The sequence below is a fragment of the Clostridium sp. AM34-9AC genome (genome assembly GCF_003480225.1).
GTDB lineage: Bacteria > Bacillota > Clostridia > Lachnospirales > Lachnospiraceae > Acetatifactor > Acetatifactor acetigignens.
Genome location: NZ_QUIU01000010.1, coordinates 26338 through 84008, shown reverse-complemented (window position 1 = coordinate 84008; position 57671 = coordinate 26338). Strand labels below are relative to the sequence as shown.

The window sequence follows — 57671 nt, the reverse complement described above, 5'->3', positions numbered from 1 at the left end:
TTATCCACATTCATCCGAAGTGCCGTCAGGATAGCGAGAGAACTCAGACTGATAGAATGTTCGTAAATATCAGCACTTCGTTCCTTAATATCAAATACTTTTTCTACAACTTCTTTTTCATCCAGAATATTGGTAATGATCTCATCCGCTGCTTGGGTCAGCCCCTGCAATTCTTTGTTATTCTGGTAAGTATGTCTCTCCAGAATACTTTTTACTTTACTTTTTATTGTTTTTTCTATATCGTTTTTTAGTATTACGATTTCGTTGGCCTCGTCTTCTTTTACGTAGACCTCCAGAATACCCATTTCCTCGATTTTATCGATATACTCTTTTTTTAATACTGCGCCTTCCGGAAGAATGATCTGATAATCCCAAGTCATCAATGACTGTGCAAGAATTTCGTTTCCGGTCAGCTCGCTCAGTTTCATTCTCTTCATATGTAAACCTCTTTACTTATTTTTACTTATTCTCCCATTGCCATGGCAAGTGCTTCTGCTTCTTCTGCCCCCAGATCAATAGCACACTGGCCAAGCTTGATTTCTTTTGTATAAGAATAACAGCCTTCGGAACTGTGTACAGAATTGATAATAAAACCATTATTATTCTCATCCAGCAGAGCCAGTGAAAAACTCAGCTGCCCACCCATCTGGTTGAATGCATCGTACTTCACCAATCCCATTTTCTGATAAGCGGATTCCATATTCTTATATAAAGTGCGGATATCTTTCTTATTTTTCTCTGTATTTGCTTTTAGGAATTTATTGTCTTCATACAGACCGGCGATATCCTTTTCCAGACTTGCTCCATCTTTACCGCTGAGGAATTTGTCCAGTCTCTTTTTTAATTTGCTTGTTTTTCTGATCTGAACGATCAACAGGATCAAAAAGATGATCAACAGTAAAATCACTGCACCCATTCCGATCAGAAGGTAGCCCAGGTCAAATTCCCCCAGACCGATCTGATTCAAAAAAGTACTACTCATATTATTAACCGTGCCTTTCTTTCGTGCATCTTCTTTTCTCTTATTTATTCAGTACATCCAACAGTCTGTCCAGATCTTCATGATTGTAAAATTCAATTTCAATCTTACCGGATCCTTCTCCCCTGGATGTCACAGTAACTTTTCTGCCAAGTTTCTGCTTCAATTTTTCTTCAATATCCTGATAGATTACCTGCATGGTCTTGTCATCTGTCTTCTTGGGCTTTGCCGGTTTATGTAGATTCTTTACCAATTTTTCCACATCACGGACACTCAGCTTTTCATCAAAAATACGCTGGGCCAGATTGTACTGCTCTTCCGGATTCTCTACAGCCAGCAAAGCTCTTGCATGTCCGGTGCTGATCATTTCATCTACCACCATACGCTGTACATCTTCATTCAGTTTCAACAGACGAATGGAGTTGGTTACTGCAGCACGGCTCTTGGATACTCTCTCTGCCACTTCATCCTGTTTCAGGTGAAACTCTGTTAAAAGTCTCTTGTATGCCTGTGCTTCTTCAATAGGATTCAGATCTTCACGCTGAATATTCTCAATCAGGGAAATCTCTACAATTTCCTGTTCCGTATAATTACGAATGATAACAGGAACTTCCTTCAGACCTGCCAACTTGGCTGCACGCCATCTTCTCTCACCGGCAATAATCTCATAATAATCCTTACGATCCTGTACCAGAATCGGCTGCAACAGACCAAACTGTTTGATAGAATCCGCCAGTTCCTGTAATGCATCCTCATCGAAATTCTTACGAGGCTGTTCTCTGTTTGGCTCTACCTTTGTAATTTTCACAAGGGTCTGCGGTTCCTTTTCTTCCGTTATTGCTTCGCTTTTTGCTTTGGCTACTGCTTCTTTCTTTGTCTTTGTTTCCCCTAATGCATTAGGTATCAGGGAATCCAGACCTTTTCCCAATCCTCTTGCTGCCATACCGTTTTCTCCTATACTCTTCTCTTCTATTTATTCTTTATAACTTCTTCTGCCAACTGCATGTATGCTTCTGCTCCGGCTGATTTAGGATCATACATATTGATAGGCATACCATAACTGGGTGCTTCCGCCAGTCTGATATTTCTGGGAATCAATGTATTATACACCTTTTGATTCAAATTTTGTTTAACATTTTCTACCACCTGCATAGACAGATTGGTACGGGAATCATACATAGTGAAAACAACACCGTCAATATTAAGATTGGGATTCAATCTTTCTTTTACCAGATTGATAGTATGGATCAACTGACTCAATCCTTCCAAAGCATAATACTCGCACTGAATGGGAACCAACACACTATCCGCTGTAGTCATGGAATTGATGGTCAGCATATTCAAAGAAGGAGGACAATCAATAATAATAAAATCATAATCATCCTTAACGTAATCCACTTCGTTCTTTAATATGAATTCCTTCTTATCTACACCAATCAGTTCGATCTCAGCCGCTGCAAGATTTACATTGGAAGGAACTACGGATACATTTTTAATAACATTTGAGATAATACAATCTCTGATGGAACACTCTCCCAGAATTAACTCATAAATGGTATCTTCCAGTTCATTTTTTTCAATTCCAAATCCACTGGTAGTATTTCCCTGAGGATCTGTGTCGATTACCAATACTTTCTTTCCTTTTGCAGCCAAAGATGCAGACAAATTAATGGACGTAGTTGTTTTACCTACGCCACCTTTCTGGTTCGCTATTGCAATAATTCTACCCATACTTATTTTTCACCATGTCCTTCTTAATGATTTAGCCGTGCAAACCTCTGGACTGTCTGTCCATATCCTCTACAACGATATCATAGATTTCACCGAGAGAAGCACAATACTCAAGAACCTTCCAGGGTTCATTGGTATGAAAATGAATTTTGATCAGTTCTTCATCTCCTACTGCCAGCAGACAATCACCTTTGAAATGTTCTGTGATATAGTCGTTGATCTCATCTTCATCCAGATCTGTTCCTTCAATTAATAATTGTGTATCATATTTGAATTCTAACATTATAAAATCCTCCATTCTGTGATACAAACCACTCTATAATAATAGCATGAGCATTTCTATGTTACAAGGTAAAAATGCTACAAAAAGTTGATACTTTATACTCATTTGTTCTGTTTTTTACTAGATGTTGTATTCTTATATCTATGTTTTTTCCAGTAAGCATCATGTTTCACGCCAAATATGTAAAATGTTTCACATTTTTACCCACTATATCTTGGGTTGTAATGTTTCACGTGAAACATTATCTTGTATAATTTTCTTGTACATGGATAGAATGTTTCACGTGAAACATTCTATCCATAAATATCTATATATAGTGATCAAATAAAAGATATTTGTGTATCTTGTTTTGTTACAATTCCTATGATAGGATAACTAAAAAGAATGTGAGGTACGCAAGCTATGGCTATTGATAAAGTAAAAGAATATTTTAAACCACTTCATATGGAAGATCACATTTTAGAATTTGATGTATCCAGTGCTACTGTAGAACTGGCTGCAGAAGCTCTCCACTGTGAAGGAAAAAGGATTGCAAAAACAATGTCTTTCTTGGTTGGAGAACAACCTATTCTGATTGTAACAGCCGGTGATACTAAAATTGATAATGCAAAATACAGACACTTCTTTGGTGCAAAAGCTAAAATGATACCGGGAGAGGAAGTAGAAGCAATCATCGGACATGCCATCGGTGGTGTATGTCCTTTTGCTATAAATGAAAATGTGAAAGTATATTTAGACGAATCATTAAAAAGATTTCAAACTGTATTTCCGGCTGCAGGAAGTTCTAATAGTGCGATTGAATTAACAATCCCTGAATTGGAGAAATATTCAAACTTCCTGCAGTGGGTAGATGTGTGTAAGGATTGGCAGGAATCTGCTAACTAATACAATTTAATCAGATTATTTTTAATAGCAAATACAGCTGCCTGTGTTCGATCAGATACATCAATTTTTTTAAAGATATTAGAAATATGATTTTTTACCGTTCTCTCACTGATATTCAGAGATGTTGCAATTTCCTTATTGAACATTCCATTAGCAACCTCAATAAGCACTTCCAACTCTCTTTTCGTCAGACTGTTGATTTTTTCTTTGTCAATATCTCTGGATACCAGTCGGTTGTTTAATGCCGGTACCAGACTGGGTTGAATATAAGTTTCTCCCTGCATAATACAATTAATGGCATTTTTCAGTTCTGCGGATTCTGCATCTTTCATGATATAACCATCTACGCCAATGTCCACAGCTTTCAAAAGATATTCAACTTCATTGTGTACCGTTAATACCAATACTTTAACAGAGATATTTTTCTTCTTAATTTCCTGTAGCACTTCTATTCCATTCATAACAGGCATATTAATATCCAGAAGCAGTATATCAGGATGAACAGAAAGTAACTGCTCCATACATTCTACACCATTATTAGCTTCGGCAACCACAGAAATTGTACCGTCAAATTCCAGTAATTGACGGATTCCTTCTCTCATAAGAACATGATCATCTGCTAACATAACTTTTATACTCATATATATCCTCACTTGCTTGTGTATGCTTATACTTTGTCCTAGCTGTTCTTTTTTAAAGCTGAATGTAAATCTAAGGGAATTTTAATATCTATCATAGTTCCCCGACCAATCGCAGAACTGACATGAATTGTACCGTTCAGCAGATTGACACCCTCATGGATCAATGCTAATCCAAAATGACTGTTTGCTTTATCTTCCACTTCTTCCATGGTAAATCCCTTACCATTATCTTGTATTAAAATTTCATATTTCTGCTCTGTTTTTTTACAATGAAATAATACCCTGGTAGCCTGTGAATGCTTTTTTATATTTAACAGACATTCCTGAACCACACGGTATAAGGTAATGCAAAAATAATCATCTGTTTCACATGAAACAGCATCGATTTCTACGTCCATTATATAATCTCTGTCAGCATTCAAAAAGTCCAATAATCTTTCAAAAGAAGCCTTCAATCCCAGATCATCAAATGTCATAGGACGCAGATTGAAGATAGTACTTCTGATATCTTCAATGACATTATGCAATCCTTTACTCACAAAATTCAATTCCATCTTCGCTCTGGCGGGATCCTTATCAATATATAAGGAAGCCAGTTCAATCATATGAACAAAATGGGCAATATTCTGCAATGAAGTATCATGAAGTTCGGAAACAATTCTTTTTCTCTCCGTCTCCAACATCTCTATCATTTTCTTACCATTTTCTGTATTGCAACTACACTCATTCTTTTGTACATTTTCATCAATGTTCATATATCACCTTATAGAACATATGTTCTTATTTTGAATATTCCATTATATTTATCATACAGGAATAATATTATTGTGTAAAACTCTTTTTATTTATAAAAATAAATCTTAACAAATTTTTACATGTATTCTCTTCGTTTTATGACAAAGGTTCTTTGGATGGCAATCCCGCTTTTCTGGGATATTTTGCAGGTGTGGACTTTTCCTTAGTAATAATAAACAAATTTCGATAAATATCCGAATCGGGAAGTGTAAATTCAACCTGTCCATCCATTTTTCCACCAAGTATCTTCACAGCATGCTTTGCGGCATTCATCTCTTCTGTTATTTTTTCAGATTTATAAGAGATAAATTTGCCGCCGACCTTTACAAAAGGAAGGCAATATTCTGACAATGTGGAAAGATTTGCTACTGCCCTGGATACACAGAGATCATATTTTCCCCTGCATTTTCCAGGCTTTGCAAAATCTTCCGCACGTCCATGAATTGTCTCCACTCCGGTAAGTCCCAATGCAGCAATCACTTCATTTAAAAAGTTAATTCTCTTATTCAGGGAATCCAGCAATGTCACCTGCAGATCCGGAAATGCAATTTTCAAAGCAAGTCCCGGAAATCCAGCACCGGTTCCCACATCAATGACTGTTTTATTCTGCGTAACATCATAGGCTTTACAGAGGGATATGCTGTCCACAAAATGTTTTTTCATAACTTCGTCGTATTCCGTAATTGCTGTAAGATTCATGACCTCATTCCATTCCACCAACATTTCATAATATTTCAAAAACTGTTGGATCTGTTCATCACTTAAAGTCACACCCAGCGCTTTACAGTCTTTTTCAAATTGTTCTGTATTATAATCTGCCATGTATTCCTCCGCAGTATTCTACTTTGTTGCTTTATAATGTTCCAGATATACCAGTAAAACAGAGATATCTGCAGGAGATACTCCTGAGATACGGGAAGCCTGTCCTACCGAAACGGGACGGAATTCCTTCAGCTTCTGTCTCGCTTCCAGACGAAGGGACGGAACTTCATCATAGTCCAATGTCACTGGGATCATTTTTTTCTCCATCTTGCGATACTGTTCTACCTGACGCTTTTGTCTTATAATATATCCTTCATATTTGATTTCAATTTCCACCTGTTCCACAACAGAAGAAGGCAAAGGATGTCTCTCCTTATCAATCGGAGCCAATGCTGCATATCCCAGCTCCGGTCTGCAGATCAGTTCTGCCAGAGTTGCCGCCGTTTTCAGAATCGAACTTCCGCTCTCTTGCAGAAAATGCTGAATTTCCTTATCGGCCCCAACAGAAGTATTTTTCAAACGCTGAATTTCACGATCGATCAGCTCCTCTTTTTCCACCAATGCATCATATTCCTGCTGAGAGATCAATCCAATCTTGTATCCTTTCTTACGCAGACGCAGATCCGCATTATCCTGACGAAGTAACAGACGATACTCTGCTCTGGAAGTCATCATACGATAAGGTTCTCTGTTATCCTTGGTCACCAGATCATCAATCAAAACTCCGATATAACTTTCGGAACGATCCAAAATCAAAGAATCTCTATGCAAAACAGACATAGCTGCATTAATACCGGCAATCAATCCCTGGGAAGCTGCTTCTTCATATCCACTGCTTCCATTAAACTGTCCGCCGCTGAACAAACCGCTGATATTTTTGAACTCCAGGGAAGGATTGAGCTGCTTCGCATTAATGCAGTCGTACTCGATAGCATAAGCATTTCTTACAATTTCACAATGCTCCAGACCGGGAACGGTGCGATACATAGCTAACTGTACATCTTCCGGAAGAGATGACGACATGCCGCCAACGTACATTTCATTCGTGTGAAGACCTTCCGGTTCAATAAATACCTGATGTCTCTCTTTTTCTGCAAATTTTACAACCTTATCTTCAATAGAAGGACAATATCTGGGACCAGTTCCTTCAATAATACCTGCATAAATCGGAGAACGGTCCAGATTATTCCGGATGATTTCATGGGTATTTTCATTGGTATAAGTCAGCCAGCAGGAAGCCTGTTCCTTCTGGATAGAATCCGGATCCGTAGAGAAAGAAAAAGGAACAATTCTTTCATCACCAAACTGCTCTTCCATCTTGCTGAAATCAAGAGAACGCTTGTCCATTCTGGCAGGAGTTCCTGTCTTAAAACGACGCATCTCGATTCCCATGGCTTTCAGAGAATCTGTCAGGTGATTAGCGGCCTGCAATCCATTGGGCCCCGTATAAGTAATGGATTCTCCACACAGACATCTGGCACGAAGATAAGTTCCCGTACAAAGTACAACCGCCTTGCACTCATAAATTGCACCGGTAAAAGTCTTGAGACCTGTTATTTTCTTTTTCTGATCTGAGGTTTCCTCCCAAAGAAGTTCACAGACCTCCGCCTGTTTAATCAGAAGATTCTCCTGATTTTCCAATACTTTACGCATTGCTCTGGAATATTCCGCTTTATCTGCCTGTGCCCGCAGGGAATGTACCGCCGGTCCCTTAGATACATTCAGCATTTTCGACTGAATAAAGGTCTTATCAATATTTTTACCCATTTCACCACCCAGAGCATCCAGTTCTCTGACCAGATGCCCCTTGGAAGATCCGCCTACATTGGGATTACAGGGCATCAACGCAATGCTGTCTACACTTACAGTAAAAATTACCGTCTTCAGCCCCAGTCTGGCACAGGCCAGCGCTGCTTCACATCCGGCATGACCGGCACCTACCACACATACGTCTACTTGCTTCTTTAGTTCCATAATATTATTCATTCCTTCTGGTGATTACTTACCCATGCAAAATTTAGAGAAAATCTCATTGACCACGTCCTCGTCCACTTCTTCTCCGATTATCTTACCAAGAGAAGCATAAGCACTGGTCAGATCAATGGAATAAAAATCTTCCGGCATTCCATCTTCAATGCTTCGCTCTACCAGCTGCAAACTGTTCAATGCGTCCTGAAGAGCTTCTTTATGTCTGAGGTTGGTGATTACCAATTCATTATTATGTTTTAATTCACCCTCAAAAAACATATTTCGAATGGTTTCTTCCAGTTCCTCCATTCCGGAATTTTCTGAAGAAGGATCAATTGTGGAAGTGCGAAGAATACGGATTCCTTCCGTATGTTTCAATACCTTTGCCAGAGTTTCTCTCAGAAGCTCTTCAGAAATCCGGTTCTCCAGATCAGATTTATTTAACAGGATGATTGCCTTTTTCCCCTCCAACAAAGAAATAATATTCCGGTCATCCTCATCCAGATTTCCGGAAGCATCTACAACATACAGAATCATATCTGCTTCTACAGCATATTTTTTGGCACGTTCTACACCAATCTTTTCCACAATATCCTGTGTCTCATGGATTCCCGCTGTATCGATCATATTCAGACTGATACCATGCAGGTTGATTGTTTCGTGCAGGGCATCTCTGGTCGTTCCGGCAATCTCCGTTACAATGGCTCTGTCCTCTCCCAACAGCATATTCAGGAGGGAAGATTTACCGGCATTTGGTTTTCCTACAATGACCGTGGAAATTCCTTCCTTCATCAGTCTTCCATTATCTGCCGTTTCCAACAATTTTTCAATTTGTTTTTCAAATTTTTTTACTTTTACAGATAATTGTTCCGGATATCCTTCCAGACTGATATGTTCCGGATCATCCAACGCCGATTCTATAAAAGCAATCTGATATAAAATATCTTCCCGCAGGCTGCGAATTTTGTCCGAAAGTCTTCCCTTCAACTGGCTGACCGAAGAAGAAAGCGCATATTCGTTCTGGGAATGGATCACGTCAATAACCGCTTCCGCCCGGGATAAATCAATTCTGCCGTTTAGAAAAGCTCTCTTGGTGAATTCTCCCGGTTCTGCCAGTCTGGCACCGGCCTGCAACACTGTCTCCAATACTTTCTGCATCACCAACACACCACCATGACAGTTGATTTCCACCGTGTCTTCCATCGTATAGCTTTTTGGTGCTTTCATTACAGAGGTCATAACCTCATCAATGATATTCTCATCTTTATCAACAATATATCCATAATGGATCGTATGACTCTGTACCTTTGTCAGAATCTTTTTCCCGGATGTGGAACGGAAAATACTATCTACTATATATATGGCATTTTCACCACTGATTCTTACAATTCCGATTCCGGAATCTGATAGAGCCGTGGCAATAGCTGCTATTGTTTCCTTTTCAAAATTTTCCATACTGTTACTAATGCCTTTCCATGAACTGCCAACATCTATTTTGCATCAAACACTCTTCCTGTAGGAACAAGCGTCGATTCGTCTCCCGCATAACCAGTCTGTACATACTCCACCATATGATCTTCTCCCAGATATTTATAGAGAAGATATCTGCGCTCTCTCTGATCACCTTCTTTGTATGCAAAGCAATCATCAGACGCTGTGCCATTCATTAATTTATAATAGGCCTCTACCAGATCCTCATACGAGATCGGTGCTCCGGATACTTGTAAATCATGACTTTCATTCAATCCCTTTACAAATAAAATAGGATGCTGTCTGCCGGTTTCGTTCTCGTTTTTCTGAGCTACTTTTACTGCTTCACCTTCTATGTTATATCCATGATCCGATAGTATGATAATGACAGAATTATCATAAACTCCTGCTTCTCTTAGTTTATTCAGATAAGCCATAGTAACAGTCATAGAAGATTCAATAGAAGTATAATAATCTGCATCATCTATTACGTTTACATCCTTATCAAAATAGAACGGAACATGTGCCCCCATTAAATGAATTAATTTAAATCTTTTTCCATCTACATAGGTTATATCATCTTCCTGTACATCCTTATAAAAATCATCATTTCTCCAGGAAAATAACTCTTCATCTTTGGAACTCATTTCCTGATTTTTGAGCATACTTACATTAAACCAGCAATACGGTTTTAATACATAAGGTGCGTATTTCATTCCCACCATTTTAATAATTCTGGTATTAAATAAAGAACGATCCCAAAGAGAAGATTTCGTATATGTTATATTATTAAAAGCACCATCCATGACGCCTTTTTCAAATTTATATTCGTCATCATAATTACTTAAAGTATAACCCTGCTCACGCAAATAATTAAAAAAAGGAGAACTCTTAAAAATTCGATTTCTATAATCTATAAAAGGTTCTTTATTTTCAAACCATTCTCCGGAAAGTATTAACGGTAAAGAATGCTCCGTGTATGCATACCCTGACATTGCGTTATTATAAAAAGTAAAATCAGTCATTGCATCTTCATATTCCGGATGTTCCTGCCACACTTGCCAGAAGCATTCTTCATCCACAGCATCTAATAAGAAAATAATAAAATTAGTATCTGTAGACATTTCAAACTGATCTACTTTTGTAAATCTTGCATATTCTTTTTTTTCAAAAATATTATTATTAATAGAAAGAACTGTAATCGTACTTACTAAAATCAATAATAAGAAAACACTTATATAAGAAACCGCCTTTTTTATCCTGTCATATTTTAAGACTATAAATAAAATCAGACAAACAATTGCTATGATCACCCACACAATAGTAGATTTTACAAACTGTGATTGATATAAACTCCAATTCACATCTGTTCCATCTAAAGGAGGTAAATTTTTAACCATATAGTTTCCCTGAATATAACAGGCTACAGTACCGGTAAAATAGCAATATAAAACAATTTTATAAGCAATATTTCCAAACAGATATACAACTAAAAACCCAACTATACTAAACAAAAGAAACAAAAAGAAATCCTTTATAATAAAAGGAAAAAGTAAATAAACATCATACCAAAATTCATCCACATTATTAATATAGAGTTCCAAAGGTGCATATATAAAAATCATAAAGCAAAATGTCAGAGACATAAAAAAAGCAGGCTTTAATTCTGCAAGCATCTTTCCATTATTCCATTTCTTCTGTAACCTACTTTTCATTCCTGTAAATCTCCTTAAAAATATAGACAAATTATACTCCAAAAAGCCAAGAGTTGTAAATAAAAGCCGGTACATAGAATAAATTCTAATACCGGCTTTTATCTTTTTCGTGCTTTCCTGTAATTATCTCTTCAGAGTAACTACAACTCTTCTAAAGGGCTCTTCTCCCTCACTATGAGTAGTAACATATTTATCATTCTGCAGTGCGGAATGAATAATTCTTCTCTCATAAGGATTCATAGGCTCCAGAGACACGCTTCTCTTGGTTCTCTTAACCTTATATGCAATGTTCTTGGCAAGATTCTCAAGAGTTTCTTTTCTACGCTGACGGTAGTTCTCAGTGTCAACCTTTACGTGAATGTACTCTTCAGACTCTTTATTGACTACCAGAGATACCAGATACTGTAAGGAATCCAGTGTCTGTCCTCTCTTACCGATCAGAACACCCATCTCGTTACCGCTTAACTCGATGTCCATGCTCTTCTCTTCTTCGTTGTACTTAATATCAATGACAACTTCCATGTTCATAGCCTGAAATACATCATTTAAAAATGCTCTGGCAACTTCTTCTACAGAGCTTTTCTTTACTGCAGCCTTGATTACAGCGGGCTTTGCTCCGATTCCGAGGAATCCGGAAGAACCTTCTTCCACTACCTGATAATCTAACTTGTCACTGGTAACACCCAGCTTCTGACAAGCTTCCGTAATGGCATCACTGACTGTCTTTGCAGATACTTCGATCATGTCCATATTATTTACCTCCTCAATTAATCATAAGGAAAATTTATTTACGACTGTTCTTCTCGTTATAATCTCTTACCATATTTGCTTTTGCCATCATACTTCCGGGCTTAGCTTCTTTTACTTCGGAATAGCTGTCAGCGGATACTTCACTGTTATCCACATTAGAAGAAATATTAGCCTTTTTCTGAATGTTTTTAGTACTCATACTTGCATAAGCATTCAGCTTTTCCTGCTGTTCCTTCATCTTCTCCAGCTTCTTGGCACTCTTGGCTGAATTCTTCTTGATAATATCATCAAAATTCATCTTATCGATGTGCTTATTGATTACTACCTGCTGGATACTTCTGACAACACTACCTGCTACCCAGTAAAGACCCAGACCGGATGGTAATGTGAAGCAGAACCATGCAGACATCAGAGGCATGATCATGTTCATGGTCTTCATGGAAGAAGCCATTGCTGCAGCCTGATCATTACCATTAGAAGAAGTATCCTGCTGTGGCATCAGCTTTACGTTGATCCACTGTGTCAATGCAGACAAAACCGGAATAGCGATTGCTCCGATTACTAAAAGCCATGCTCCGTTAGCCCATGCTTCCTTCAACACATAAGAAGGAGAGTTGCCGATATTCAGTCCTAAAAAATTATTATACTCTTCCAGCTTGCTTACCGTATTGGTCACATCTGCTGCAAGAGAAGGGAACTTCTCACTGATACTTGCAAAATCAGCGGTAGATGCTTTATTCAGACAGTCAATGATCGTATTCTGAACATATTCAGTATGTGTTCCTGCTACAAAACCTGCATTGGTAAACTGCTTGCTGTACATAGCGGAATTCGTCAGATTCTGAACCAGCTCTGTTGCACCTGCAGTATCGATAATATTGTCTACCAAAGGGAAGAAAGCTTCTTTTACTCTTCCAACATAAGCGGGAATTGCATAAATTACACGATACAGAGCAAACAGAATAGGCATCTGGATCAGCATATACAGACAGCTGCCTGTAGGAGATACTCCATACTTGGCATAAACTGCCTGAATTTCCTGATTCTGTGCCAACTGTGCATCCTGATCCTTACGATTCTTGTATTTTGCCTGAACTGCCTGAATCTCAGGATTCATCTTAGCAGAAAGTTTGGAGAATTTCTGCTGCTTGATGGTAAGAGGCATCATCAACAGGTTTACAACAATTGTAAAAAGAATGATTGCAAGACCGATATTAGGAATACCGATCAAGTTCAGAACTTCGAAGATTCCTTCCATTATCTTACCCAGCAGCCAGGCTACCTGTCCGATAATGAATGTGGAATTCTGTGTCAAAAGAATACCGTTCATTTATCCTCCTAATATTTGCCACCTTCTATCGGATATTCTCAAGGTACAGGATCATATCCTCCTTTAGAGAAAGGATTGCACCGAAGAATTCTCCATGCAGCCAGAAGTCCTCCCTTGATCACACCATATTTTTCAATGGCTTCCAGACCATATTGAGAACAACTGGGAACATAAGGACACTTCGTACCTTTGTACGGTGAGATATATTTCTGATAGAACCTAATCATGGCTATAACTAATTTTTTCATATACAAATTTTATTTAATCCTGATAAAAATAGATTTTTATCAGATGATGAAGTTTTGCAAGATGCAGCAGCGCACTTTCCGCTTCTTCATATCCTATAGAAGCTGCGGCCGGTCTTGCAATGATTACCATATCCAAACCACTATTGAATACACTTTCATGTAATCTGTAACTTTCTCTGACCAGTCGGGTAATTCTATGTCTTACGACACTATTACCGACTTTTTTACTTACACTGATTCCGATTCTGTTCTTATCAAGGCCATTTTCCTTCACATACATGATAAAGTACTTGTTGGCATAAGATCTGCCATTCTTGTACACAAAACGGAACTGCTGATTATTTTTTAATGATTCCGAAAACTGCATGCACTCCTCCAACCGTGAAAGTTAAGAGAAAAAAAGGTCACATTGCTGTGACCTATGCGGATAATTTCTTTCTTCCTTTTGCACGTCTTGCTGCTAAAACTTTTCTTCCACCGGGAGTACTCATTCTGGCTCTGAAACCGTGAACCTTGGAATGGGAACGCTTTTTAGGCTGAAATGTCATCTTCATGGAAAGGCACCTCCTTCTCTAAACCTTCTTATATAAAAAGGTAAACATATTTTTCAACATTTGGGCGCATAAAAAATGCGCCTTCCTTTCGGAAAATAGCATATTGATTGTAATGTAAAAGCCCGTCAATGTCAAGCAAAATTCAATAAAAATGCTGAAAAATCAAGAGAAATAGGGCTTCCTGAAATTCATAAAATTTTTTAAATCGAGTTATCCACATAGATATACACCATATTTACCCACAAACGAGTTATCCACAGCATGTTGATTATTTGTGGATATTTATTTTTTTCAGATGGATATTCTGTGTAAATCCGGTGTAAAAGTGGACAATTTTACCGTAATTGTGGATATCTCGAAATTTGTCGGATTTATCCACATATACACATCACTATCCACATCCCCTGTTAATATTCCCAGTTATGAACAACTTTATCAACAATATGTGGATAACTTTATCCATGACCTGTTCATAACTTACATTTGAATTATTTTTAATTCTATTATACAATGAAATGGAGTTTCGCACAGTGGGACTCTTAGCGGGAGGAAATTAATGGACGCAATCAAAGAAAACTGGACAACTGTCAAAGAAGCTGTCAGAAGAGAATACAGTCTTTCTGACATTTCTTATCATACATGGGTGGAGCCTTTGGAGTTTCATAATGTAGTGAATGATGTAGTAAGCATTATCATTCCTTCGGACCAGGCCCATGCCCTGAATTACATTTCATCAAAATATAAGAGCTTTTTTCAGGTAACTATTACCGAAATGTTCGATCATCCTTATGATATCAACTTTATCCTGGAGAAGGATGTCAAGGCAGAAGAACCTGCTGAGAATGAAATGGCTGTTCCTAATCAGATATATGGTATTAATTATGAAGATGCCCATCTGAACCCTAAATACAAATTCGATACCTTTGTCGTGGGAAGTAATAACAAATTTGCTCATTCCGCATCCCTTGCGGTAGCGGAATCTCCAGGAGAAGTCTACAATCCTCTCTATTTATATGGAGGTCCCGGTCTGGGCAAGACTCACCTGATGCATTCCATCGGACATTTTATTTTAGAACAGGATCCGGACAAAAAGGTTCTCTACGTTACCAGTGAGGAATTCACAAACGAAGTAATCGAATCCATTCGTAGTGGTAATGCGGCTTCCATGACCAAGCTGCGTGAGAAATACCGTAACGTGGATGTTCTCATGGTCGATGACGTACAATTTATTATAGGTAAGGAAAGTACCCAGGAGGAATTCTTCCATACTTTCAATGCCTTGCATGCTGCCCATAAACAAATCATTCTGTCTTCCGATAAACCGCCCAAGGAAATGGAAACTCTGGATGAAAGATTCCGTTCCCGTTTCGAATGGGGCCTGATTGCTGATATCCAGCCGCCCGATTATGAGACCCGAATGGCAATTTTACGGAAAAATGCAGAGACCTACGATCGTCAGATTGATGAAGAGATCATCAAATACATTGCCACAAATATTAAATCCAATATTCGTGAACTGGAAGGCGCGTTTAACAAGATCATTGCTTTTGCAAAATTAAATAAGGTAGATCTGACACTCTCTCTGGCCGAAGAAGCCCTGAAGGATGTCATCTACCCCAACAAGCCAAAGGAGATCACTCCTACTCTCATTATTAATGTAGTGGCAGAGCATTTTGGCGTAAAGCCGGAAGATATTACTTCCAAGAAGAGAAATTCCGAGTTCGTACAGCCCCGTCAGGTCGTAATGTACCTGTGCAGAGAGCTGACGGATACCTCCTTCACTAATATAGGAAAGCTTTTGGGCAAAAAAGACCATACAACGATCATTCACGGCGTAAATAAAGTGTCTGCGGAGATCCAGACGAACGAAGAACTTCGTAATAAAATCGATATTATCACAAAGAAGATAAATCCTTCTTAGAAGATATCTGTTAATAATTTTTCTTATTCTGAGGACAAGTTGTGTATATCTTTAGAATAAACGGTGTTCACCTGTTGATAACTTGTTTTAAGGTTCCGGAACAGAATCTGGACGGTGTGAATAATCTGAGAGTTATTCTTAGGTTATTCTGCCAAATCCACTAAGATTTCCATTCCATTTTGCCTTGAAAAATAGTATAATAAGACTGGTTATGCACATATCAACACTCCTTATTAAGGTGACTACGAAATTCTTTTAATATTTTTATACAACGCGTATCTGCGCGTACGCAAATCAACCAGAAAGGAAGTTATGCACACATGAAATTAGTCTGTTCGAAAGCCAATCTTTTAAATGGCGTACAAACTGTATCAAAAGCTGTTCCCAGTAAGACTACCATGTCTATTCTGGAATGTATTTTAGTAGATGCTACCAATGGAGAGATCAAGTTAACTGCCAACGATATGGAACTTGGTATCGAGACTACCATAGAAGGACAGATCGTAGAAAAGGGTATCATTGCCCTGGATGCAAAAATGTTCCTGGAAATCGTACGTAAACTTCCTGACAGTGACATTACCATTGAGACTGATGCTTCCTTCAAGGTAGTTATTACCTGTGAAAAAGCAAAATTCACGATCATCGGTAAATCTGGTGAAGATTTCTCTTATTTACCGGCAGTAGAAAAAGATGACAGTATTGTCATGAGTCAGTTTACACTGAAAGAGGTTGTAAGACAGACCATCTTCTCTATTTCTGACAATGATAACAATAAGCTGATGACTGGTGAACTTTTTGATATTAACGGAGAAGAGTTCAAAATTGTGTCTCTGGACGGACACCGTATTTCCATCCGTAAGATCCAGCTGAAGAACAGCTATTCTCCGAAAAAGGTAGTTGTTCCCGGTAAGACTCTGAACGAGGTAAGTAAGATTTTACCCGGAGATGCAGACAGTGATGTAACGATTTCCTTTACGGAAAAACATATTGTATTTGAATTTGATAAGACCGTTGTAGTATCCCGTCTGATCGAGGGAGAATATTTTAAGATCGACCAGATGCTTTCCAGCGATTATGAGACCAAAGTAAGAGTCAACAAGAAAGAGTTCTTAAGCTGTATCGATCGTGCTACTCTTCTGGTAAAGGAAGGCGATAAGAAACCTATTATCGTAAATATCACAGACAGTGGAATGGAACTTAAAATCAATTCCGCTCTGGGAAGCATGAACGAAGAAATCGATATTCAGAAACAGGGTAAGGATCTGATGATTGGATTCAATCCCAAGTTCCTGATCGATGCTCTCCGTGTCATCGATGATGAGGAAGTGGATCTGTATATGGTAAATCCCAAGGCACCCTGTTTTATCAAGAATGCAGAGGAAAGCTATATTTACCTGATCCTTCCCGTGAACTTTACAACAGTTGCTTAAACTTAAGAACAGAGGTTAAATCAATGCATACGATCCGTTTAAAGGATGATTATATTAAGCTTGGTCAGGCATTAAAGGCAGCCGGTGTGGTAGAATCCGGCGTGGATGCCAAGTTCGCCGTACAGGATGGCCTGGTAAAGGTGAACGGACAGACGGAATTACAGCGTGGCAAAAAGCTGGTATCCGGAGATAAAGTGGAATATGATGGCGAGACCATCGTGATAGAATAAGCAGGTTACTATGATCATCAAATCAATCGAATTGGCAGATTACAGGAATTATGATTCTCTTGTCCTGCAGTTTGACCGGGGGACAAATATCCTCTACGGAGACAATGCGCAGGGCAAGACCAATATTCTGGAAGCAATCTATGTAGCTGCCACCACAAAATCGCATAAGGGAAGCAAGGACAGAGAAATCGTTAATTTCGACAAGGAAGAGGCACATATCAGAACTTATCTCGAGAAAGACGGTAAAGAAATCCGTGTGGATATGCATCTGAGAAAGTCCAAATCCAAAGGAATTGCCATAGATGGCCAGAAGATCAAGAAAGCAGCGGATCTTCTGGGGCTTTGTAATGTTGTGTTTTTTTCTCCGGAAGACTTGGGAATCATTAAAAATGGTCCCTCTGAGCGGAGAAGATTTGTAGATATGGAACTGTGCCAGCTGGACAATTTCTATCTCTATAATCTCAATCATTACAACAAAATTGTCAATCAGCGTAACAAGCTTCTCAAAGATATGTATATGAATCCGGATCTGAAGGAAACTCTGACTATCTGGGATATGCAGCTGGTATCTTACGGAAGTAAGATCATAGAGAGAAGAAAGCTGTTCGTGGAACAGCTCAATGAGATCATTTATGAGATTCATAAAAAATTATCCGGTGGGCGGGAAGAAATCCGTATCCAGTATGAGCCGGATGTGGAACTGGATGAATTTGAAAGTAAGCTGAGAAACAGTCAGGACCGGGATATGCGGGCAAAAATGACATCTGTGGGACCCCACAGAGATGATTTTTCTTTTCTGGTAGGGGACGTGGATATCCGTAAGTTCGGATCCCAGGGGCAACAGCGTACTGCTGCTCTTTCCTTGAAATTATCCGAGATCGAGCTGGTAAAAAGGATTACGAAAGATACGCCGGTATTATTACTTGATGATGTATTGTCTGAACTGGACAGTAACCGGCAAAACTATCTGTTGAACAGTATCGGGGATATTCAGACCATCATTACCTGTACCGGTCTGGAGGAATTTGTAAATAACCGGTTTGAAATCAACCGGGTATTCAAAGTATCTGCCGGAACTGTCACCTGTGTAAATGAAAATATGGGACTGAAATCCGAACCGGAAGAAACTCCGGAAGATGCGTATAATTTTGGCAGCCTGTAGGGCAGAATGTGAGGAATCATGAGCGAAGAAAATATGAACAATACCGCGGTAGAACATGAATATGGCGCGGATCAGATTCAGATATTGGAAGGTCTGGAAGCTGTAAGAAAGCGTCCGGGAATGTATATTGGTACCACATCCAGCAGAGGACTGCATCATCTGGTATATGAGATCGTAGACAATGCGGTGGATGAAGCACTGGCAGGATTCTGTGATACCATTGATGTAACCATCAATGAAGACAATTCCATCACCGTTATTGATAACGGACGAGGAATTCCGGTAGGCATCAATCACAAAGCAGGTATCCCTGCAGTAGAAGTCGTATTTACGATTCTGCATGCCGGCGGTAAGTTTGGCGGTGGGGGATACAAGGTATCCGGTGGTCTGCACGGTGTAGGTGCCTCTGTTGTAAATGCCCTCTCCAACTGGTTGGAAGTAGAAATTTGCCAGGGTGGCAAGGTATATAAGCAGCGTTATGAGAGAGGTCATGTATGCTATGCTCTGAAAGAAATCGGCACCTGCCCTATGGAAAAGACCGGAACGAAAGTTACTTTCCTGCCAGATGATACGATTTTTACTGAGACAACGGTATATGATTTTGATGTATTGAAGAGAAGACTCAGAGAGATGGCATTCCTGACCAAGGGGCTGCGCATCATTTTAAGAGATAATCGTACTGAGGAAGAAACTTCTCTGGAAGGTGGTTCTGTCGTTGACAGTGCAGCTGCGGAAGCTATGTCTACAGAGCACGAAAAGAAGCAGATCAGTGAACTGTTACAGAGGGCACAGGAAGATGCCATGGAAGCAGGAGCATCCGCAGAAGCAATGACTTCCGAAGAAACTTCAGCTTCTGCGGATACAGCAAATGACTCTGAAGCATTTGCAGATGCTTTTGCTACGTCCGAGGAATCCACCAAAGCCCATACCGGCGGCAAGATCGGTAAGATACATACCATTACTCTGGAAAATGGTAAGAAGCAGAAAGTCGTTGAGTTCTACTATGAAGGTGGTATCAAGGAATTTGTTGCTTACCTGAACAAAAGTAAGGAGCCTTTATACGAAAACATTCTGTATTTTGAGGGTGAGAAGAATAATGTGTACGTGGAAGTATCCTTCCAGCACAATGATTCTTATAACGAGAGCGTATTCAGCTTTGTAAATAACATCAATACTCCCGAGGGAGGTACTCATTTACAGGGCTTCCGTAATGCTATTACGAAGACATTTAACGATTACGCAAGAAGCGCAAAGCTGTTAAAAGACAGTGAGCCGAATCTGTCCGGTGAAGATATCCGTGAGGGCCTGACTGCTATTGTCAGTGTCAAGATCGAGGATCCTCAGTTCGAAGGACAGACCAAGCAGAAATTGGGTAACAGTGAGGCAAGAGGCGCTGTTGACAATATTGTCAGTGAGCAGCTGACTTATTTCTTAGAGCAGAATCCGCAGATTGCAAAGTCCATCTGTGAGAAGTCGATTCTGGCACAGCGTGCCAGAGAGGCAGCCAGAAAGGCAAGAGACCTCACCAGGAGAAAGACCGCTCTGGATACCATGGCTCTGCCCGGTAAGCTGGCAGACTGTTCCGATAAGGATCCGAAGAACTGCGAGATTTACATCGTAGAGGGAGACTCCGCAGGAGGAAGTGCGAAGACAGCACGTTCCCGTGCAACACAGGCTATCCTGCCCCTGCGTGGTAAGATACTGAATGTAGAAAAGGCAAGACTGGATAAGATTTATGCCAATGCTGAGATCAAGGCAATGATCACTGCTTTTGGTACCGGAATCCATGAGGATTTTGATATTTCCAAGCTTCGTTACAACAAGATCATTCTGATGACCGATGCCGATGTAGACGGTGCGCATATCAGTACTCTTCTGCTGACTTTCATCTATCGGTTTATGCCGGAGCTGATCAAGCAGGGACATGTATTCCTGGCGAAGCCGCCTCTGTATAAGCTGGAGAAGAACAAGAAGGTATGGTATGCCTACAGTGATGAAGAACTGGACAGCATTCTCTCTGAAGTAGGTCGTGACCAGAACAACAAGATCCAGCGTTACAAAGGTCTGGGTGAGATGGATGCGGAACAGCTCTGGGAGACCACCATGGATCCGGAGAGACGTATTCTGCTCAGAGTCAACTACGATGAAGAGACTGAATCCGAACTGGATCTGACCTTTACCACACTGATGGGTGACAAGGTAGAACCCAGAAGAGAATTCATCGAAGAAAATGCTCAGTTTGTTAAGAATCTGGACATCTAATAACTATTCAGAGCCGTTATCAGGCTCTGAATAGTTACGGTATTTAATAATAGAGAGTCGTATTTTACGACAGATTGTGAGGAAACATGAACGACGATATTTTTGATAAGCCTTCGGAGGCTGAGATTGATAAAATCCATGAAGTCGATCTGAAAGAAAAAATGGAAACTTTCTATATCGACTATGCCATGAGTGTTATCGCATCCCGTGCGCTTCCGGATGTGAGGGATGGTCTGAAGCCGGTACAGAGACGTGTACTCTATTCTATGATCGAACTGAACAATGGTCCCGACAAGCCGCATCGTAAGAGTGCCCGTATTGTCGGTGATACCATGGGTAAATATCATCCTCATGGTGACAGCTCCATCTACGGTGCATTGGTTAATATGGCACAGGACTGGTCTACCCGTTATCCTCTGGTAGATGGCCACGGTAACTTCGGTTCCATGGATGGTGACGGTGCCGCAGCAATGCGTTATACCGAGGCAAGACTTTCCAAGATTTCCATGGAATTATTGGCAGATATCGGCAAGAATACCGTAGATTTCGTACCGAACTTTGATGATACTGAAAAAGAACCTGTCGTACTGCCCAGCCGTTATCCAAACCTGCTAGTCAACGGTACTACCGGTATTGCCGTAGGTATGGCTACCAATATTCCACCTCACAACCTTCGTGAAGTGGTACAGGCTGTTGTTAAAATTATTGATAATCGTGTAGAAGAAGACAGAGATACTACGATCGATGAGATTCTTCCCATTGTAAAAGCTCCCGATTTTCCTACCGGAGGACTGATTCTGGGTACCAGAGGCTGTGAGGAAGCTTACCGTACCGGCCGTGGTAAGATCAGAGTCCGTGCAGTGACCAATATCGAGACACTACCTAACGGTAAGAGCCAGATCATTGCCACCGAACTGCCATATATGGTCAATAAGGCCAATCTGATCATCAAGATTGCTGAGCTGGTAAAACTGAAAAAGATCGACGGTATCACAGATATCCGTGATGAATCCAACCGTGAAGGTGTCCGCGTGGTTATTGAGCTTCGTAAGGATGCCAATGCCAATGTTATTCTGAATCAGCTGTACAAGCATACACAGCTTCAGGATACTTTTGGTGTGATCATGCTGGCGCTGATCAACAATCAGCCTAAGGTCATGAATCTGCTGGATATGCTGACTTATTACCTGAAACATCAGGAGGATGTGGTTACCAGAAGAACCAAATATGATCTGAACAAGGCTGAGGAAAGAGATCATATTTTACAGGGATTGTTAAAGGCTCTGGACTTCATTGACGAAGTTATTACTATTATCCGTGGCAGTCAGAATGCCCAGATTGCAAAAGAACGTTTGATGGAGAGATTTGAACTTTCTGATGTACAGGCACAGGCTATTGTGGATATGCGTCTGCGTGCTCTGACAGGTCTGGAAAGAGAGAAGCTGGAAAACGAGCATCAGGATCTGGTAGCAAAAATTGCGGAGTTGAAGGCTATTTTGGCAGATGAAAAGCTGTTATTAGGTGTTATTAAGACAGAAATGAGTGCTATCGCTGAGAAATACGGCGATGACAGACGCAGTAAGATCGGTTATGACGAACTGGATATCTCCATGGAGGATCTGATTCCGAGGGAAAATACTATTATTGCCATGACCAGTCTCGGTTATATCAAACGTATGACCGTAGATAATTTCAAAGCACAGAACCGCGGCGGCCGAGGTATCAAGGGAATGCAGACCATCGATGAGGATTACATTGAGGATCTGTTGATGACGACGACTCATCATTATCTGAACTTCTTCACCAATATGGGAAGAGTATACAGATTAAAAGCATATGAGATCCCGGAGGCAGGCCGTACCGCAAGAGGTACTGCTATCGTGAACCTCTTGCAGCTGGCACCCGGTGAAAAGATCACCGCAATGATTCCTATCCGTGAATACAGTGATGACAAGAATCTGTTTATGGTGACCAAGACCGGTATCGTGAAGAAGACGCCTCTGATGGAGTTCTCCAATGTCAGAAAGAACGGACTGACCGCTATCAACCTCAGAGAAGAGGATGAACTGATCGAGGTGAAGATCACCGACAGCAACAGCGAGATCTTCCTGGTAACCAAACAGGGTATGTGTATCCGCTTCCAGGAGACAGATGTCCGGGCCACCGGCCGAGCGTCCATGGGTGTCATCGGTATGAATCTCTCTCCCGGGGATGAGATCATCGGCATGCAGTTACAGACCCAGGGCAGCGATCTGTTGATCGTATCCGAGAACGGTATGGGCAAACGTACCAATATGGATGAATTTACCGTACAGAAACGTGGCGGTAAGGGTGTAAAATGCTACAAGATCGTAGAAAAGACCGGTGATGTGGTAGGTGCCAAGGCTGTAAATGATGATAACGAGATCATGATGATCACTACCGAAGGAATTATTATTCAGCTGCGTGTGCAGGATATTTCTACGCTGAGCAGAATTACTTCCGGTGTAAAGCTGATCAATCTGGATAACGGCGTAAAGGTAGCACAGATTGCCAAGGTACGTGAGAAACTGTCCAATGGTGATCATGAATTCGATAATATCGAAGAAGCCATGGAACAGGTATCACAGGAAGTCGGTTCCGAGGATGAGGACGAAGCAGAAGAAAATCTGATTTTCCCCACTGAGGAAAATGAAGACGATGAGTAATATATTTTCAAAATAATCCAAAATAAGTATTTATGTTGAGCACTTTTATATTGCAGATGAAGGGTGTCTGTGATATAACAAAAGTGCTCAATTTAATGAGTTTCAAATATAAACGAACGGATATTTTGCAAAGCACGGAACAATCCGTAGGCATCATAGCCGTGGGCTTTTGACCCCAACATCATAATAAAAGAGAGGCAGAAAAATGGAATCTTATAGTATTTTCAGAGATCTGGCAATTATCATTGTATTTGCCAAGGTGTTTGGCATCATTGCGAGAAAATGTAAGGCACCACAGGTGGTAGGTGAGATCATTGCCGGTCTGTTGATCGGACCCAGTGTACTGGGACTGGTACAGCAGTCAGATTTCCTGATCCAGATGGCAGAAATCGGTGTTATTCTTCTGATGTTCTCCGCCGGACTGGAGACGAATCTGAAGGATCTGATGAAGACGGGATTTGTGGCATTTCTGATCGCATGCATGGGTGTATTTGTTCCTTTGGTAGGAGGAACATTGTTGTACATGGGATTTTACGGAGTGGCACCCTGGGGCTCTGAGAAATTCTATGAAGCTGTATTTATCGGTGTCATTATGACGGCTACCAGTGTAAGTATTACTGTGCAGTCTCTGAAAGAACTGGGAAAACTGAAAGGTAAAGTCGGCACAACAATCATGAGTGCCGCTATTATCGATGATGTCATTGGTATTATTGTACTTACTTTTGTCATCGGATTTAAAAATCCGGATTCCAATCCAGGAAGTGTAGTAATTTCTACTCTTCTGTTCTTCCTTTTTGCAATTGGTGTGGGATTTGTATTGTTCAAGGTATTCCAGTATCTGGATAACAAATATCCGCATACAAGACGTATTCCTATTTTAGGTCTTGCGCTCTGTTTTATTTTCGCTTATGTAGCGGAAGTATTCTTCGGTATTGCGGATATTACAGGTGCTTACGTGGCAGGTATTATCCTGTGTTCTATTCAGGATTCGGAATACATAGCCGAGAAGATGGATATCAATTCTTATATGATCTTCGGACCGATTTTCTTCGCAAGTATCGGACTTAAGACCAGCTTTGACCATTTGAACGGAGAATTTGTACTGTTCTCTATCGGATTTGTTATTGTTGCTCTGCTGTGCAAGATCATCGGTTGCGGTCTAATGGCGAGAATCTGCAGATTCAAAGGACCGGATGCCTTGAAAATCGGTGTCGGTATGATGACCAGAGGCGAGGTTGCCCTGATCGTAGCACAGAAGGGATTGTCTGTGGGAATGATCGGTGCGGAATACTTTACAGCAGTCATTCTGCTGATCATTGTATCCAGTATCTCCACTCCTATCCTGCTTAAGATTTTGTATACGAAGCATGCCGAGATTGATTAAAAAATATGGATCATATGGATCAGAAGCGTTTTGAAGAAGCTAAGAGAAAAATAATAGGCGTGGACCGTCAGAGACTGGGAATCGGAACTCTCTCAGAGAAGACGGTTCATGCTATTTTTAAGGACTATTATGAGCCGAACGAGGATCATCAGGAGATTCCCATAGAGAATTATGTAGCGGATATTTATAGGGATGGAGAGATCATAGAGATTCAGACGAGACAGTTTAACCGGATGCGGGGAAAATTGCAGACCTTTCTTCCTTTATATCCTGTGACTATTGTCTATCCGATCCCTTATGAAAAATGGCTGATCTGGATCGATGAAGACAGCGGAGAACTGAGTAAAAAACGGAAATCACCGAAAAAAGGCTGCACCTATCAGGCTTTTAAGGAACTATATAAGATCAAAATGTTCCTGAAGGATCCGAATATCCGATTTAAGTTCATATTGGTAAATATGGAGGAATACCGGCTGTTGAACGGTTGGAGCCATGATAAGAAAAAGGGCTCCACACGGTATGACAGGATTCCAACGGATCTGGTCGAAGAGGTGGAAATCAGACAACCGGAGGATTATCTGCAATTTGTGCCCTATGAGCTGGAAGAACCTTTTCACAGTAAAGATTTTGCAAAGGCCGCCCACATCCCTCTCTCACTGGCTCAGACCGTATTGAATATTCTGTTTGAAATGGGAACAGTGGAACGGGTAGGAAAACAGGGAAACAGTTATCTATATCGTGTCGTGGATGTATAAAAAGAGGACTAAGCTGTAAGCTTAGTCCTCTTCGTCTTCCTGATGGGATTTCGGCAGGGAGAAGATAAATTCACTTCCAACGCCGGGAGTACTGATCACATTGATATGCTCATCGTGAGCATTGATAATCTCTTTTACAATGGAAAGACCCAGCCCGGTTCCCTTTTTATCTTTGCCTCGGGATAGGTCGGATTTGTAAAATCTGTCCCAGATCAGCTTCAGATCTTCTTTCGGAATACCGATTCCTGTGTCTTTTACGGAGACAAACAATTTATTTTTCTTCTCCGAGGTCTCAATGTGGATCACAGAATCATGGTGACTGAACTTAATGGCGTTGTCCATGAGATTATAGAGTACCTGCTGGATCTTACCCATATCTGCATGGACATACATTTCATTGCCGGTCAGGATCATCTCAATAGCAATGGATTTGTTATGACAGGTACCCTCAAAGGTACTTGCAGTATTACGGATCACTTGATTGATATCAAAATCTGTTTTATCTAAGAGCATTCCTTTGGTGTTAAGATTATTCAAGGTTAAAAGGCTGTTGGTCAGCTTCGTCAGTCGTTCTGTTTCATTCAATACGATGGTAATGTATTTTTCGTGCATTTCCGGTGGAATTGTGCCGTCCAGCATGGCCTCCAGATATCCCCTTATAGAGGTCAGAGGGGAACGGAAATCGTGGGATACATTGGCTACAAACTTTTTCTGATCATCCTCGGAACGGGCAATTTCGCTTGCCATATAGTTCAGACAGGAAGCGAGATAGCCGATTTCATCCTCACTTTCCACCTGAAATTCATAATGCATATTACCGGCGGCATACTGCTCTGTGGCATGGGTGATCTTCCGCAGAGGAATATATACGATCTCGGTGAAAAAGATCAGAATGATCAGGGATAACAGGAACAGGATTGCCAGGGTGATATAGGAAATATTCAGCAGGCTGTTACAGGATTTCTGAATATCATTCATATCAGTATGGATGACTACATAACCTTTTACCTTGTAGTTGGAGGTAATGGGAGCAAATACAGTAAGTACATCCGAATCAAAATTACCGAAGAAATCACCAACAGTGTAGTAGGAGCCGCTGGTTACGGTCGAATCAAAATTCTCGATGACTACCACATTCTCCACATCTAAGGGACTATTGGTATCCAGTACCAGTCGTCCGGAGGGATTGATGATGCGGATCTCGGAATTCAGGTAGACCGCCAGGGAGTCCAGCTGCATTTTAACGGTCTCCAAAGTTGTTTCACTGGTATATAATCCGCCGGCATAGGTTCCGGCGATCAGGGTTGCTTCGGAATAAAGACTTTCAGCTTTTTCCCGGATCAGGTGCTCTTTGGTCATATTGGGAACAAAAGTTGTAACTATGATGAAACCAAATACACCAAAAATAAAATATGCGAGTATAAATTTTAGATAAAGTGTTTTTTTCATAACAAATCCTGCTTTTGGTATGACTTAATTACGTACTTCGAATTTATAGCCAATGCCCCAGATGGTGCTGATCTTCCAGTTGGCATGATCCTTGATCTTCTCGCGGAGACGCTTGATATGCACATCCACGGTACGGGTATCACCGATATATTCATAGCCCCAGATCTGATCCAGGAGCTGTTCTCTGGTGAATACATGATTCGGTGAGGATGCTAAAAAGTAGAGAAGCTCCAGTTCTTTCGGCGGCATTTCCACGGTGTGTCCCATATAGATGACGGAATAATTGGTCAGATTAATGGTCAGATCCGCATATTCCACACACTTGTCGTTAGGATTCTCTGTGGGGGCATTGGAGGGCTTATAACGTCTGAGGACTGCTTTGGCGCGGGCCACCAGTTCCTTTGAATCAAAAGGTTTTTCCATATAATCATCCGCACCCAGCTCCAGTCCCAATACCTTGTCGAAGACTTCACCTTTTGCGGAAAGCATGATGATAGGAACGGAGTATTGTGCCCGGACCTCTCTGCACACCTGATAACCATCAATGCCGGGAAGCATCAGATCCAACAGAATCAGATTCGGAGCAAAGGTCTCCATAGCCGGCATCACGGATTCTCCGTCATTGACGATCATGGTATCAAAACATTCCTTCGTCAGATAGAGGGAGATCAGTTCCGCAATATTATTATCATCATCTACAATGAGAATTTTCTGTTTACTTACCATGTAGTATAGGCCTCCTGTCAGTTATTATTTAAAAGTAACAATGGTTACACCGGCATCGCCTTCACCATATTCACCCAACCGGTATTCTTTGACGTATTTCAGACGTTTTAAGTGAGACTGTACGGCACTGCGCAGGGCACCGGTGCCTTTTCCGTGCACGACTCTCACACTGGGGAGATGAGCCAGATAAGCGTCATCCAGGTATTTATCCAGTTTTGCAATGGCTTCATCTACCGTACATCCCAGAAGGTTGATCTCGGAGGACACAGAGAAGGACTTGGACATTTTCAATTTGCCGGTGTTGGTACGCTGCAGGGCAGGTGCTGTAATGGTTTCTTCTTTTACCGGTACGAGATCGTTAATATTCGTCTGCATTCTCATAATTCCGCATTGTACGAAGAGGTTGCCCCTGGCATCCGGCAGTGTATTCACAATTCCTTTCAGATTCATGGAAATGATCTTTACGGAATCTCCTTTTTTCAGTTTCTTGGGATCCACGGTCTTCTGGTTGGCCGGCTTCTTTTGGTTATTACCAAGAGCCAATTTTCCGTTCTTTTCGTTGATCTTGTCACGAACCTTCTGTCTCTTTTTCTCTAGTTCCTTGATGTCGGCGGAAGCGCCTGCTTTATTGAAATCACGGATGGTTTCGTCGGCTACATCCTTTGCTTCCTGAAGGATGGCTCTTGCTTTTTCATTGGCATCCCGCAGAATCTTATCCTTTGCCTGATCGATTTTCTCGTTTTTCTTCTGTAACTGTTCCTGTAACGTGCGGATCCGTTCCTTATATTCTGCAATCTCCTGCTGTTCTTTTTCAATGGTTACGCGGCTCTGTTCCAGATCTGCGATGACGTCTTCAAAGCTTTCGTCTTCTTTGCTGATCTGTTCTTTCGCGGCATTGATGATCTCATCGGACAGTCCCAGCTTGGAAGAAATAGCGAAAGCATTACTTTTACCGGGAATACCGATGAGCAGACGGTAGGTGGGGCGAAGGGTCTCCACATCAAATTCACAGCAGGCATTTTCTACGAAATTAGTGGAAAGTGCATAGATTTTCAGCTCGCTGTAATGCGTGGTAGCCATAGTGCGGATGCCACGGTCATGCAGATAATTTAAAATAGCAATTGCCAGAGCGGCACCCTCCGTAGGATCTGTTCCAGCACCGAGTTCATCAAATAAACACATGGAATCCGCATCTGCGTGCTGCAAAATGTGGACAACTCTGGTCATATGAGAAGAAAATGTGGACAAACTCTGCTCAATACTCTGCTCATCCCCGATATCTGCATAAACTTCCGAGAAAATGGACAGTTCTGAACGGTCCAGCGCCGGAATATGCAGTCCTGCCTGCCCCATCAGGGTAAAAAGGCCCACTGTTTTCAGGGAGACGGTCTTACCGCCGGTGTTGGGACCGGTGATCACCAACAGGTCAAAATCTTTACCCAGACGGACATCAATGGGAACTGCCTTTTTCTTGTCCAACAGTGGATGACGGCCCTTACGGATCTGGATGTAATGTTCAGTGTTGAAAATAGGCTCTGTGGCATTCTGTTCCATGGCGAGTTTTGCCTTGGCAAAGATGAAGTCTAAAGTGGTCATGATCTTCTGATCCGCAGCAAGCTCTGAAGTATGAACAGCAGCCTGACTGCTCAGATCACCCAGAATAACTTCAATTTCCTCCTGCTCCTGCAGATCCAGTTCTTTTAACTGGTTGTTCAGGTTCACGACAGCAGCCGGCTCGATGAAAAAGGTGGAACCGGTGGAGGACTGGTCATGCACCATACCGTTCACCTGGCTCTTATATTCTGCCTTTACGGGGATACAGTAGCGGTTATCACGCATGGTAATGACTGCATCCTGTAAAAAGGTACGGTAAGCGCCGTTTACCATAGAGGTCAGCTGGCTGTGGATCTTTTCGTTGGTGGACAGCTTGGAACGACGGATACTCTTTAATCTTGGGCTGGCATCATCAGCCATCTCTTCTTCCGACAGGATACAGCGGTTGATTTCGTTAGCCAGCTGTGTCATAGGAGTAAGGCCTTCAAAGTAGGCATCCAGACTGTCATTGGGAAGGTCTTCACGTTCTTTTTTCCCGTAGGTCTTGATTCGGTTGACGTTGTCCAGAAAGGATGCCAGCTTCAGCAGTTCGGACATAGACAGAGAACTGCCGATTTCCAGAGAACGGATCGAAAATCCTAGATCTCTGTTGCTGCCAAAAGAGGTGCTTCCAATACGGAAGAGACGGGCCAAGGCATCTTTGGTCTCCCGCTGGGCTGTTCTGATGGCGGAAAGGTCGGTAGAAGGCACCAGATCGCGGCAAAGCTTTTTACCGGGCTCGGAGTCGGCCTTCTCCGTGAGAAGGTCGATGATCTTATTATATTCTAAAGTGGTGAGTACTTTTGTGTTCATGTGGGGCTCCTTAATATTATTGAAAATACGCAGTACAAGCTCACTGCCGGGCTTTCGCCCTATCAAAATCGGATCTGTCAATTCCGCCTGCAAGCAGTCGAATTGACATCTCTCGATTTTGGTACTGCTCAATGCTGGTTTACATAATAATACGATTTCTACGTGCTGCGCACTCTCGAAATCGTTACATCCATTCGCAATCCGGACTATCGTCCTTCTTGCTCATGTCTGTTTGCTCCCCTCATAGAAATCCTGCTTTGCCTGCAAGCAGTCACGCAGGATTTTATGGGTGAGCTTATTATACCATATTTATTGCCTTTTTTGGTACAGTTTTGTATAATTGAGATATTAGAGTCCTAAGGAAAAGCCGAAGTATCTGTAGGCAACAGAGGAGGCATATTTATGGCGGATTCCCAAGAAAATAAGCAGAAGGAACAAAATGACGTTTCTGAGAAAAAATTTATGATAGAAAAAATCAAGGAACGTCCGGTAAATAAGAAAAAGCTGTTGCGCAGGACTTTGATCACGGCTTCCATGGCGGTGATCTTCGGTCTGGTAGCATGTTTCACATTTCTGGTATTGGAACCGGTGATCAGTAACTGGTTGTACCCGGAGGAGGAACCACAGGTGGTGGTATTCCCCGAAGATCAGGATGAGATGTCTCCGGAACAGATGCTGACAGAGAATATGCAGCAGGAGAATCAGAACAATCAGTCCTCTTCTGTTTCCGGTGAAGTTATGGAACAGGAGCAGATCCGGGAACTGTTATCCGGAATCATATTGGACCTGGATAATTATAAGCAGATTTACAACGCTCTTGCCCAGTATGTGGCAGAGATGAACCGTTCTATGGTTACTGTGACAGGAGTGTCATCCGGTGTGGACTGGTTCAACAATGTAAACGAGAGCAAAAACCAGTCATCCGGTGTGATCATAGCGCAAAATGGCAAGCAATTACTGATTTTAACCGATTATTCTCCGGTAAAACAAGCAGATGACATTATTGTCACATTCAACGAGGGCACACAGGCAGATGCATCTTTGAAGGAAAAAGATGAGACTACAGGTCTGGCGGTGATTGCCGTAGAACTGGATACTCTGAATGAAGATTTTCTGAAGAATGATATTACGATCGCTACTTTTGGATCTTCTAATATCAAAGATATTGCCGGACTTCCGGTGGTGGCTCTGGGGCGTCCCATGGGTACGAACGGCTCACTGGGATATGGCATCATTACTTCTTCCGCCAGTGAGTCGGCGGCATCGGATACCACTTATCGGATTCTGCAGACGAATATTGTAGGCAGTCAGAATGCAGGCGGCGTATTATTCAATCTTCAGGGACAGGTCATTGGTATCATTACCAATGGCAAATCTGCCACAGATATGAAAAATATGGTATGTGCTTACGGTATTACGGAATTGAAGCGTCATATCGAGAAAATGTCGAATGGAGAAAAATTCGCCTATCTGGGTCTTAAGGGTGTGGATGTCACAGAGGAAGCCAACAGCGAACTTGGGGTTCCTTACGGAGCTTATATTACAGAGGTAGAAATGGACTCTCCTGCAATGCTGGCGGGAATCCAGCAGGGAGATGTCATCACAGGATTCGGTGAACGCGTGATCATCAGCTTTGACGAGTATACGAACTCTCTGCTCAGTATGAAACCGGGAGATAGTGTAGAACTGACGATTATGCGGCAGTCACAGCAGGAATATAAAGAGATGAAATTCGACATCACATTAACGGTGTTGAAATAGATTGACAGAAAGGTTTGGACAACAATATGAAATTCATTAAAGAGTTAAAAGAAGGCGACAGAGTATTTGATATTTATCTGTGCAAACATAAACAGGAGGCTGTTACCAAGAACGGTAAACCCTATGAAAGTGTGATTTTACAGGATAAGACCGGAACTATCGATGCAAAGGTATGGGAGCCGAATAATCCGGGCATCGGTGATTATGATGATCTGGATTACATAGAGGTATACGGTGATGTGACGAATTTCCAGGGGCAGCTACAGATCAGCGTGAAGCGTATCCGTGTCTGTCGTGAGGGAGAATACAATCCTTCCGATTATCTGCCGGTGAGCTCCAAAGGCATCGACACTATGTACAATGAATTAAAGACTCTGATCGGAAGTATTAAGAATACCTATCTACATCAGCTGTTGCAGGATTTGTTTATTGACGATGCTGATTTTGCGAAGAAATTCTGCAACTCTTCTGCAGCCAAGACAGTGCATCATGGTTTCGTGGGCGGATTGCTGGAGCATACCTTGGGAGTTACCAAGCTGTGTGACTACTACTGCTCTGCTTATCCTATTTTACAGAGAGATCTGCTTCTGACGGCGGCTATGTGCCATGATATCGGAAAGGTAAAAGAGATTTCCGCTTTTCCGGTAAACGATTATACAGATGACGGACAGTTATTGGGACATATCGTGATGGGTGCACAGATGGTTGGGGAACGTGCCGCTAAGATCGACGGATTCCCTCACAATCTGCTGGCAGAATTACAGCATTGTATTCTGGCTCATCACGGCAAACTGGAATACGGCTCCCCCAAGGTGCCTGCACTGATCGAGGCAGTAGCTCTGAATTATGCGGATGATACGGATGCCAAAATGGAGACCTTTAAGGAAATTTTGGAAAATAACAGTGAAAACAGTGGCTGGCTTGGTTACAACAGATTGTTTGAATCCAATCTGCGTGCTACCAAAATGGAGTAAATGACAATTCTTCTATGAACAGACAGGAAAGTGAGGAAGCATATGGAAATCAGTGCATGTGTAAAATATGTAGGTGTAAACGATCATCAGGTAGATCTGTTTGAGGGACAGTATAAGGTTCCAAACGGAATGTCTTACAACTCCTATGTGATCCTGGATGATAAAATCGCCGTTATGGACACAGTGGATGGATTTTTTACGGAAGAATGGCTGAACAATGTAGAACAGGTTCTTGACGGGAAAATGCCCGATTATCTTGTTATACAGCATATGGAACCGGATCATTCCGCCAGTATTCCGGCTTTTCTGAAAAAATATCCCAAAGCCACAGTAGTATCCACAGCTAAGGGATTCCAGTTCATGGAACAGTTTTTCCCGGAGTTTTTCGCCGTGCAGGGATTACCTGCGGAACAACACATCGTTGCGGCGAATGATGGTGTCCTGGAGCTTGGACAGCACAGCCTGCATTTTGTCTATGCTCCCATGGTGCATTGGCCGGAGGTTATGATGACTTATGAAGCAACCGAGAAAATACTGTTTGCGGCAGATGGTTTCGGTAAATTCGGTGCTTTGGACGTAGAGGAAGAATGGGCGAATGAAGCCCGCCGCTACTATATCGGTATTGTCGGAAAATATGGTCCCCAGGTACAGGCGGTTCTGAAAAAAGCGGTAGGACTGGATATTCAGACCATCTGCTCTCTTCACGGTCCGGTACTTAAGGAGAATCTGGGATTCTATCTGGAAAAATATGATAAGTGGTCTTCCTATCAGCCGGAAGAATCCGGAGTGGTAATTGCTTATGCTTCTGTCTATGGCAATACCAGAAATGCTGCGGAGTATCTGGCGGATGTTTTACAGGAAAAAGGACAGAAAACAGTACTGTATGACCTGGCAAGATGCGATAAAGCAAAAGCTGTTGCCGATGCTTTCCGTTATGACAGACTGGTGCTGGCGGGGATTACTTATAATGGAGACCTCTTCCCCTGCATGCGCAGTTTTATCGAAGGTCTGACCGAGCGTAATTACCAGAATCGTAAGGTGGCAATCATTGAGAACGGCACCTGGGCACCCATGGCAGGCAAGTTGATTCTGGGAATGTTTGAAAAGAGTAAAAATCTGACATTTACGGAGACAAAAGTAAGCATCAAGTCGGCTATGAATGCGCAGAACAAAGAAGAAATCGGGAAGCTGGCAGAGGAGCTTTCCTGAGAAAGTTTTTCACACGTAAATTTGTGCCTGCACAGTGTACCAAAGTACGAGGGACTGATGTAAGCAATACTGGAAGTACGCATTTGTAGGCTACGGAAAGGCATAAGGATATTTATGGAATATAAAAAAAATGATCGTGTAACGGTAACCATAGAGGATATGGGAAGTGACGGAGAAGGGATCGGTAAAGTAGACGGTTTTACCCTCTTTATCAAAGATGCCGTTATCGGCGATCAGGTGGAAGCCAAGATCATAAAAAGTAAAAAGCACTATGCTTATGCCAGATTAGAGAAGGTGTTACAGCCTTCTCCTTTTCGTGTGGAACCGAAATGTGCATACCACAGACAGTGCGGCGGCTGTCAGCTGCAGGCACTCTCCTACTCCGAGCAGCTGCATTTCAAGGAACAGAAGATCCGCAATCATCTGATCCGGATTGGTGGGTTTGATGCGGAATACATTGATGAACGCATGCAGCCTATTGTAGGCATGGAGGAACCCTTCCACTATCGTAATAAAGCGCAGTACCCCATAGGAACTGATAGAGACGGTAATGTCATCACCGGTTTCTATGCCGGACGCACCCATACCATCATTGCCAATACAGACTGCGCTCTCGGTGCTTCCGAAAATCAGCAGATCCTCGAAACCATACTCTCCTATATGCATAAAAATAAAGTAACCGCCTATGATGAAGTCACCGGTAAAGGACTGGTGCGTCATGTATTGATCCGAAAGGGCTTTACCAGTGGACAGTTAATGGTATGTCTGGTCATTAATAAGAAAATGACAAAAATGTCATATATTTCCACAGGCGTACAGAAGAATACCAACGAGTTTTTGCCCAATCAGGGAGAATTACTGGCTGCACTGGCAGAAATACAAGGTATGACAAGTGTGTCAGTCAGCATCAATACCGAGAAAACCAATGTAATCATGGGTACCGAGATCCATAACCTCTGGGGTGAGAGCACCATTGAGGATACGATCCACGTAAGAGACATGCAGAAAGAAAATTACCCTTATACCGGGGATGCATTAACCTTCAAGATCTCTCCTCTCTCCTTCTATCAGGTAAATCCCGTACAGACCGAGAAGCTTTACAGCCTGGCGTTGGAATATGCGGGACTGACTGGAAAAGAGACTGTTTGGGATCTCTACTGTGGTATCGGAACCATCTCTCTCTTCCTGGCGGGCAAAGCCAAAAAGGTGTGTGGCGTGGAGATCATCCCCCAGGCCATCGACGATGCCAGAGAGAATGCGAAGAGAAACCATATTGAAAATGCCGAATTTTTTGTAGGTAAGGCGGAGGAAGTCCTGCCGGAGTTCTACGAAAAGGCAATGAAAGAGGTATCTTCCGACGAAATGCTCCACCCGGATGTCATCGTCGTGGATCCGCCAAGAAAAGGCTGTGACGATGCCTGCTTAAACACCATGCTCCGCATGCAGCCCGAACGCATCGTATACGTCAGCTGCGACTCCGCCACCCTCGCCAGAGACCTGAAGATCCTCTGCGATGGAGGCTATGAGATCCGAAAAGTCCGTGGTGTGGACCAGTTCGGCATGACGGTGCATGTGGAGACGGTATGCTTATTGTCCAAACTTCATGAAGCGAAGCATCATGTGAATGTGAGACTGGATATGGATGAACTGGATTTGACATCTGCGGAGAGTAAGGCAACCTATGAGGAAATCAAAGCATACGTGGCTGAGCATAATGATGGAATGAAAGTTTCAAATCTGTATATTGCACAGGTTAAGGCTAAGTATGGGATTATAGAGCGAGAAAATTATAACAAGCCTAAGTCAGATGATTCCAGACAGCCTAAGTGTCCAAAGGAGAAGGAAGAGGCAATAGTAGAAGCGTTGAAAGCTTTTAAGATGATTTAGTTTAGGAGTATGACGATATGAGGGTTTTATTAGGAACAACAAATCCATCAAAGGTAAAAAGATTTTCGGATTTGTTAAAAGGGTATGATATTGAATTTATTACTTTAAGAGATATCGAAGTTATAGAAGAACCTAAGGAACGGATTATTCTATATGATTGATAAAGCTTCATCAAAAAGATTTGAAGGATGGCCTCTTGATTCATTATCAATCAATAAAGAAAACGGCAAATATTTTGTTGATGGAAGTATTGAAGAAAGCAAAGAAAATATCATAAAAGATCAATATCAAAAGAGTGTCGTAGATTTTTTGATTAAGTCTTTACATATAGCATAGTATAGGAGAAATGAGACAACTGGAGTTTCCTGAGAATATTCAGGCAATTGTCGGCGGAAAAGAATATTCGCTAGATAATGCTGTCTTAAAAATCTGGCCGGAAAGTGAAGAAACAAAAGGAGCACTTTGCGTTGAAATGGAAGGTGTTGGTTTGTTTACAATAGCTAATTATAGAAAATGTGTGGCAACAGGTATATATGTTGTTTCTGATGTGTATTCAGAGAATGATTGGAAACTTGGATGGGAAGGCAATGATATTAAAAGAGCTGTTGGTGCTGTTATTGATATGATAATTGAGTCTATAAGATAGATTGGAGTGTGGTAAGATAGTCGTGAAGTTTGAAAATGTTTATTTTATTAATGGGACAGCATATGCTGGAAAATCCACAATGGTAAAACTTCTGGCAGAAAAATATGACGGAATCGCCTGCGAAGAAAATTATCAGGATAGACTTTTAGAAAATTTGGATACCAAGGAGTTTCCTAATCTTACTTACACAAGAGATTTACAGGATTGGGGTGAATTTGTCAGAAGAACTCCAGATGAATATGAGGCGTGGGTAAATGGAGTTACGAAAGAATGTACTGTCTTAGAAATTGAAATTTTAAAGGATTTAGTTTCCAGAACAAAGAAAAAAATATTTGTAGATACTAATATTTCGGTTGAAATTTTACATGAAATTTCAGATGAAAATCATGTTTTGATTATGTTAGCAGATCCGAATATTTCTGTGCAGAGATTTTTTGAAAGACCAGATAAGGAAAAACAGTTTTTATATCAGTTGTTATTGAAAGAAGATAATCCAGAGGATGCTATGATAAATTTCAGAGAATGTCTGAAAAGAGTTAATTCACAGGAAAGATATATGATGTTTCAAAAATCTGGATTTAATGTAATAACAAGAGACGAAAACCGTAGTATTGATGAGACATTTGCTTTGGCAGAAAGTATGTTTGGATTAAATCGATAAAGTCGATACAATGTCTGAGAATGTTAATGCGGAGCAAGGTGTTAGTGCGCATTGACAGACTTTTGGTAAAGCCGGTTCCGGTGGCGGTGAAAATGATGCCGGATGCTGAGATGGAACCGCTATATGATGGTGCGAAAAAAATGATTCTGGTTGATGATGTGGATAATCGGCAGTTTCTGTGTGAATTGGTTGAGAGCATGTGGGAAGAATTGCCGAAGAAGAAAGAGAAAAATTGCACGTAAGACTTGACAAAATCGAACAAATATTCTATATTAATAGCGGAGATTTTATACCCAAAAGCAGAAAATACAAATGTACAAATGGAGCTCAAACCCTTGTGGTTTGGGCTTTTTCTAATTTTGTAGAAAATCTGAGAACAACTATTTCTAAAAAGTCAATTATCATTTTGTAATGGAAAATGGACAGAATTATTCACAAAACTGTTTGTGCAATATTAACAAATTTTTGAGCGTATATAATCTTGTAAAAGTGGCAGCATGGCAATCGAGTAACATCGGTTGCTTTTTTGTTGCCTATTTTTAGAAAGTCATTAAATGCCCTGATAGAGTGATTTCTAAAAAACAAAGTAAAAAGAGTGGAGGAAATGCAAAGTGAAAGAGTATTCAAAAGGTATTTATGTGAAATTTAAACCGGAGGAGGTGGAAATACTGCATGATCGGATGAAGGAAGCCGGAGTTCAAAATATGAGTGCGTATATCAGGAAGATGGCGATAAACGGGTATGTAATAATCCCTGAATGGCCTGATTTGAACCGGGTAATATCTTTACATGCAAGGATTAGTAATAATCTCAATCAGTATGCTAAGAAAGCAAATGAAACGGGGAAGCTGTATGAAGAGGATATTGCAGAAATAAAAATGATGAATAATGAGCAAACAGAACTTCTGAAAAAGGCACTTGAAGCAGTTATTCATCTATATGAGGAAGATTCAAAAAAGAGAAAGTGAATTGATAAAAAGCGTTAGCGTGGCTCTGCGGTTTATCAGCAGTTCGAGGGGATTGGGGCATTCCCCAACAAGCAAAAATGCGCCGGGTATATACCGGTGCACTGCTTGCCCAATTTGTGAAATAGTATTTGGAGAATGATTTGGGAAAGCCGGTGTTCAAATTGAGAAAGCGTTGCATATTTACAAAATGTAAAGAAGGAAGGATTGAGGTTATGGAGAATTGTTTACTTTTTTCAGATTACCAAAATGCTTGGTGAATAATGTGTACTTTGCGGAGTTATCAGCAGATGCAAAGCTATTATATGCATTCTTTTTAGACCGTGTTTCCCTGTCAATAAAAAATGGATGGATTGATGACAAAGGAAGGGTGTTTATCTATTATTCGGTAAAAAGAGTTTGCAAGGATTTGAATTGTGGCACTCAAAAAGCCTGCAAACTATTGGATGAGCTGGAGAAGGCGGGAGTACTTGAACGAAAGAGGCAAGGACCGGGTAAGCCTAACAAGTTGTATCTTAAAAAAGTATTTTGAGGGATATTCACACAGGTAAAAATCAAAAAAGAAGAGGAGTGAAAATCACATCTAGGAATTTTGATTTATGCACCCACAGAGTTTTGATTCTTACGTATTTAGAACTGTAGAAATCAAAGCCTAATAAAACTAATAATATCTTCTCATGAAAAGAATTAAACAGCTGTATGTTGAATTTTATAAACCGAAGAATATAGTAAAATTCAGAAATACAAAAATCTCTATTGAAAGAAAAGCTGTCGCATGATATTATAACCGTAAAGACGGATATTAAAATCGCAAAATACGGATGCACATGAAATGTTGGTGGAGGAAAAATCATGATTATCAGTGAAAGAATTTTTTATGTGATGGAGCAGAAGAACATAACGCAGTTGGAACTCTCAAGAAGAACTGGAATTGCAACGAGTAACATCAGTGACTGGAAAAAGAAAAAGACAAATCCAAAAGCGGATTGTTTGCTTTCAATATGTGATGCATTAGATATTACTCCTGAACAGCTTTTAACGGGGAAGGGAATTGACCCGGAATATAAAGATGCAGATATGGATTATGAAGTCACTAGGGCGGATATTAAGATTTTAAAACAGATACATAGTCTAGGTGATGAGCAGTATAAACGACTGATGGCGTATATAAAGGCCTTGCAGAAGTTGGAACAGATGGAGAGTATTGTGGAGGATTGATTAATCTCAAGTTGCGTTAACGTTCAAGGTGAATTAACTGCACCTTGAATCAAAAATCCATGAAGTCACAATTTGTGACTTCATGAAATGGAATTGAAAAATCAATCTGACGGAACTAATAACCGGTTTGGTAGGAGGAAAAATGGAAGATACAAAGGAATTGATTACTACAGATGATATTCGTAGTAAAGTGTATATAATTCGCGGACAGCAGGTAATGCTGGATAAAGATTTAGCAGAAATCTATGGATATGAAGTCAAACGATTAAATGAGCAGGTGAAGCGGAACATTAGTAGATTTCCAGAGGATTTCATGTTTCAACTAAATAGAGAAGAAATACCGGAGGGATTTTCAAAGTCGCAATTTGCGACTTTGAACGAAAAGAGTAATAGACAGGGATCCAATATTAAAAAGATGCCTTTTGCGTTTACAGAGCAAGGAATCTATATGCTTGCTACAGTACTTCGCGGAGAATTAGCAGAGCAGCAAAGCATTTTTATTATGCGTACCTTTAGAGAAATGCGACATTATATTAAACAGAACCAGCAATTTGTAACAAGATCTGAAATGGAGTTACTATCATCTAAAGTTACTGAAATATCAGTGCAGACAACTGGGTTAATAGATAAACAGAAACAAACAGACCAAAAGGTTAATTTGATTCAAAAGAATGTTGAACAGCTAAGTGAGAATTTTATTTCGGAAAAAGATGTCAAGAATTTTGTGATTTATAAAGGTCAGAAGTTAGAAGCCGACATTGCTTACATAGAAATCTATCAGCAAGCAAAGAAATCAATCTATGTTGTGGATGATTATATGAATGCAAAATCATTACAACACCTTTCACAGAAAGCAGATGGCGTGGAAGTTGTTTTATTCACAGAGAATGGAAAAGGTGGGAGAGGATTTCTTACGAACTCTTTAGTGACGGATTTTCAAAATGAATATCCAACGATTCGGATTAAGCCGAATCCTGATTGTCACGACAGGTTAATTATACTTGATTATGGGGAAAAGACAGAACTGGTTTATCATTGTGGAGCATCCAGTAAGGATGCAGGGAAGAAACTTTGTGCCATCAATCAGATTACAGAAACCGCAATTATTCATCCGGTAATAGATAGATTACTCACGTTGCCAGATAAACAGATATAACTTGCGGCCGATTTTTCGACTGCAAGATTGATGTTATGAGGTGAAAAGAATGTCTAAAGAGAAGATAAAAGTGTATCTCTACACTCGTGTCTCAACAGCTATGCAGATAGATGGTTATTCACTGGAAGCACAGAAAACCAAAATGAAAGCATATTGTGACTATAATGAATATGAAATAGCCGGCGAGTATGAAGACGCAGGAAAATCCGGTAAATCCATTGAAGGAAGAATTGCTTTTAATCAGATGATGGACGATATCAAATCAGGAAAAGATCGTCAAGGAGTCTTGAAGGTATATCTAAAAGAATCAAAGAAACAAAAGTGCAAATTGATAATATCCTAAAGCTATTGAATGATGCGGCTGAATACAGAAGCAGTGAATCAAACATAAAACTGCAGTGGATCATGATGATCGTAACTATTCTGTCTTTGTTCGTTGCATTGTACAGTATTAAAAATGGTGATGTTATAAATGAGATCAAAAATTTAATTGAGTGGATAAAAACACTGATCTCGTAATGAAATCTACTGTTCAATAATACATTGATGCTTACAATTGCCCGTGGGAGAAATTCTGCGGGCAATTTTTTGTATCTTTTCTATGAACTCTATTGATTTTGATTGTCTAATGTGGTAGACTGCTCATGAAGTCTAACCGTGTAGACAAGGAGGCTATGAATATGGAAATTCCGAAGATCCACGAAAGTGAATATCGTTTTTGTTTGATTATGTGGGAGCATGAGCCGGTTACTGCTGTCGAGCTTGTAAAACTGTGCCAGGACCAACTCGGATGGAAAAGGACTACGACTTATACCGTTATCAAGCGTCTTGGAGAGCGTGGTGTGCTGAAGAACGACAATGGCACTGTTACTTCTCTCGTTTCCAAAGATGATGCCCAGGCGTGTGAGATCGACGAACTGGTTGAGAAGAAATTCGAAGGTTCTCTGCCTGCCTTTATCGCTGCTTTTACAAAGCATCAGGTTATGTCCGAAGATGAACTCGATGAAGTGCAGCGTATGATTGACTGCATCAGGAAAGGAGGTTCACAATGAGCGAACTCTTTTTGAAAATCATCAACATGAGCATATCGGCAAGCTGGCTTATCCTGGCTGTGCTGATACTCAGGCTTGTTTTGAAGAAAGCTCCCAAGTGGGTCAATGTTCTGCTTTGGGGTATCGTGGCTGTCAGACTGATCTGCCCGTTTTCTTTTGAGAGCGCATTGAGCCTAATTCCGAGTGCTGAAACATTTCCTGAGAAAGTAATCTCCGGGCCAAGTTTTGATATTCAGACCGGTATTAGCCCCGTTGATAACCGGATAAATGACTATCTTGGAGATAGATATTTTGAAGGTGTTACGGTACCTGCAAACAATGGTAATAACATTATGACTATCCTTACCATTGTTTGGATTATTGGTATTCTGCTTTTAGTCGCCTATACTATTATCAGCTATCGACGTCTGCATCGAGAAATTGATACTGCTGTTCACTACAAGGACAACATTTTCCAGAGCGAGAATGTAAGCTCTCCGTTTGTGCTTGGTATTATCAATCCGAGAATCTATCTTCCGTTCAGCATGAACGAACAGGATCTGGAACACGTTGTTGCCCATGAGCAGGCGCACATTCGTCGTAAAGACCATTGGTGGAAACCCCTGGGGTTTCTCTTGCTGACGATCTATTGGTTCAATCCTCTGATGTGGCTGGCTTATGTTCTGTTGTGCCGTGACATTGAGCTTGCCTGTGATGAAAAAGTCATCAAGGAACTTGGCAACGAGCAGAGAGCCGATTACACTCAGGCACTTGTGGTCTGCAGCGTCAACCGTCGCATGATTGCGGCCTGCCCACTCGCCTTTGGTGAAGTTGGTGTTAAAGATCGTGTGAAGTCTGTGATGAATTATAAGAAACCTGCGTTCTGGATTATTATTCTGGCAGTCATTGCCTGTGTGATCGTTGCGGTCTGTTTTTTGACCAACCCGATGGGATTCCAATTCGATGAAGCAACACACACCATCGTTTCCGCAAATTATTTTGATATGCGAAATGCGGATGACACGGTTGCTATTGAAATGAATCCCGCACAGATTAGTGAGTTGAGTTCTCGACTGGCCAGGGTCAAGAACACGAAGAAGAGCGATGAATATGGTGGATTCACACCGGGATATCAAATCAGTGCACTCCTGAAGGATGGCACATATATCCGGATAAACGGTTATTCTTTCTCCAACAATGGTATGGTGGATATAGAGTGGAACGGAGAACGGTATGTTGTATCCGACGGAGAGTTCCAAGATTATTTGAGTAGAATCTGTGTGGGAGGAGATGTCGCAGTTGCTGAACCTGTACCGTCTGTTACAAAATGGTTTGACTATCTTGAAACACCAGATGAGATGCAGTGGGGTGGTCGCCATGAGATTAATCTTCCAGAGTTCCCGGATGTGACTTTCCGTTGGACTTATGGAGAAATGATGGCTGTTACGGGTAACGAAATCACTTCGTTGTATACCGGGATGCCCATCTGGAACGACTATTTCTGCGACCTCACCGGCGACGGCTTGCCTGAGTTGTGTTCTACAATCAGTTGGGGAGCTGGCATGGTTGATAACCGTGTCACCATCTATGACTATGCAAACGGAGCAAGATATGAACTGTCTGACCGAGGATATTTCGATTTTACCCTCAGATTTAATGAAGCTGACGGATACCTCTATGTAGATAAAAAGAAATATAATACTGATGAACTGGTAGAAACTGGTCGATTGGTTTTCAAGAATAATTGTATTCAGATTGAAGGTTTTTCCAACGAAGCGCATCAGGTTTTCCAAGCTGAAATTCTGGAAGATCATAATGGTTATTATCTTGTGAAGCCTGTTGAAGGTAGCTGGGAACTGAATAGTGCAGACCGAATTGAAGTACCTATCAGAAATGCTCATCCATCACCAGAACCTGAAATCGGAGATGTGATTGAAATTGAATACTCTGGTGAAATCCTTGAAACTTATCCTGCACGAATTGCGGATGTTTATGGAATCAAGGTTATAAAGGAAACCGAAACATGGGACTTAATCCCTATGGTTATGGTGAACGGGACACTGTATCTTGATACTGGCCATGAAAGCAAAATAGAAGCAAGATGTGGTGTTATGGATGGAGAAATCACATCCCAGGTTGATGGAAATAAGCAGCCCAGCGTTGACGATCAATCCAATTTTGGTACAGGATATGGTTATCAATACGGGGCAACTGAGGGAACCATTGAACTCTTTATGAATGGCAAGTGGTGGATCTTCGCTACCGAAGAAGCACGACAGAAAATCCAGTTCCCGTCCATAGAGGATGAACTTTCTAAGTTTTATCTGACCATTGGCTCTGAAGGTGTTAAGAGCATCAAGCTTTCAATGCCAAATTCCAGTGGCGGCTTTGAAAATGCAGATGGTTCTCTGCTCAAGAAAGGCGAACGCATCTGGCTCGAAAACCTCGATGGCTACACTGATCTGCGAGGATTAACAATAACTGCCCTGGGTGAAAACGGAGAAATCATCTGGACAGCATCAATTCCAGATGAAGAAGAAAACAAAGGATTTACCCATCTGGTAAATGATGATTGGGAAATCACAAATATCGAATAATTAGTTCCCAGCAAATAAACCGCTGCAATTCTCATTCCAAAGTGGGATGGATGTTGTAGCGGTTTTTCTTTTTATGGTTCAAATGCCACCATTGTATCCTTTGGTAGTTTCTCATTTTCACAGTTCAGAAGATAGGCTACGGCCTTGTTCGCAAAGCGGTTGGTTTTTATCGTATCCCAATCGGCAAGATGGATGATCTCTGCTGTGCTGCTTTCAAAATCAAATGAAATCTTACCCCATTCGCCGTCGCAGTCTGCCTGGTATTCGTAGATTGCGGCGGCGATTTTCTTGTAAGGTAATCCTTAAAAAAACCACCTGCTATGCAGGTGGACAACAATCGCTTTAGCTTACAGTAAAAACCTCCAATGATATAATAGTGTTGGTTCGCCAACCGCACTAATCAAAGGAGGTATCCAAAGTGGATGTAAATAGTTTATCACACAGTAAATGGAATTGTAAGTACCATATTGTGTTTGCGCCAAAGTTCCGAAGAAAAGTAGCATATGGAGCGTTACGTCAGGACATAGCAAATATTTTGAGCATGCTGTGTAAAAGAAAAGGAGTCAATATAGTGGAAGCAGAGATATGTCCGGATCATGTGCATATGCTTGTAGAGATTCCGCCAAACATCAGTGTAGCAAGTTTTGTAGGTTAGCTAAAAGGAAAAAGTACACTGATGATATTTGAAAGGCATGCAAACCTGAAGTATAAGTATGGCAATCGGCATTTTTGGTTATTATGTAGATACTGTAGGAAAAAATGCGAAAAAGATCCAAGAGTATATCCAGAACCAATTAAAAGAGGATTTGGAATACGACCAAATGACACTAAAAGAGTATATTGACCCGTTTACGGGTGAGCCAGTAAAACAAAGCAAATAAGATGAGCCCTTTAGGGCTCTGCAGAGAAATGATGTTGCGGCTGGCGAGCTTTCAACGGGTCTTTAGACCCAGTGCCGGTAACAGCCCCTTATAGGGGCAGAACAAACCACCGGCTCAGCCGGTGGTTATGATTTTTTCGTCTGGTTTTGGATTTCTGTTTTAGCCGGACTGCATGGATTGCGCCCTCGGCAACCAACAATTCCGTCAGCTTGTCCACTGCTTTTCGGTAGGCTCGTTCTGCACCGCTGGCTGTACTGCCCTCAAACATAACCGCCAGTTCCTCAAAGGTGGGACGCTCTTTCCATGAACCGACACGCCCACAGGTCATGCAGATTGCCAGACGCTTCTCAAGCAGGGTCTGTTCCCGATAGTTCAGCTTCTCAAATCAACAAATTTGTGGCAAAGGACATCTCCGCTATGGTCAACAATCCACGATTTGTAGAAGCAATTCAGGCGAAAATCGGAACAGCAGTTGATACAGAAGATATGGAAAAGCAGATTGCTGTCCTACAAGGGCGGCTAAAGCAAGCCTTTGGAACGAAAAGCCACTTGGAGCGGCAGATGGATACCTTGGACATCAACGATGTCCGCTATGACAGAAAGATTTTGGACTTGCAGCGCCGCTATGATGAGCAGTATGATATCATAGAGGAAATCAAAGTTCAGATTGGCGAATTGCAAAGTCAGATCCGCAGCATCCAGCAGGAGAAGATTTCCGGTGACAATATCTATCGCTTGTTGCTGGCATTTGATGAAGTCTACCATTCCGCAACGGAAGCGGAGCAGAAGGAGTTTATGAAGGCCTTTATCGAGCGAATTGAGATGTTCCCGGAGAAAAGGAAAGACGGAAGCTGGATAAAGAAGATCGTATTCAATTTTCCTGTGCCTGTTGATGGTGAGGAAGTGAAAGAACTTCCCTTGGAAACTGAAACAACAGTCGAGACGGTTGTTCTTTTGTCTCAACTGAAACAAAAGCCGGATGATTATATTAATGTCAACAATTGAACTTGATGATGTGGATATAACATCTGCAGAGACTAAGGCATCTCACAGGTAAAGAGAAAATGCGGAATTGAGGTTGCAAAGAATTTGCGCGTTGCAACGAGGAGAATGGACTGCTTGCAGGGCAATTCGACGACTGCCGCGACAGACTTGGAACTTGTTCCAAGTCCTAATTTACCTAAAAATGAAGATAGCAGGCAACCGCGGTGTCCAGAAGATAAAGAGAGTGCAATTGTGGAGGCATTGAAGCATTTTAAGCTGAATAGTTAATAAAGACAGGTGCAGATGCTATGCCAGGTATACTCGTGGTTGAAGATGATGAAAATTTAAATCGTGGAATTACATTTTCACTGAAAAAATCCGGATATGAGGTTTTTTCAGCAGAATCAGTGAAAAAAGCGAAAAGAATTGCAAGTGATCATAATGTGGATGTTATCATTTGTGATGTGAATCTTCCGGATGGGAATGGACTGGAATTTGTAAGGTGGATGAGATGCAATTATAATACATACATTATTTGTCTTACAGCACTAGATCAGGAGATGGATCAGGTCATGGGATATGAAGCAGGGGCAGATGATTATATTACAAAGCCGTTTAGTCTTTCGGTACTTCTTTTGAAAATAGAAGCACATTTCCGTCGCAGACAGGAGAAAACGGAAGCCGGCAAGATGATTTCGGGAGATATCGTATTTATCGCAGGAGAAATGAAAGTCCTGATAAAGAGTCGTGAAATCAGTCTGACAAAAACGGAGTTGAAAATGCTGACTTTTTTTCTTCAGAATCCGAAACAGATTCTTTCAAAAACACAAATATTGGAAAATGTGTTTGATCTGGAAGGGGATTTTGTGGATGAAAATACAATCGCTGTTAATGTCAGAAGACTCCGTGAGAAAATCGAAGACAATCCGGCTGCACCGGTCTATATAAAGAATATAAGAGGTCTTGGGTATATATGGAATCAGGAGGTAAGGCAGTGACAAAGAGATATCGCAAGAAGATCACAGTAGCGCTCTCCTTGGTATTGCCTGTCATAGTATTGTTTGCAATATTAAATTGCTTTACCACATATGTGTTTTATGAAGATTATAAATATAAAATGAATCTTATGACAGAGATTGCTGCAAAGGAAGAATTTTCCGGGCTGGATGCTGTTTCGGAATTGCTTAAGGATAAGGATATTGAAACCAACGAACAAGGAAGGCAATTATTGGAGCAATATGGATACTGGGGTAATAAAGGGAATGCATTTTATTTGCAATTCCGGCATCAGATTATGGTGACCGGTGCTGTAAGCACTGTGATATGTGTGCTTTTATTGACTTTTTTACTTTATTGGAAGAAAAAAGAAGATGCGTGTCATCAGAAAATTTTAGACCAGTTGGAAGAAATTCTGATCAGATTCCGTGAAAATAAATTTGATGATTTACTGAAAACGGAAAGTCATGCTGAACTGGAAAAATTGAATGACCAGCTTGAAGCAATCGGACATCATATTCAGCTGCTAAAGGAAGAAGCACGGGAAGAAAAAGAGAGCACAAAAGAAATGGTTTCTGATATCTCTCACCAGTTAAAAACACCGGTTGCAGCTTTGGATACATGTTTTAGTGTGCTGATGCAGAATGACTTAAGTGCCACAGAACAGGAGGAGTTTCGTATCCGTTGTCGGAGTGCTCTGGATGGACTGGAGACATTATTGCAGTCGCTTCTTGAAATATCCAAGATGGAAACTGGACTGATTCAGATTAATAAGAAAAAACTTCCGCTTATGGATACTGTCATATCTGCTGTGAACTGTACTTATCCAAAAGCGGATGAGAAAGAAATTGAATTCGTTTTTGACTATGCAAAAGAGCTGGAAACATGCATGGTTATGCAGGATAAAAGATGGCTTGGTGAAGCTGTGATTAACGTTTTAGATAATGCGGTCAAGTACAGTCCGGGTGGTTCAAAAATATTTATCCGATTACAAAAAAGAAACGATCTTGTAAGAATGGAAATTGAGGATCAGGGAATTGGTATTCCGCAGAATGAGTATCACAAAATTTTTCAACGATTTTACAGAGGAAGTTCCAAGGAGGTCATGGAAAAGAGTGGTACAGGAATCGGACTTTTTCTATCGAGAGAAATTATCGAAAAACACGCAGGTACGATTACGGTAACCTCCGGCAAAAAGAAAAAAGGAAGCACGTTTGTGATTCAATTACCATATGTTGGTTAAATTTTAAGTGAGCAGAAATCTTACAATTCTGTAAGAATTCTGCTCGTTTTTTGAAAGTGAAATGAAAGATTGTCCTGATACAATTTGGATGTAGGATGAAAAGGAGGCAACACATGAGTGTGATATTAGAAACCAAGCAGCTTTGTAAGTTTTATGGCGCAGGTGAGAATCAGGTCAAAGCGGTCAATCAGGTGGACATTCAGATTGAGCAGGGAGAATTTGTCGCAATTGTTGGAAAGTCAGGTTCCGGTAAAAGTACATTACTTCATATGCTTGGAGGGCTAGACACCCCGACAAAAGGCAGTGTTACTTTAGCAGGGAAAGATTTATACAGGATGAAGGAAGATGCCCTTGCTGTTTTCCGCAGAAGAAAAATCGGATTTGTTTTTCAGGCATTTAATCTGGTTTCATCTGTTAATGTCTGGGAAAATATTGTACTGCCACTGGGGCTGGATGGAAGAAAAGTGGATGAAGTGTATGTAAATGATATTATTGCAACTCTGGGGATTGAAAACCGGATTTATAATCTGCCAAATCAGTTATCCGGAGGACAGCAGCAGAGAGTAGCAATTGCAAGAGCACTGGTGAATCGTCCGGAAATTATATTTGCAGATGAGCCGACAGGCAATCTTGATTCTAAGACCAGTGATGAGGTAATCGCTCTGCTTAAGATGACAGCAAAAAAATATGGACAGACAATTGTAATGATTACCCATGATGACGAAATTGCACAGGTCGCTGACCGTATTCTGGTGATTGAGGACGGACAGGTGGTGGATTTCAGATGAAGACAATAAGCAGGATTGCATATAGCAATGACAAAAGGAACAGGACAAGAAGTATACTGATCATGATGGCAATCTGTCTGACCACGATGCTGCTTGTTACCATCAGTACTGTGGGAAATGGGGTAATTCATTTACAGAAAAGTCAGGCGGCAGGCTCATATGGAAGCAACTACGGCCTGTTTATCGCCGCAGATGGTACGCAATTAAAAGAAGTGGAACGCAGAGCTGAGATATCTGATATCGGCATCATGTGTACGGAGGGCATCCTGAAAGGAAATGAAAATGGCGGCTTTGTCAGTGCGGATGAAACGGTCAGGAAAATGCTTCCCCATAATCAGGAATATGTGTTGAAGGAAGGTACCTATCCGGAAAAGGCGCAGGAAATTGCCGCAGGAAGAGCATTTTTTAGTGAAATGGGATACCATGATGTAAAGGTCGGAGACACCGTAACATTGGAGTACCGTTCCGGCATGCAGTCGGAATACGCACCGGTGGAATTTACTGTCAGCGGGATTTTATATGACCGGGATGAATATACCATCGAGGCTTCCTATGTTGTATTCGGTTCGCAGGATTTTTATAATGAGCGTGTTGCGGAGGGTGACAGGCAATATAATATCTATTTTACCTTGAGCGATTCTGCAAATGTATCTATGAATAATGTTGCGCCTGTTATAAAAGAAATCGCGGATTCCTGCGGCATTGACCAGAAAAACGTGATCATCAATGACCTCTACCTGCAGTGGGTATTGCAGCCGAGCTATGAAATGATTGTGGTTTGTGGAACCCTGATCCTCGGAATCGTGCTGTTTTCCGTTGTGGTCATTTATAATATCTTCCAGGTCGGAATCGCCCAGAAGGTTCAGGAGTACGGAAAAATCAAGGCGCTGGGTGCAACCAGAAAGCAGATGAAGCAGTTGATCTTTCGTGAGGGCATTCTTCTGGCGGTTCCTTCGATACCGCTGGGTCTGCTGTTTGGTTTCCTGATTGCAAAAGTCAGCTTCAACTGGCTGGTGGAGCAGGGAAATCTGGTATCGTCCGGAATCAAGAACCATCAGGTGCCTCTGTTTTCCCTGCCTGTTATGCTTCTCTGTATTTTCGTATCATTTCTTACCGTTGCTTTGGCACTGCGTAAACCAATGAAAATTGTTTCACGGATTTCACCTATCGAAGCAACACGGTATTTAGAAAATGCAGAAACACAAAAAAAAGGAAAACGAAATGGCAGAAAAAATGTCACCGTGTTTTCTATGGCAATGGCAAATGTAACGGGTAATCCCAAAAGAACTATTGGTACTATCCTCACAATGGGTTTTTCTTGCGTATTGTTTGTGATTATCTCTAATTATGTGGGAAATATTGACACGGAGCATGAAGCACGTCTTTCCGTTAATCATGGACAATTTGAACTGCAGCTTGACTATTCTGCTGAGTATGATGAAAGATATCCGGAGAATAATCTGGATACGATTCTGACGGATGATCCATTGAATGATTCAATGATTGAAGAAATCAAAAGCATTCCAGGAGTGACAGATGTCATGACGAGAGAGATTGTCTCTGTAAATCTGAACGGAACAAGATTTCCGGCTGATATTGTGAGTAAAAATGATTTTGATTTTATGCGCCAAGACGGGGATATTGGCTCTATGGACTATGATCAGGCGGTAAAGAATGGTGAAATTTTCTTTGGCTGGTCGGCGTGGATGGAACAAGATGGATATGCTCCGGGTGAATCTATTGTATTTGACTTTGAGAATGGAAGTGAAACCTATACCTATCAGGGAAAGATTGCAGGATCCTTTGTAAGCGCGGACACTTATCTTGTCATTCCGGAAGGTGTATACCGTTCCATGAATCCGAGGGGAACAGCCTATGGCTATCTGTGGGTGGACTGTGATAAAAAAGATGTTACATCTGTGGAACAGAGTCTGAATACTTTGATTTCTAATACTTTGCATATAAAAATGGATACCTATCATGCACAGTTACAATCTGCAGAATACGCAAGCCGTATGATGAAGCTTGGCTGCTATCTGTTCATGGCAATTGTCGGTCTCATTGGGTTTATGAATCTGGCAAACACCATGATCATCAATATCACCACGAAGAAGCAGGAATACGGTGTGCTGCAAGCGGTAGGCATGACCAATAAGCAGTTGAATCTGAGCTTACAAATACAGGGCTTGATTTTTACGGTTGGCACCATCTGCGTCGCACTTGCTGCCGGTCTGCCCCTTGGCTATGCACTGTTTTCCTATGCGAAGCATAATGGGATTTTTGGAATGAACGTTTATCACGTTCCTCTTATCCCGATTCTTGTTATGATTCTTCTGGTTGGTATTCTACAAATTGTGCTTTCCTGTGTTTTAAGCAGTAATCTGAAAAAGGAAACGCTGGTAGAAAGAATAAGGTATCAGGGATAGCAAGTAATATGTAATGAACTAGGTCTTAACGAAGAGGAGAAATAGATAACTTCCATTTTGTATGTATGATAAATCTAAACAGTATTTTAGCAACATTTCCTACTGGTTAATTAAATTGAATAGAAATTAAACACTGTTCAATTGAGCAATCTATATGAATCTGATATGCTGAGTATACAAAAGCTTTTGAATTTTTTAGGAGATGAAGCAAATGGATATAGGCGTTGTTATAAAAAAATACAGAAAAGAAGCTGGTATGACGCAGGAGGAGATGGCAAACAGATTAGGCGTGACGACACCGGCTGTAAACAAATGGGAGAATAGTAATTCCAAGCCGGATATTGAACTGCTGGCACCAATTGCAAGACTGCTTGATATTTCACTTGATACATTACTTTCTTTTCATGAAAAACTTTCAGATACTGAAATCGAAGAAATTATCAGGAAGATGGACAGGATGTTTTCAGAAGAAGGCTATGAAAAGACTTATGAATGGGCATTGAGACTTATAAAGGAATATCCGAATTGTAATATGCTTATCTGGCAGACTGCGGTAATGCTTGATGCAAGAAGAATAACGGATAAATGCACGAATCAGGAAAAATATGACAAGCAGATTAACGCATGGTATGAGCTGGCACTACATGATGAGAATGAAGAGATACAGCATCATGCAGCAGATTCCTTATTTGGATTTTATTTACGTAAGAAGGATTACACCAAGGCAGAAAAATATCTGGACTATTTTTCAGAATACGATCCTATGAAAAGTTATTATCAGGGAAGATTACTCCAGAAGCAGGGAAAAATCAAAGAAGCATATGAAAAATATGAAAATATTATTTTTTCCGGCTTTAGTACGCTTAATTTTGTTCTTTCCACAATGGCGGGACTGGCATTGCGGGAAAATGATATCGGTTATGCGAGATTTTTGTCAGGGAAGGTACAGGCAGTTGCACATACATTGGAAATGGGAAAATATAATGAGTATTCGCCAATGCTTGATATTGTATGTGCAGGGAAAGATGTAGAGGGAACATATAAGGTGGTAAAACATCTTCTTGATAATGTGGGTACTATGTATGATTTTAGAAAGTCCGGTTTATATAAGCATATGAAGTTCAGAGATATTGATGAAGCTATATTAGATGGTGTAAAAGAAAAACTTCTTGAAGGATTCAGAAAGGAGGAAGAATTCGGCTACATGGCAGGATATGAACCGTGGGAGAAATTAATTTTTGACAGATAAGTTTTTTGAAAACTGTCGTTTGGTAAAATCTATTCCATTTTTAAAAGTCTTGCGATAAAATATGTTCTGTGAGACGGTGTGCCTGTTGACGAGGAAGAAATAGTAAAGAGAATATAGGAATGAGAAGGAATCGAGAGATCGGTTCCTTTTTTATGCTTAGAATTAATTGATGACAAAATCAAATTGACATATAGAAGCTTGATTGATATGATATAGACAAAATGAAAATGGCATATTGGAGGAACATTAAGATGGATAAAGTTATAAATATTGAAGAGGCATTAAAAAGAATTGAGGAGTTGGAAAAAGAGAATGCAAAACTTCGGGAGGAATTGGAGTATTACAGAAATCGTAAGTTAAGCGGTCGTCAGAAACATAACGCCAAGTGGATGGCAATATATAATGATTTTGTTGTTGGGTATGAGAGCGGCATGACAATGGTAGAAATTGCGAAGAGGAACAATGTCAGTGAGAGGACGATCTATAGGTATAAAGCATATTATGACAAACTGAGGGAAAAAGAGGAATAGACCATTTTACTGATGTCAGTAAAATGGCCATATGAGAATTGCGGACGTTTTTTTTTGACCGCAAAATGGATGGAGGAGTTCTATGGCAGAAGATAAAAAGAAAGAAGAAATTGCAGTGATTGATATTACAGAAGAATATTTGAAAGAAAGAATTTATGAAATTCGAGGACAAAGAGTAATCTTAGATGCCGATCTTTCTGAAATATATGGTTATACTACAAAAGCATTTAATCAACAAGTAAAAAATAATATTGAGAAATTTGATGAAGATTTTATGTTTGAACTTACGGATGACGAGGTAGAAAATTTGCGGTCAAATTTTTTGACCGCAAATCTTAACAGTAAGAGCAGATATAATCCTCATGTATTTACAGAGCAAGGATTATACAAATATGACATCTTTGGAAAAAAAGATTTCAGATGTTGCAGAAGGATTGAAGGATGTTGTGACAAAATCTGAGTTAGCTGACATGATGAACAGCTTTGTTTCAGATGATGACGAGAAGTGGCTCATGTTTAATGCAAAGTTCAGTAGTGCGGATGAAGTTTATGAGTCCATTTATAAGCAGGCAAAGTCGTCAATATATGTCGTTGACAATTATATTGGCTTAAGGACGCTGGTACACCTTAAGAATTCTCCGGCTGGAGTAGCTATTATTTTATTCAGTGATAATGTTGGAAATAATAAACTTCATAATATAGAATTTACGGATTTTTGCAAAGAATATCCAGCAGTAAAAATATCAATGAAAAAGACAGGCGGTATATTTCATGATCGATTTATAGTGTTGGATTATGGAACTACTGATGAAAGAGTTTTCTTATGTGGTGCTTCATCAAAGGAACTTTGATTTTACCACACTAGAGGAGATTGAGCCTGCGAACATTAGAAATAAAATCAGACTTTCGCAGGCTTTTTGTTTACAAAGAATTTTTCACAGGTATAATAAACATGACAGATAGTTGTCATGTTGAGTTAGATATGATAGGTATGGAGTATGAGAAACGATGAAAATAGATAGACTTATCGGTATATTGTCAATCTTACTGCAGGAAGAAAAGACAACGGCTCCTGAACTGGCAGAAAGATTTGAGGTATCTCGAAGGACAATAAATCGGGATATTGAAGACCTTTGTAAAGCAGGTATTCCTATAAAAACTGCACAGGGTACCGGTGGTGGTATCAGTATTATGGATGGATATCGTATGGACAGGACGATTTTGAGTTCCAAAGATATGCAGATGATTCTTGCGGGTTTGCGGAGTCTTGACAGTGTGAGCGGAAGCAGGTACTACAGTCAGCTGATGGAGAAAATCCAGACCGGATCATCAGAGTTCATCAGTGGAAGAGACTCTATGCTGATTGACTTATCTTCATGGTATAAGGGTTCTCTTGCTCCAAAGATCGAGGTAATACAGAGTGCAATAGAAAACAGGCGCATCATACGATTTAAGTATTATGCTCCGTCCGGAGAGAGCAACCGAAGGGTAGAACCATATTATCTGGTTTTCCGGTGGTCGAGCTGGTATGTATGGGGGTGGTGTTTAGAACGTAAAGATTACAGGCTGTTCAAACTGAACCGTATGGATTGTGTTGTTGAAACAGACCATGGATTTCTGCGCAGAGAAGTACCAATGCCGGATTTGTCAAATGAGAAGATATTTCCGGGTGGGATAAAGGTAAAAGCTCTTTTCACACCGAATATGAAGTGGCGGCTGGTTGAAGAATTTGGACCGAACTGCTTTACAGAAACGGACGATGGAAGGCTGCTCTTTTCAGCAGACTATACGGATATGGATAATCTTGTGACATGGCTTATGACATTTGGAGCAAAAGTAGAGGTGCTTGAGCCGGAAGAAGTGCGGGACATTATTCGCAGGAATGCAGAGGAAATATTAAAAATCTATGGAGGATTAGGAAAATGAGATTAGACGGTTTGGGGTTGTTTGTTGATGATATGGCAAAGATGATTCGTTTTTACAAGGATGTTCTCGGATTTGAAATTAAGGAAGAAGAGAACACTTCCAATGTTTATCTTGTGAAAGACGGAACACTTTTTTTACTGTATGGACGGAACGATTTTGAGAAGATAACAAACCGACGATATGAGTATATCAAGGGTTTGAATGGTCATTCTGAAATAGCGCTATATGTTGATACTTTTGAAGAGGTGGACGAGGCATACAAGAAGGCTGTGGAAAATGGTGCAACATCTGTGCTTGAACCGGAACTTGAACCTTGGGGACAGAGAACCTGCTATATTGCTGATCCGGAAGGAAATATGATAGAGATTGGTTCCTGGAATAAGCCTTATGAAGAGAAGGACTTAGAGGGGGTGTAAAGGATATGGCTTTTGACTACAAGAAGGAATATAAAGAATTTTATATGCCAAAAGGCACATCGTCTATCGTAACTGTTCCGAAAATGAACTATATAGCGGTAAGGGGAAGCGGCAATCCAAATGATGCAGACGGAGAATACAAGCAGGCTATCGGACTTCTGTATGGAATTGCATTTACGATTAAAATGAGCAAAAAGGAAGATCATCAGATTGATGGATATTTCGATTATGTCGTGCCGCCATTAGAGGGATTCTGGTGGCAGGGTGAGCGGCGTCCAGGGGACGCCATGCTGCGAACCGACCGAGCCGGCAGGCGAGATGGAGTATCCGGAATTGATTATGCTCGTAAGGAAGATTTTAAGTGGATCTCTGTTATTCGACTGCCGGATTTTGTTACCAGGGAAGATTTCGACTGGGCTGTCAGGAAAGCTACGGCAAAGAAAAAGCAGGATTTTTCTAAGGCTGAGTTTTTTTCCTATGAGGAAGGTCTTTGTGTACAGTGTATGCATATCGGAGCGTATGACGATGAGCCTGTTACGGTAGATGCAATGCACAGGTTTATGGAAGAACAGGGATACGCATTGGATATAACGGATCGGAGAATGCACCACGAGATTTATCTGAGCGATGCGAGGAAGGTAGCGCCGGAGAAGCTGAAGACTGTAATCAGGCATCCGATAAAGAGAGCCTAAGGGTATGGAGGAAAATAATATGGCATCAACAAAAGAGTATTTGGATTTTGTTATGGAACAATTATCAGGACTGGATGAACTCAGCAGCAGGGCAATGATGGGCGCATACATCCTTTATTACCGTGGAAGGATTTTTGGTGGAATATATGACGACAGACTTTTGGTGAAGCCGGTCCCGATGGCATTAAGGCTGATGCCAGATGCCGAGATGGAACTGCCTTATAATGGTGCTAAAGAAATGATTTTGGTTGATAATGTAGATGATCGGCAGTTTTTGTGTGAACTGGTTGAGAGTATGTGGGAAGAATTGCCGATGAAAAAATCTAAAAAGAAAAAAGGTATCTGATATTTATTATTGAACTTATAATTTTATCAGTTATAACTTATAAAATGGTAATTTAATGATTGAGATTCAGATATAAAAAAGTTCGAAGAACTTTTGTTTTCGAACTTTTTTATATTTATATTGAATATATGATTACCATGGTATAATATATATTCACAAAAATGAAATTTATAAGAATGAAATACAGGGGGAAATGGAATGACTATCAGTGAAAGAATATTAAAGGTATTAAAAGACAGAAATATGACGCAGGTTGAGTTTGCAAAACAGGTTGGTATTGCGACCAGTACGATCAGCGAATGGAAGAAAAAAAAGACCAATCCTACAGCCGATAAGATTATGGTAATCTGCAATGTATTACAGATTACCCCGGAGCAGCTTCTTACCGGAAAGGGAATTGAAGACGAGGAAGAGATTGTTGCGGCAAGCCCGGAGAGTCGGTTTACACCTTATGACATTCAACTGATTGAAGACTACCATGGCCTTAAAGAAGAGCAGAAGAAGAGACTGATGGCTTATGTGGAGGCTTTGAAGAAAATAGAAAGCTTGGAAAACATGTAGTTGTG

The 57671-nt window shown here is 40.9% G+C and carries 57 protein-coding genes and 2 pseudogenes (1 of these 59 running past the window's edge); 39 read left to right on the top strand and 20 right to left on the bottom strand.

Features of this window, described 5'->3' with window-relative positions; translation table 11 throughout:
* The 5 genes in view from DW835_RS07825 to DW835_RS07805 are tightly spaced (at most 40 nt apart) and all read right to left on the bottom strand, a layout consistent with a single transcriptional unit that may run on beyond the window.
* Positions 1 to 437 carry the 5' end (the start) of an HD domain-containing phosphohydrolase gene (locus DW835_RS07825; RefSeq protein ID WP_118668392.1) on the bottom strand. Its footprint begins 616 nt before the window's first position, so 437 of the gene's 1053 nt are visible here — the first part of the coding sequence; the start codon lies at positions 435 to 437; its stop codon lies beyond the left edge, outside the window.
* Positions 438 to 463: 26 nt separating this feature from the next.
* Positions 464 to 982, bottom strand: a complete 519-nt coding sequence (locus DW835_RS07820) for a DUF4446 family protein (RefSeq protein WP_117465434.1) — start codon at positions 980 to 982, stop codon at positions 464 to 466.
* 40 nt (positions 983 to 1022) lie between these two features.
* Positions 1023 to 1922, bottom strand: coding sequence for a ParB/RepB/Spo0J family partition protein (locus tag DW835_RS07815; protein WP_117465435.1), 900 nt, complete (start codon positions 1920 to 1922; stop codon positions 1023 to 1025).
* Between the two features lie 26 nt (positions 1923 to 1948).
* Complete coding sequence (locus DW835_RS07810; protein ID WP_022313456.1) at positions 1949 to 2710, bottom strand: AAA family ATPase; 762 nt, start codon at positions 2708 to 2710, stop codon at positions 1949 to 1951.
* A 31-nt stretch (positions 2711 to 2741) separates the two neighbouring features.
* Entirely contained in the window at positions 2742 to 2993 is a 252-nt protein-coding gene (locus DW835_RS07805) for a hypothetical protein (RefSeq protein ID WP_022313455.1), read from the bottom strand.
* Positions 2994 to 3395: 402 nt separating this feature from the next.
* On the opposite strand from DW835_RS07805, the gene DW835_RS07800 reads away from it, so the two are divergent.
* A complete protein-coding gene (locus DW835_RS07800; RefSeq protein ID WP_117466828.1) occupies positions 3396 to 3878 on the top strand; it encodes a YbaK/EbsC family protein in 483 nt (160 codons plus the stop codon).
* On the opposite strand, the gene DW835_RS07795 is transcribed toward DW835_RS07800, so the two are convergent.
* The 11 genes from DW835_RS07795 to rpmH all read right to left on the bottom strand — a co-directional run bounded on the left by DW835_RS07795 (position 3875) and on the right by rpmH (position 14111).
* Complete coding sequence (locus tag DW835_RS07795; protein WP_117466826.1) at positions 3875 to 4519, bottom strand: response regulator transcription factor; 645 nt, start codon at positions 4517 to 4519, stop codon at positions 3875 to 3877. The two genes, DW835_RS07800 and DW835_RS07795, sit on opposite strands and share 4 nt — an antisense overlap.
* A 38-nt stretch (positions 4520 to 4557) precedes the next feature.
* Positions 4558 to 5274, bottom strand: coding sequence for a sensor histidine kinase (locus tag DW835_RS07790; protein WP_118501500.1), 717 nt, complete (start codon positions 5272 to 5274; stop codon positions 4558 to 4560).
* Positions 5275 to 5410: 136 nt separating this feature from the next.
* Complete coding sequence (gene rsmG, locus DW835_RS07785) at positions 5411 to 6136, bottom strand: 16S rRNA (guanine(527)-N(7))-methyltransferase RsmG (RefSeq protein WP_118730936.1); 726 nt, start codon at positions 6134 to 6136, stop codon at positions 5411 to 5413.
* A gap of 18 nt (positions 6137 to 6154) precedes the next feature.
* Complete coding sequence (mnmG, locus tag DW835_RS07780) at positions 6155 to 8050, bottom strand: tRNA uridine-5-carboxymethylaminomethyl(34) synthesis enzyme MnmG (protein WP_243037090.1); 1896 nt, start codon at positions 8048 to 8050, stop codon at positions 6155 to 6157.
* Between the two features lie 24 nt (positions 8051 to 8074).
* A complete protein-coding gene (gene mnmE / locus DW835_RS07775; protein WP_118730935.1) occupies positions 8075 to 9499 on the bottom strand; it encodes a tRNA uridine-5-carboxymethylaminomethyl(34) synthesis GTPase MnmE in 1425 nt (474 codons plus the stop codon).
* Positions 9500 to 9534: 35 nt separating this feature from the next.
* Complete coding sequence (locus tag DW835_RS07770) at positions 9535 to 11229, bottom strand: sulfatase-like hydrolase/transferase (protein WP_182430275.1); 1695 nt, start codon at positions 11227 to 11229, stop codon at positions 9535 to 9537.
* A 123-nt stretch (positions 11230 to 11352) separates the two neighbouring features.
* The gene (jag, locus tag DW835_RS07765) at positions 11353 to 11979 is read right to left on the bottom strand and encodes an RNA-binding cell elongation regulator Jag/EloR (protein WP_118501510.1); all 627 of its coding nucleotides are present in this window, start codon (positions 11977 to 11979) and stop codon (positions 11353 to 11355) included.
* A gap of 34 nt (positions 11980 to 12013) precedes the next feature.
* Complete coding sequence (locus DW835_RS07760; RefSeq protein ID WP_118501512.1) at positions 12014 to 13309, bottom strand: YidC/Oxa1 family membrane protein insertase; 1296 nt, start codon at positions 13307 to 13309, stop codon at positions 12014 to 12016.
* Between the two features lie 38 nt (positions 13310 to 13347).
* On the bottom strand, positions 13348 to 13557 hold the full coding sequence (gene yidD / locus DW835_RS07755; RefSeq protein ID WP_117466812.1) for a membrane protein insertion efficiency factor YidD: 210 nt from the start codon (positions 13555 to 13557) through the stop codon (positions 13348 to 13350).
* A gap of 13 nt (positions 13558 to 13570) precedes the next feature.
* Entirely contained in the window at positions 13571 to 13924 is a 354-nt protein-coding gene (gene rnpA, locus DW835_RS07750; protein WP_022311903.1) for a ribonuclease P protein component, read from the bottom strand.
* 52 nt (positions 13925 to 13976) lie between these two features.
* Positions 13977 to 14111, bottom strand: a complete 135-nt coding sequence (rpmH, locus tag DW835_RS07745; RefSeq protein ID WP_022154017.1) for a 50S ribosomal protein L34 — start codon at positions 14109 to 14111, stop codon at positions 13977 to 13979.
* 556 nt (positions 14112 to 14667) lie between these two features.
* On the opposite strand from rpmH, the gene dnaA reads away from it, so the two are divergent.
* From dnaA to DW835_RS07705, 8 genes are all read left to right on the top strand, one after another.
* Entirely contained in the window at positions 14668 to 16032 is a 1365-nt protein-coding gene (gene dnaA, locus DW835_RS07740) for a chromosomal replication initiator protein DnaA (RefSeq protein ID WP_022311904.1), read from the top strand.
* A 320-nt stretch (positions 16033 to 16352) separates the two neighbouring features.
* The gene (gene dnaN, locus DW835_RS07735; protein ID WP_022311905.1) at positions 16353 to 17462 is read left to right on the top strand and encodes a DNA polymerase III subunit beta; all 1110 of its coding nucleotides are present in this window, start codon (positions 16353 to 16355) and stop codon (positions 17460 to 17462) included.
* A 23-nt stretch (positions 17463 to 17485) separates the two neighbouring features.
* Complete coding sequence (locus DW835_RS07730; protein WP_117466808.1) at positions 17486 to 17692, top strand: RNA-binding S4 domain-containing protein; 207 nt, start codon at positions 17486 to 17488, stop codon at positions 17690 to 17692.
* 10 nt (positions 17693 to 17702) lie between these two features.
* Positions 17703 to 18854 (top strand): DNA replication/repair protein RecF, encoded by a 1152-nt coding sequence (recF, locus tag DW835_RS07725; RefSeq protein ID WP_117466806.1) that lies wholly within the window; start codon positions 17703 to 17705, stop codon positions 18852 to 18854.
* Between the two features lie 18 nt (positions 18855 to 18872).
* Positions 18873 to 21116 carry a DNA topoisomerase (ATP-hydrolyzing) subunit B gene (gyrB, locus tag DW835_RS07720; RefSeq protein ID WP_207658882.1) on the top strand — a complete coding sequence of 748 codons (2244 nt, stop codon included), beginning with the start codon at positions 18873 to 18875 and terminating at the stop codon, positions 21114 to 21116.
* An 86-nt stretch (positions 21117 to 21202) separates the two neighbouring features.
* Positions 21203 to 23803, top strand: a complete 2601-nt coding sequence (gyrA, locus tag DW835_RS07715) for a DNA gyrase subunit A (RefSeq protein WP_118730933.1) — start codon at positions 21203 to 21205, stop codon at positions 23801 to 23803.
* A 205-nt stretch (positions 23804 to 24008) separates the two neighbouring features.
* Positions 24009 to 25187 carry a cation:proton antiporter gene (locus DW835_RS07710; RefSeq protein ID WP_117466802.1) on the top strand — a complete coding sequence of 393 codons (1179 nt, stop codon included), beginning with the start codon at positions 24009 to 24011 and terminating at the stop codon, positions 25185 to 25187.
* A gap of 5 nt (positions 25188 to 25192) precedes the next feature.
* Positions 25193 to 25942: a hypothetical protein gene (locus tag DW835_RS07705; protein WP_347559363.1), complete on the top strand. Its 750-nt coding sequence runs from the start codon at positions 25193 to 25195 to the stop codon at positions 25940 to 25942.
* A 21-nt stretch (positions 25943 to 25963) separates the two neighbouring features.
* Here DW835_RS07705 and DW835_RS07700 read toward each other — a convergent pair whose 3' ends face one another.
* The 3 genes from DW835_RS07700 to DW835_RS07690 all read right to left on the bottom strand — a co-directional run bounded on the left by DW835_RS07700 (position 25964) and on the right by DW835_RS07690 (position 30523).
* Positions 25964 to 27301, bottom strand: coding sequence for a HAMP domain-containing sensor histidine kinase (locus DW835_RS07700; protein ID WP_347559362.1), 1338 nt, complete (start codon positions 27299 to 27301; stop codon positions 25964 to 25966).
* Between the two features lie 114 nt (positions 27302 to 27415).
* The gene (locus tag DW835_RS07695; protein ID WP_117466798.1) at positions 27416 to 28117 is read right to left on the bottom strand and encodes a response regulator transcription factor; all 702 of its coding nucleotides are present in this window, start codon (positions 28115 to 28117) and stop codon (positions 27416 to 27418) included.
* A gap of 24 nt (positions 28118 to 28141) precedes the next feature.
* On the bottom strand, positions 28142 to 30523 hold the full coding sequence (locus DW835_RS07690) for an endonuclease MutS2 (RefSeq protein ID WP_118730932.1): 2382 nt from the start codon (positions 30521 to 30523) through the stop codon (positions 28142 to 28144).
* A gap of 402 nt (positions 30524 to 30925) precedes the next feature.
* Between DW835_RS07690 and DW835_RS07685 the strand changes: the two genes are divergently transcribed.
* The 16 genes and pseudogenes from DW835_RS07685 (at position 30926) to tnpA (ending at position 45509) form a co-directional block, all read left to right on the top strand.
* Complete coding sequence (locus DW835_RS07685) at positions 30926 to 32284, top strand: trypsin-like peptidase domain-containing protein (protein WP_118730931.1); 1359 nt, start codon at positions 30926 to 30928, stop codon at positions 32282 to 32284.
* Between the two features lie 26 nt (positions 32285 to 32310).
* Positions 32311 to 33258: an HD domain-containing protein gene (locus tag DW835_RS07680; protein ID WP_117466792.1), complete on the top strand. Its 948-nt coding sequence runs from the start codon at positions 32311 to 32313 to the stop codon at positions 33256 to 33258.
* A 42-nt stretch (positions 33259 to 33300) separates the two neighbouring features.
* Positions 33301 to 34467 (top strand): FprA family A-type flavoprotein, encoded by a 1167-nt coding sequence (locus tag DW835_RS07675; RefSeq protein ID WP_118730930.1) that lies wholly within the window; start codon positions 33301 to 33303, stop codon positions 34465 to 34467.
* A gap of 114 nt (positions 34468 to 34581) precedes the next feature.
* A complete protein-coding gene (rlmD, locus tag DW835_RS07670) occupies positions 34582 to 36354 on the top strand; it encodes a 23S rRNA (uracil(1939)-C(5))-methyltransferase RlmD (protein ID WP_118730929.1) in 1773 nt (590 codons plus the stop codon).
* 17 nt (positions 36355 to 36371) lie between these two features.
* The gene (locus DW835_RS17950; protein ID WP_182430274.1) at positions 36372 to 36515 is read left to right on the top strand and encodes a hypothetical protein; all 144 of its coding nucleotides are present in this window, start codon (positions 36372 to 36374) and stop codon (positions 36513 to 36515) included.
* Positions 36508 to 36690 (top strand): hypothetical protein, encoded by a 183-nt coding sequence (locus DW835_RS07665; RefSeq protein WP_118668382.1) that lies wholly within the window; start codon positions 36508 to 36510, stop codon positions 36688 to 36690. Before DW835_RS17950 ends, DW835_RS07665 begins: the two co-directional genes overlap by 8 nt.
* A 10-nt stretch (positions 36691 to 36700) precedes the next feature.
* On the top strand, positions 36701 to 37000 hold the full coding sequence (locus DW835_RS07660) for a hypothetical protein (protein WP_118668381.1): 300 nt from the start codon (positions 36701 to 36703) through the stop codon (positions 36998 to 37000).
* Between the two features lie 22 nt (positions 37001 to 37022).
* On the top strand, positions 37023 to 37661 hold the full coding sequence (locus tag DW835_RS07655; RefSeq protein ID WP_147353713.1) for a hypothetical protein: 639 nt from the start codon (positions 37023 to 37025) through the stop codon (positions 37659 to 37661).
* Between the two features lie 20 nt (positions 37662 to 37681).
* A complete protein-coding gene (locus DW835_RS07650) occupies positions 37682 to 37903 on the top strand; it encodes a transcriptional regulator (RefSeq protein WP_243037089.1) in 222 nt (73 codons plus the stop codon).
* A 369-nt stretch (positions 37904 to 38272) separates the two neighbouring features.
* Entirely contained in the window at positions 38273 to 38629 is a 357-nt protein-coding gene (mobC, locus tag DW835_RS07645) for a plasmid mobilization relaxosome protein MobC (RefSeq protein WP_118668380.1), read from the top strand.
* Positions 38630 to 39478: 849 nt separating this feature from the next.
* Positions 39479 to 39844, top strand: coding sequence for a helix-turn-helix domain-containing protein (locus DW835_RS07635; RefSeq protein ID WP_118668378.1), 366 nt, complete (start codon positions 39479 to 39481; stop codon positions 39842 to 39844).
* Positions 39845 to 39986: 142 nt separating this feature from the next.
* Complete coding sequence (locus DW835_RS07630) at positions 39987 to 41000, top strand: ORF6N domain-containing protein (RefSeq protein WP_118668377.1); 1014 nt, start codon at positions 39987 to 39989, stop codon at positions 40998 to 41000.
* Positions 41001 to 41049: 49 nt separating this feature from the next.
* Complete coding sequence (locus tag DW835_RS07625) at positions 41050 to 41343, top strand: recombinase family protein (RefSeq protein ID WP_347559361.1); 294 nt, start codon at positions 41050 to 41052, stop codon at positions 41341 to 41343.
* A gap of 337 nt (positions 41344 to 41680) precedes the next feature.
* Positions 41681 to 42052, top strand: a complete 372-nt coding sequence (locus DW835_RS07615; RefSeq protein WP_118668375.1) for a BlaI/MecI/CopY family transcriptional regulator — start codon at positions 41681 to 41683, stop codon at positions 42050 to 42052.
* Positions 42049 to 44628: a M56 family metallopeptidase gene (locus DW835_RS07610; protein ID WP_118668374.1), complete on the top strand. Its 2580-nt coding sequence runs from the start codon at positions 42049 to 42051 to the stop codon at positions 44626 to 44628. Before DW835_RS07615 ends, DW835_RS07610 begins: the two co-directional genes overlap by 4 nt.
* Before the next feature lie 418 nt (positions 44629 to 45046).
* Positions 45047 to 45509: pseudogene (gene tnpA / locus DW835_RS07600) on the top strand (IS200/IS605 family transposase).
* 133 nt (positions 45510 to 45642) lie between these two features.
* Here the strand turns inward: tnpA and DW835_RS07595 are convergent.
* Positions 45643 to 45894 (bottom strand): annotated as a pseudogene (locus tag DW835_RS07595) (hypothetical protein); the annotation flags it as partial.
* A gap of 11 nt (positions 45895 to 45905) precedes the next feature.
* Between DW835_RS07595 and DW835_RS18705 the strand changes: the two are divergent.
* The 14 genes from DW835_RS18705 to DW835_RS07525 all read left to right on the top strand — a co-directional run bounded on the left by DW835_RS18705 (position 45906) and on the right by DW835_RS07525 (position 57666).
* Positions 45906 to 46514: a hypothetical protein gene (locus DW835_RS18705; protein ID WP_347559360.1), complete on the top strand. Its 609-nt coding sequence runs from the start codon at positions 45906 to 45908 to the stop codon at positions 46512 to 46514.
* A 287-nt stretch (positions 46515 to 46801) separates the two neighbouring features.
* Positions 46802 to 47491 carry a response regulator transcription factor gene (locus tag DW835_RS07580; RefSeq protein ID WP_118668373.1) on the top strand — a complete coding sequence of 230 codons (690 nt, stop codon included), beginning with the start codon at positions 46802 to 46804 and terminating at the stop codon, positions 47489 to 47491.
* The gene (locus DW835_RS07575) at positions 47467 to 48732 is read left to right on the top strand and encodes a HAMP domain-containing sensor histidine kinase (RefSeq protein WP_118668372.1); all 1266 of its coding nucleotides are present in this window, start codon (positions 47467 to 47469) and stop codon (positions 48730 to 48732) included. The genes DW835_RS07580 and DW835_RS07575 overlap by 25 nt, the downstream gene beginning before the upstream one ends.
* Positions 48733 to 48845: 113 nt before the next feature.
* Positions 48846 to 49520: an ABC transporter ATP-binding protein gene (locus DW835_RS07570; RefSeq protein WP_117915037.1), complete on the top strand. Its 675-nt coding sequence runs from the start codon at positions 48846 to 48848 to the stop codon at positions 49518 to 49520.
* Positions 49517 to 51946 (top strand): ABC transporter permease, encoded by a 2430-nt coding sequence (locus DW835_RS07565; RefSeq protein ID WP_118668371.1) that lies wholly within the window; start codon positions 49517 to 49519, stop codon positions 51944 to 51946. Before DW835_RS07570 ends, DW835_RS07565 begins: the two co-directional genes overlap by 4 nt.
* A 211-nt stretch (positions 51947 to 52157) precedes the next feature.
* Complete coding sequence (locus DW835_RS07560) at positions 52158 to 53195, top strand: helix-turn-helix transcriptional regulator (RefSeq protein ID WP_118501534.1); 1038 nt, start codon at positions 52158 to 52160, stop codon at positions 53193 to 53195.
* A 251-nt stretch (positions 53196 to 53446) separates the two neighbouring features.
* Positions 53447 to 53725, top strand: a complete 279-nt coding sequence (locus tag DW835_RS07555) for a helix-turn-helix domain-containing protein (protein ID WP_117466830.1) — start codon at positions 53447 to 53449, stop codon at positions 53723 to 53725.
* A gap of 82 nt (positions 53726 to 53807) precedes the next feature.
* The gene (locus DW835_RS18700; RefSeq protein WP_243028693.1) at positions 53808 to 54185 is read left to right on the top strand and encodes an ORF6N domain-containing protein; all 378 of its coding nucleotides are present in this window, start codon (positions 53808 to 53810) and stop codon (positions 54183 to 54185) included.
* Entirely contained in the window at positions 54127 to 54576 is a 450-nt protein-coding gene (locus tag DW835_RS18695) for a hypothetical protein (protein ID WP_347559359.1), read from the top strand. Before DW835_RS18700 ends, DW835_RS18695 begins: the two co-directional genes overlap by 59 nt.
* Before the next feature lie 157 nt (positions 54577 to 54733).
* Positions 54734 to 55651 carry a YafY family protein gene (locus DW835_RS07545; protein ID WP_118668370.1) on the top strand — a complete coding sequence of 306 codons (918 nt, stop codon included), beginning with the start codon at positions 54734 to 54736 and terminating at the stop codon, positions 55649 to 55651.
* Positions 55648 to 56067, top strand: coding sequence for a VOC family protein (locus DW835_RS07540; RefSeq protein ID WP_117466766.1), 420 nt, complete (start codon positions 55648 to 55650; stop codon positions 56065 to 56067). The genes DW835_RS07545 and DW835_RS07540 overlap by 4 nt, the downstream gene beginning before the upstream one ends.
* Positions 56068 to 56072: 5 nt before the next feature.
* Entirely contained in the window at positions 56073 to 56759 is a 687-nt protein-coding gene (locus DW835_RS07535; RefSeq protein ID WP_118668369.1) for a GyrI-like domain-containing protein, read from the top strand.
* A gap of 19 nt (positions 56760 to 56778) precedes the next feature.
* A complete protein-coding gene (locus DW835_RS07530) occupies positions 56779 to 57105 on the top strand; it encodes a TfoX/Sxy family protein (protein ID WP_118668442.1) in 327 nt (108 codons plus the stop codon).
* Between the two features lie 198 nt (positions 57106 to 57303).
* Positions 57304 to 57666 carry a helix-turn-helix domain-containing protein gene (locus DW835_RS07525; protein WP_118668368.1) on the top strand — a complete coding sequence of 121 codons (363 nt, stop codon included), beginning with the start codon at positions 57304 to 57306 and terminating at the stop codon, positions 57664 to 57666.
* Positions 57667 to 57671: the final 5 nt, after the last annotated feature.

Excerpts from the sequence above, each read along its gene's own strand:
- DW835_RS07820 (WP_117465434.1), bottom strand. The coding sequence starts at position 982 with ATGAGTAGTACTTTTTTGAATCAGATCGGTCTGGGGGAATTTGACCTG.
- DW835_RS07815 (WP_117465435.1), bottom strand. The coding sequence starts at position 1,922 with ATGGCAGCAAGAGGATTGGGAAAAGGTCTGGATTCCCTGATACCTAAT.
- DW835_RS07810 (WP_022313456.1), bottom strand. The coding sequence starts at position 2,710 with ATGGGTAGAATTATTGCAATAGCGAACCAGAAAGGTGGCGTAGGTAAA.
- DW835_RS07805 (WP_022313455.1), bottom strand. The coding sequence starts at position 2,993 with ATGTTAGAATTCAAATATGATACACAATTATTAATTGAAGGAACAGAT.
- DW835_RS07800 (WP_117466828.1), top strand. The coding sequence starts at position 3,396 with ATGGCTATTGATAAAGTAAAAGAATATTTTAAACCACTTCATATGGAA.
- DW835_RS07795 (WP_117466826.1), bottom strand. The coding sequence starts at position 4,519 with ATGAGTATAAAAGTTATGTTAGCAGATGATCATGTTCTTATGAGAGAA.
- DW835_RS07790 (WP_118501500.1), bottom strand. The coding sequence starts at position 5,274 with ATGAACATTGATGAAAATGTACAAAAGAATGAGTGTAGTTGCAATACA.
- rsmG (WP_118730936.1), bottom strand. The coding sequence starts at position 6,136 with ATGGCAGATTATAATACAGAACAATTTGAAAAAGACTGTAAAGCGCTG.
- mnmG (WP_243037090.1), bottom strand. The coding sequence starts at position 8,050 with ATGGAACTAAAGAAGCAAGTAGACGTATGTGTGGTAGGTGCCGGTCAT.
- mnmE (WP_118730935.1), bottom strand. The coding sequence starts at position 9,499 with ATGGAAAATTTTGAAAAGGAAACAATAGCAGCTATTGCCACGGCTCTA.
- DW835_RS07770 (WP_182430275.1), bottom strand. The coding sequence starts at position 11,229 with ATGAAAAGTAGGTTACAGAAGAAATGGAATAATGGAAAGATGCTTGCA.
- jag (WP_118501510.1), bottom strand. The coding sequence starts at position 11,979 with ATGGACATGATCGAAGTATCTGCAAAGACAGTCAGTGATGCCATTACG.
- DW835_RS07760 (WP_118501512.1), bottom strand. The coding sequence starts at position 13,309 with ATGAACGGTATTCTTTTGACACAGAATTCCACATTCATTATCGGACAG.
- yidD (WP_117466812.1), bottom strand. The coding sequence starts at position 13,557 with ATGAAAAAATTAGTTATAGCCATGATTAGGTTCTATCAGAAATATATC.
- rnpA (WP_022311903.1), bottom strand. The coding sequence starts at position 13,924 with ATGCAGTTTTCGGAATCATTAAAAAATAATCAGCAGTTCCGTTTTGTG.
- rpmH (WP_022154017.1), bottom strand. The coding sequence starts at position 14,111 with ATGAAGATGACATTTCAGCCTAAAAAGCGTTCCCATTCCAAGGTTCAC.
- dnaA (WP_022311904.1), top strand. The coding sequence starts at position 14,668 with ATGGACGCAATCAAAGAAAACTGGACAACTGTCAAAGAAGCTGTCAGA.
- dnaN (WP_022311905.1), top strand. The coding sequence starts at position 16,353 with ATGAAATTAGTCTGTTCGAAAGCCAATCTTTTAAATGGCGTACAAACT.
- DW835_RS07730 (WP_117466808.1), top strand. The coding sequence starts at position 17,486 with ATGCATACGATCCGTTTAAAGGATGATTATATTAAGCTTGGTCAGGCA.
- recF (WP_117466806.1), top strand. The coding sequence starts at position 17,703 with ATGATCATCAAATCAATCGAATTGGCAGATTACAGGAATTATGATTCT.
- gyrB (WP_207658882.1), top strand. The coding sequence starts at position 18,873 with ATGAGCGAAGAAAATATGAACAATACCGCGGTAGAACATGAATATGGC.
- gyrA (WP_118730933.1), top strand. The coding sequence starts at position 21,203 with ATGAACGACGATATTTTTGATAAGCCTTCGGAGGCTGAGATTGATAAA.
- DW835_RS07710 (WP_117466802.1), top strand. The coding sequence starts at position 24,009 with ATGGAATCTTATAGTATTTTCAGAGATCTGGCAATTATCATTGTATTT.
- DW835_RS07705 (WP_347559363.1), top strand. The coding sequence starts at position 25,193 with ATGGATCATATGGATCAGAAGCGTTTTGAAGAAGCTAAGAGAAAAATA.
- DW835_RS07700 (WP_347559362.1), bottom strand. The coding sequence starts at position 27,301 with ATGACCAAAGAGCACCTGATCCGGGAAAAAGCTGAAAGTCTTTATTCC.
- DW835_RS07695 (WP_117466798.1), bottom strand. The coding sequence starts at position 28,117 with ATGGTAAGTAAACAGAAAATTCTCATTGTAGATGATGATAATAATATT.
- DW835_RS07690 (WP_118730932.1), bottom strand. The coding sequence starts at position 30,523 with ATGAACACAAAAGTACTCACCACTTTAGAATATAATAAGATCATCGAC.
- DW835_RS07685 (WP_118730931.1), top strand. The coding sequence starts at position 30,926 with ATGGCGGATTCCCAAGAAAATAAGCAGAAGGAACAAAATGACGTTTCT.
- DW835_RS07680 (WP_117466792.1), top strand. The coding sequence starts at position 32,311 with ATGAAATTCATTAAAGAGTTAAAAGAAGGCGACAGAGTATTTGATATT.
- DW835_RS07675 (WP_118730930.1), top strand. The coding sequence starts at position 33,301 with ATGGAAATCAGTGCATGTGTAAAATATGTAGGTGTAAACGATCATCAG.
- rlmD (WP_118730929.1), top strand. The coding sequence starts at position 34,582 with ATGGAATATAAAAAAAATGATCGTGTAACGGTAACCATAGAGGATATG.
- DW835_RS17950 (WP_182430274.1), top strand. The coding sequence starts at position 36,372 with ATGAGGGTTTTATTAGGAACAACAAATCCATCAAAGGTAAAAAGATTT.
- DW835_RS07665 (WP_118668382.1), top strand. The coding sequence starts at position 36,508 with ATGATTGATAAAGCTTCATCAAAAAGATTTGAAGGATGGCCTCTTGAT.
- DW835_RS07660 (WP_118668381.1), top strand. The coding sequence starts at position 36,701 with ATGAGACAACTGGAGTTTCCTGAGAATATTCAGGCAATTGTCGGCGGA.
- DW835_RS07650 (WP_243037089.1), top strand. The coding sequence starts at position 37,682 with ATGTTAATGCGGAGCAAGGTGTTAGTGCGCATTGACAGACTTTTGGTA.
- DW835_RS07635 (WP_118668378.1), top strand. The coding sequence starts at position 39,479 with ATGATTATCAGTGAAAGAATTTTTTATGTGATGGAGCAGAAGAACATA.
- DW835_RS07630 (WP_118668377.1), top strand. The coding sequence starts at position 39,987 with ATGGAAGATACAAAGGAATTGATTACTACAGATGATATTCGTAGTAAA.
- DW835_RS07625 (WP_347559361.1), top strand. The coding sequence starts at position 41,050 with ATGTCTAAAGAGAAGATAAAAGTGTATCTCTACACTCGTGTCTCAACA.
- DW835_RS07615 (WP_118668375.1), top strand. The coding sequence starts at position 41,681 with ATGGAAATTCCGAAGATCCACGAAAGTGAATATCGTTTTTGTTTGATT.
- DW835_RS07610 (WP_118668374.1), top strand. The coding sequence starts at position 42,049 with ATGAGCGAACTCTTTTTGAAAATCATCAACATGAGCATATCGGCAAGC.
- DW835_RS07580 (WP_118668373.1), top strand. The coding sequence starts at position 46,802 with ATGCCAGGTATACTCGTGGTTGAAGATGATGAAAATTTAAATCGTGGA.
- DW835_RS07575 (WP_118668372.1), top strand. The coding sequence starts at position 47,467 with ATGGAATCAGGAGGTAAGGCAGTGACAAAGAGATATCGCAAGAAGATC.
- DW835_RS07570 (WP_117915037.1), top strand. The coding sequence starts at position 48,846 with ATGAGTGTGATATTAGAAACCAAGCAGCTTTGTAAGTTTTATGGCGCA.
- DW835_RS07565 (WP_118668371.1), top strand. The coding sequence starts at position 49,517 with ATGAAGACAATAAGCAGGATTGCATATAGCAATGACAAAAGGAACAGG.
- DW835_RS07560 (WP_118501534.1), top strand. The coding sequence starts at position 52,158 with ATGGATATAGGCGTTGTTATAAAAAAATACAGAAAAGAAGCTGGTATG.
- DW835_RS07555 (WP_117466830.1), top strand. The coding sequence starts at position 53,447 with ATGGATAAAGTTATAAATATTGAAGAGGCATTAAAAAGAATTGAGGAG.
- DW835_RS18700 (WP_243028693.1), top strand. The coding sequence starts at position 53,808 with ATGGCAGAAGATAAAAAGAAAGAAGAAATTGCAGTGATTGATATTACA.
- DW835_RS07545 (WP_118668370.1), top strand. The coding sequence starts at position 54,734 with ATGAAAATAGATAGACTTATCGGTATATTGTCAATCTTACTGCAGGAA.
- DW835_RS07540 (WP_117466766.1), top strand. The coding sequence starts at position 55,648 with ATGAGATTAGACGGTTTGGGGTTGTTTGTTGATGATATGGCAAAGATG.
- DW835_RS07535 (WP_118668369.1), top strand. The coding sequence starts at position 56,073 with ATGGCTTTTGACTACAAGAAGGAATATAAAGAATTTTATATGCCAAAA.
- DW835_RS07530 (WP_118668442.1), top strand. The coding sequence starts at position 56,779 with ATGGCATCAACAAAAGAGTATTTGGATTTTGTTATGGAACAATTATCA.
- DW835_RS07525 (WP_118668368.1), top strand. The coding sequence starts at position 57,304 with ATGACTATCAGTGAAAGAATATTAAAGGTATTAAAAGACAGAAATATG.